This window comes from Desulfosporomusa polytropa (assembly GCF_055380075.1).
In genome coordinates this window covers 5,150,001-5,207,671 of record NZ_AP042400.1, presented here as the reverse complement: position 1 = coordinate 5,207,671, position 57,671 = coordinate 5,150,001, and the positions used below count along the sequence as shown (strand labels likewise).

The window sequence follows — 57,671 nt, the reverse complement described above, 5'->3', positions numbered from 1 at the left end:
ACCTCTGGTGCCTCAGCGATAACTGTTGTGTTTATGAAAACGTGAATAGGTGGCATGCCATCAGCACGCTGCCAGGTATCACGAATAACTCCATTTGGATAATATATAACAGCAACAGAAGATACGCCTGCACATGTTCCTGCTATTGTTGGGAAAGAGAATAATGGCTTTTTAGCTACATAGGTTGCATATTTACAGCAGTCAATCGCCTTTCCACCGCCGACGGCAAAAACCATGTCAGCTTCCTGAACTTTAGGATTGGCGATAAGAGTATCCCCATTTTCAAATGATGCCTCGCCGCCATACCAAATAAAATCGATTATTTCAATTTTAGAATCCTTTAGGGCATCAAGTAAATAACCCTTAGCTGCTTCCATAGCGTTTTTTCCGCCGATAACAACTGCTTTTGTTCCATAAGGCTGGCATATTGCAGGAATATTTTTATAGGCATCATCACCTACAGTATAACTTGGTAACATCTGTGAATAAAAGCTCATTACTGACTCCTCCTTGAGTAGATATCATTTAACAAAATCTCATGAATTTTGCCATAATTCGTATCGCTAAAAAAGGCTGGAGGATATTTCCCCGCAGCCTTTCTAGCGTCTGCTGATTATTTATCCAACAAAGCAAGAAACTCTTTTACATCTTCTTGTTTCATACCATAGGTATGTTCACTGTCAACCGGGAATTGCCCGTTTCTGACTTCCTCAGTATATTCTTTAAATGCATTTGTCAGGACTTCGCCAACATTAGCATACTTCTTAACGAATTTCGGCGTAAAGTTATCATACATACCAACCATGTCAGCATAAATCAGTAGTTGGCCATGAGTATAAGAACCAGCACCAATACCCAGAATAGGAATCCCCGCTCTTTCGGTGATGGCTTTACCGACAGCAGTAGGAATGCCCTCTACCAGAATGCTGAATGCACCTGCCTCTTCCACGGCTTTGGCCTCATTCACGATTTTCATGGCAGCAGCTGAACTGCGACCCTGGGCTTTGTAACCACCAATTTGCCCCATAAGCTGCGGTGTCAAACCAATATGCCCCATAACCAGAATACCTGCTTGCTGGATGGATTTAATCCGTTCAGCAATCATTGGGCCGCCGCCTTCCAGTTTGATACAATCGGCACCAGCTTCTTTGATGAAGCGCCCAGCATTAGCAATAGCTTGCTCATTGGAAGTCTGGTAAGACATATATGGCATATCGCCAACAATAAAGGTATTAGGTGCACCGCGACGGACAGCCGAGCAATGACGAATCATATCATCCATAGTTACCGGGAAGGTAGTATCATAGCCTAAGCTTACCATACCGAGAGAATCGCCAACCAGGATCATATCCACCCCAGCTTTTTCTTCCATTTTAGCAGTAAGATAGTCATAAGCTGTAAGATATACGATTTTTTCACCTTTAGCTACCATTTGAGCAAAATCATTAATTGTTTTTTTAGCCATTATATATCACATCTCCTGATTAAATTAGTATAAACGTTTCAAGTCGTCATCGCTCATAGTAAAGCAGTGCTTTTCTTCCGGGAAGGTGCCATCATCAATTTCTTGGCACCAAGTGTCAAAAACATCAACCATTTGCTGTCCCATTTGCGCATATTGTTTAACAAATTTAGGGACAAACTTATCAAAAATGCCGAGTAAATCATAGGCGTTAAGGTTATGTCCATTACAATCCCCACCGCCGCCAACACTGATTGTCGCACACTTGACCCGCTCAGTGATTAACTTGCACAAACCGGCAGGCATACATTCTAACACCATGGCAAAAACACCAGCATTGTCAATAGCAATGGCATCTTGCATCAGCTTTTCAGCAGCTTCCGCGCTTTTTCCTTGAACTTTAAAACCGCCCATCATTGCGGCTGTTTGCGGCGTTAAGCCAATGTGGCCCATAACTGGAATACCAGCATCCACTACCGCTTTTACCGTGTCGGCAATTTTAATGTTGCCTTCCATTTTAACACAATCAGCACCAGCTTTTAGCAGAGTGCCTGCATTGCGAATGGCTTCATCGCGATTTACTTGGTAGGACAAAAAGGGCATATCGCCAACAACAAAGGTATTAGGTGCTCCCCGGCGGACAAGCTTTAAGTGATATAGTTCTTCTTCAAATTCTACTGGCACAGTGCTGTCCTTACCCTGAATAACCATTCCCAGCGAATCACCGACTAAGATAAGTTCGGCAGCCGAGCGATCGACAATACCAGCCATCGGATAATCATATACTGTAATCATTTTGAATTTTTTACCATTTTGTTTGGTCTCAAGAATCTGAGGAATTGTAATTTTTGTTTTAGCCACTTTCTATTACCTCCTATTATTTTTGCAATTAAATTATTTAAATACGGCACCCGCCATTGCTGACGATACCATCTTAGAATAGCGATCAAGATAACTGCCTTTAATTACATGATCTTGTTTGGCAGGCTGCCAGGCCGCTTTGCGGCGAGCTAATTCTTCATCACTAACATGCAGATGAACGGTGCCGTTCGTGATATCAATCTCAATCATATCGCCTTCTTCAATCAGGGCAATCGGGCCGCCTACGGCTGCTTCCGGGGAAACATGTCCAATAGCAGCGCCTGCTGTAGCACCAGAGAAACGGCCATCAGTTACTAAAGCTACTTCTTTGGATAAGCCCATACCAACAATTGCAGCCGTAGCTGTGAGCATTTCCCGCATGCCCGGGCCGCCTTTCGGACCTTCATACCTTACTACAACCACATCACCGGGCTTAATTTGTCCCCCGTAGATGGCAGCAACAGCTGGCTCTTCCTGGTTGAAAATTCTGGCCGGACCTTTGTGGTGGTGCATTTCCGGTACAACTGCCGCACTTTTGCATACGGCCCCTTCAGGTGCCAGATTGCCATATAGCAATTGCAGTCCGCCTTTGGCTGAATACGGGTTATCCATTGGCCTAATGACATTACTATTGATTACCTTAGCATCACTGACATTCTCGGCAACCGTTTTACCAGTTACGGTTAGGGCATCGTTGTGCAACAAACCAGCTTTACTCAATTGGCTCATTAATGCCGTTATACCACCAGCATTATGAACATCAGCCGGATAATGGCCATTATTAGCAGGTTTGATTTTAACAAGGTGAGGGACCTTTTGAGCAAGTTCAGCAAAGCTGTTGATATCAAAATCAATATCTGCAGTTTTAGCCAATGCTGTTAAATGTAAAAGTGTGTTAGTTGAGCCCCCAATAGCCAAGTCCACAGTAATTGTATTTTCAATGGCATCTTTGGTCACAATCTGCCGTGGTAAAATTGACTTGTTGTACAATTCCATAATCTTCATACCTGTTTGTTTGGCTAACGCTAACCGTCTGCCAGTCCCTGCCAGACAGGTTGCACCAGGCAAACACATGCCAAGCGCTTCAGTGAGGTAGTTCATGGTATTGGCTGTTCCCAGCAAATTACAGGCGCCACAACCAGGCAGCGCATCTCTTTCTCTTCTTGATAATTCCTCACGGGTAATAATGCCTCTAGCGACATCGCCCTGTGCAGCCATCAAGTCAGTATAGCCAATTTCCTGATCATCAACACAACCAGTAGCCATTGGTCCACCACTAATCATAATGGCCGGAATGTTGAGGCGAACAGCCGCCATCAATAGCCCTGGTGTTATTTTGTCACAGTTAGTGATAAGTACCATAGCATCATATTGATGACCGTTGATCATACATTCTACCGAGTCACAAATCAATTCCCGGCTTGCCAGTGGATAATGCATTCCATAGTTGCCTTGCGCAATCCCATCACAAAGACCGATTGTCGGAAACTCTATTGGCGTGCCGCCTGCAGCAATAATGCCTTCTTTGACCGCCCTGGCTATGGTGTCCAAATGCCTGTGTCCAGGCATGGTCTCATTTTGAGTATTTACAACAGCAACCAATGGTTTTTCCAAATCTTCTGGTAAAAAACCCATCGAATAATATAACGCGCGATGTGTTGCCCGTTCTAGACCCTTTGTGGTTATATGGCTTCTCATGATTCTCTTTGCCTCCTCTTTCTAATTCGCATTTGCAATGAAGTCAAACACAACTCCAGCAAATAAAATGGGTTACTGAGGTTTTATGATTGATAGTATTCCTTAAAAATGATGATTCTACCTTCTGAATTTTTTGACATCATTATTAAGAATTTTGTCTTATTAGCAGACGATGGTGCAAATCACGATAGCCTAACAAACCAATTTTCCCTTATATTTTCCTACCATACCAATCGCTGCAAACAATTACAGGTTGTTATAGATAAAACAAAAATTATCTATAATATGATCAACCAAAAGGTGATTGTATCTTGACTAATAAAGATAAACAAATTATAATAACATCTGTACCAGTGATAGATACTATAATGAGGTGTTTAGATGAATGACTTAACAGAACTATTTTGGCAGGCATCGCTTGATGAAATAAAGCAAGGTTATCTCTATTGCAAACAAACCGATGAGTTTGTTTGCCTGATTTGTGGAAAAAGCTTTGCCAATGGAGTAATTTACCCCTATCAAGAGCAATTATACGAGGCCCGCAAGTATGTTGCGATTCACATTGCTGCCCAGCACCGCTCCCCCTTTGAGGTGCTGATTAACCTAGATAAAAAGTTAACAGGACTAACCGATCACCAAAAAACGATTCTCGAACTTTTCTATGAAGGACACACCGATACCGAGATTGCTAAAACCCTTAATACAGGCAGTACCTCAACCATCCGCAACCATCGTTTTTCTCTCCGGGAAAAACAAAAGCAGTCTAAAATTTTCCTCGCCATTATGGAACTGCTAGGAGAACAGACCCCCAAGAAACAAACCTTTATTGACATACCTCGCAGTACGCAAATGATTGATGAACGCTTTGCCATCACTGAAGAGGAAAACAAAAAAATATTATCTGCCTGTTTTAAGCAAGGCTTAGATGGACCGCTTGCAGTATTTCCGCTTAAAGAAAAGAAACGCGTAGCTATCGTAAGGCATCTCTTAAAGAATTTTGAGAGTGACAAAACCTATACCGAAAAAGAAGTAAACGGAATTTTGCAGCCATTTTATTATGATTATGTACTACTGCGCCGTTATCTCATTGAGTATGGTTTTATGGATCGTACCCAAGATGGCAGCTCTTACTGGGTTCGAAATTAGCTTGAATCATTTAAATCAAGAATGGAGTTGAAAATGTTGGATAGACGTAAAGAATTAAAAGCATTATATAAACAGACGGCTTTGCCGACCGGAATATTTCAGATAAAAAATCAAATTAATGGTAAGGTTTTTATTGGCAGCAGCACAAACCTAAACGCTATCTTTAACCGCCACCGCTTCCAACTTAAAATGAAATCCCATAAAAATGCAACATTACAGAAAGAATGGAATCAATATGGCCCAGAAGCCTATTCTTTCGATGTTCTTGAAACTCTAAAGCCAGAAGCAGTACCCTCAGAGAAAGTAGCCGAAACCTTGTTAGCGCTGGAAGAAAAATGGCTTACTGCTTTAAAGCCGTATGATGAACACGGTTACAATTGCCCAAAAGAGACCCAGCAAGTTTAATAGAGAAACTGCCATCGCAAGGTGGCAGTTTCCTGTTTATGCTTCTAAATGAAAATACAGTGACACGTCCGCCTCATCTATAGTATAGTGTAAATAGCATTTATCTTCTTGTGTAAGGAGTTGGTTGTTTGTCGCTTTCAAAATATGAAATATTTAATACCATTAGTGAAGTTGGCAGTCTAACCAAAGCCGCTGAAAAGCTCAATTTGACCCAATCAGGCGTCAGTTATGCAGTTTCTACCCTTGAAGCCGATTTAGGATTTTCTTTACTTAAGCGAGATCGGTCTGGTATCAGCTTAACAAGTAATGGAGAACGCATCCTTCGCCATATAAAAAGAATTTTACATGAAGAATATCTTTTACGCCAAGAAATAGCTGCCATTAAGGGATTCGATACTGGCACTGTGCGTCTAGGCACATTATCCAGTGTTTCCATGCAATGGCTGCCTGAAATATTAGCACAATTTAATGAGATGTATCCTCACATTGAAGTAAAAACCTATCTAGGCTGCTATGATGAAATGAACGACTGGATATCTGATGGTACTGTTGACTTTGGTTTTGTATCTTTACCTAGCTCTAAACCATTTGAAACCATTCCTTTAAAAAAAGATAAACTATTTGTTATCTTGCCACCTAACCACCGACTGCAACATGAAAAAACTATCTCTTATGCACAAATGAAAGATGAATCTTTCATTATGCCGCAATGGGGCAGCGATGATACTATTAAACGCCGCTTAAATGAAAATAAATTGAACCTGCAAGTCAAATATGAGTTGATGGAAGAGCGAACTATTTTAGCCATGGTCCAGCGGGGCCTAGGAATCAGCGTTCTTCCTGAACTAATTTTAATCAATGTACCTGATAACCTTCACATCATAGATTTAGCAGAAAATGACTACCGTGTCCTGGGACTAGCGGCACTCTCCTTAAAAAATATTTCTCCGGCTGCAAAAAAGTTCCTTAATTGTATCCGTTCCTGGTTGCGAGAAAATAAACTCCTTGACTTTGAATGATATCTCTATCAGTATATGTCTTAACGTATAAATGGCCTGAACTCCTATGTACTGCGGAGTTCAGGCCATTTATTTTGCCTTGAAAAATTTTACATCTGATTGTATTTTAATCTATCTTTCCCCATACGAACAGCAATAATCAACTACTGTTACTACCTCTACCTTAAACCGTGAATTAGCCGGAACATGGAAAGTAGTGTCAGCTTTGTAAGTACTCCATTCCTTTTGGTTTGGCAACAATACCTGGAGTTCACCTGCCAAAATTTGCATTACTTCGGCCGCATCAGTGCCAAATTCGTAATCACCTGGCAGCATGATCCCCAGCGTCTTCTTACTGCCATCAGCAAAGATTACCGTACGGCTAGTAACTTTCCCGTCAAAATACACATTTGCCGCCTTAACAACAGTTACATTTTTAAATTGTTCCATTCTTTGGCCTCCTCAATAGCGGTCACCCATATGCTAATCAGCAAAATCAGCTATTTAGCTGAAAGTTCCCCGATTTTTCAACAGTGATTTTTCCTTTGCCGCTCTCTCTTACAGCAGTGATTTTATCCTTGTTAATCTCTTTCCAGAGATCTACATTCGCAATACCGACTTTGTCAGGATCAAAGAAAGGTACCTGATCTGCCTTACGTTGTTCCTCATAGTCATTCAGTATAGCAACGACCTTCGGGAACAAAAACCACAGCATTAACACATTCAGCCATACCATCATACCGCATGCCAGATCAGCTGCCGCCCAGGCAACAGACGAAGTGGTGGTGGAAAAATAAATATACACCATTAGTACTATAACTTTCATAACCAAATAAACATTTTTACGTGTACTCTCGCTGGCATTGCCTAAGATATAAGCCATACCGGTTTCAGCTTGATAATAATAGCTGAGAATTGTCGTAAAAGCGAACAATACTACTACCACACCCATAACGAATTCGCCCAGACCAGGCATAAGTGTACCAACAGCCTCCTGGGGAAATACAATACCGTTCTTACCGGCAGCAGCTAATTCCGCCATTTTGGCAGAACCGGAACCGATATAACCGGAAGCCGTATTGAAGCAGTCAGTAACCAGAATCATGAGTCCTGAACAGGTACATATTATGATGTCCATATAAATACCGAAGGAATTAGCCAAACCCTGACCGGCAGGATGTGCCGCCTCAGCCGCAGCCGCAGCCGGAGTTTCTTCACCCATACCGGCACCGGATGCGAAGGTGGAGCGTCTAATACCCATAGCAATCGCACTGCCCATCATACCGCCGAATACCGAGCCTTGATTAAATGCAGATGCAAAAATCCAACTAAACATGGTCGGGATTCTATCATAATTAGCAATTAGTACAATTGCCGTCAACAGCAAAAAAAGACCTACCTTGATGGGAACAAGAATCCCAGCAAAGTTGCTGATACGTTTGATACCACCGAGGATGATGATGCCCAGAAATATTGCACCAACTACGCCGGTCATCAACGGGGAAATCCCCAAGCTGTGATTTAAGCCTTCGCCGATCATATTGGCCTGAATGCCAGGCATACCGAACAACATTCCCACAACAGTGACTATAGCAAACAGTTTAGCAAACCATTTCCAGCCCAAACCGATTTCTGCACAATAGTATGCACCGCCGCGGTACTCACCGTCAACCCGAATTTTATATAACTGTCCCAGTGAGCATTCTGCAAATGATATAGCGGCAAGCAAAATAGATGTAACCCACATCCAGAAGATTGTACCCGGACCTCCCAGATAAACAGCCACTGCCACACCGGCGATATTACCTACACCAACACGGGCAGCCATGGTAGTCCAAAATGAATTGAAGGTGGAGATGCCGCTTTCCGAGCTTTGGTTACTTACCAGATTTCTCACCATATCCTTTAAATTACGGACTTGGGTAAAGCGGAGTCTGATGGAAAAATATACACCTGATACAACAACAAATACTAACATAGCCGATGACCAAACATAGTCATTTAAGAGATTAAGTATACTTCCAAGATATTCCATACTAAAAATTCCCCCTTATCATTGCATAGGACGATTAATGGTATAATGATTCCTTTTGAAGTTGTGCGCATTTTGATGCTTCGCTTAATAGAACTCCATCCCCCCTTACCTTCTACCTCTCAGGCACAAATTAATCTCCTGACGCCATGCAGTCAACGCACTCGCGCTGACTGCATGGCGCCTGAAGACTAAATGGCACAAACCGGAAAATTTCCGGATAGAACCCAGGAGTTGCCTTAGAAACTGCTATGCTCTGTTCTTTCGATAATTTCATCCTGTAAGGCTTTTGTAAGATTATTGAAGTAATCGCTGTAACCGGCAACCCGTACAATAAGATTATTATATTTTTCCGGATTTTTTTGGGCATCCTTTAATGTCCGGGCATCAACTATATTAAATTGAATATGGTGTCCATCCAGTTTAAAGTAGGCCCGAATTAAGTCTTTTAGTTTTTTGAGACCTTCTTCGCCTGCCACTACTTGTGGTGTAAATTTTTGGTTAAGTAATGCTCCACCGGTTCTGAGCTGATCCATTTTTGCTGCCGATTTAATTACTGCAGTCGGGCCATTTCTATCAGCTCCCTGTACAGGAGAAATACCTTCTGAAAGAGGTCGCTCGGCTTTTCTGCCATCTGGGGTGGCACCAATAACTGAACCAAAATATACATGGCAGGTAGTTGGCAGCATTTCAATCCGATAGGTCCCGCCAGTTGGGGTTTTTCTTCCGTTTACAACTTCATGGAAGATTTCGAATACCTTGAGCATAATAGTATCGGCATAATCATCGTCATTGCCGTATTTTGGTGTTTTGTTTAAAAATAACTGACGTACTTTTTCATGACCTTCAAAATCAGCTTTTACTATATTTAATAACTCACCCATTGAAAATTTCTTATTATCGAACACATGATATTCAATGGCTGCTAAACAATCTGTAATACTGCCGATACCAACACCTTGGATATATCTAGAGTTATATCTGGCACCACCGGCATTATAATCCTTACCCTTTTCAATACAATCATCAATAACGAGCGACATAAATGGAGCCGGCATATATTTTGCATACAGCATTTCAATAATGTTATTGCCTCTAATCTTGATATCAGCAAAATACTTGACTTGTTTCTTAAATGCTGCCAACAGCTCATCTAATGAACCAAATTGTGTTGGATCTCCTGTTTCAATACCCAACTTTTTGCCAGTCCGCGGATCAATGCCATTGTTAAGTGTAATTTCCAGTATTTTTACAAGATTAAAATATCCTGTTAAGATATAGGCTTCTTTACCAAAGCAGCCTACCTCTACACAACCGCTGGTGCCGCCGCAGCGCGCATCCTCAAGGCTTTTTCCCTGGCGAAGAAGTTCTTCCTTTACTGCGTCAGTATTGAACACAGAAGGAAAACCCATACCTGCCCGAATTACTTCAGCAGCTCTAATAACAAATTGATCTGGATTCTTTCTACTAATTTGTACATTTGTACTAGGTTGCAGCAGTTCCATTTCCTCAACAGTATCTAAGAGTAAATAGGATAATTCATTAACTCCGTTACTGCCATCAGGGTTGATTCCGCCAATATTAATATTGCAAAAATCTGTATACGTAGCACTTTCCTGCAGAGTGATACCTACCTTAGGCGGCGCTGGCTGGTTGTTAAATTTCACCCAAAAACATCCAAGTAATTCTTTCGCAGCTTCACGCGTCAATCTTCCTGCCTGAATATCTCTTTCATAGAAAGGATAAAGATGAATGTCAAGTTTGCCTGGGCAGAAGGAATCCCACGTATTTAATTCTGTGACTACACCCATGTGGACAAACCAATATGTCTGCAACGCTTCTCTAAAGGTTCTGGGCGCATATGCTGGTACATGGCTGCAAATCTCAGCAATTTCTTCTAGTTCTTTTTTTCTTGCAGGATCTTGTTCTTTGCCAGCCAACTCTCTGGCCTTGTCAGCATGCCTTTGAGCAAAAATGATAAGCGCATCACAGCAAATTGCCATTGCTTTTAATTCTTCTTGCTTTTCATAAGCTTGCACGTCCTGTTGATAATCCAATGCTTGAAGATTCTTTTCAATAGTTTTTTTGAATTCCAGGAAGCCTTGCTGATATATTTTTCCGCCTGCAACCGTGTGGCCTGGTGCTCTTTGCTCCATGAATTCAGTAAAAATTCCCGCTTCATAGCAATCTTTCCACTCTGGTGTCATTTGGTCAAACATCAGGTCACGAATGGCTTTATCTTTCCAGAAAGGAATAATCTGTTCTTCGTGAATGTGCTTTGTTTTTTCGTCTACGCGAAAAAATATCTTATCCCGTTTATCCATAACATCAAAATCTTCTATCGTATGGCAGCATAGTTCTGGATAAGTTGGTGCCTCCTGCGGACCTGTTCCCCGTTCTCCGACAATCAGCTCACCCTCATTGATGCAAATAGTCTTATTTTCCATTAGATATTTTAATGTTAATGCCCGCAATACTGGGATAGAAACCTTGCCTGCGTGTTTTTTATAAGCTTCGGTTACCAACACAGCCCTTTCGATAGAAATTCGTGGAACTGCATTAACACTCTGCGCTCTTAATTTTGCAACTCTGGCATTGACGTTCATTTTTTTTGCCATTTCTAATCATCCTCCAACTTTAACATTTAAGCCAAAGACTTTTAATTTTTGAGAAACTTCATCCATTTGTTTATCTGAGCGAGGCTGAAGAGCAGATAGTTGATATGTTTTTCCCAGCCTAGTGTATTTATCAATAGCAATATTGTGATACGGTAATAGAAACACATCTCTCAGATTCAATGACGATATAAACGCGCCCGTTTTTTCAATATTCTCGTCATCATCATTAACTCCCGGTATAACAGGTATTCGAATCCAGATGTTACTGTTACTAGCGGCAAGCTTTTTTAGATTCTCTAATATAGGTTTATTGGATACACCCGTACATTTTTTGTGTTTTTCCTCATCCATAAGCTTAATATCATATAGAAACAAGTCTACCTTGTCTGCTATCCTGGCAATTGCTTCCTCAGATGCATAGCCGGAAGTATCCAAAGCCGTATGAATACCCTTTGATTTACAAGCAGTAAGAATACCCTCAAGAAATTCTATCTGCATTAAAGATTCGCCACCCGAAAATGTAACTCCACCACCGGATTCTTCATAGAAGACCCTATCTTTTTCTATTTCTTTCATGACATCCGCTACAGTCATCGTCTTTCCGACCATATCCATAGCGCCAGTAGGACAGGCCTCCACACACGCTAGGCATAAACTACATTTTGCTCTATCTCTTGTAAAACCTTGGTCAGAAAATGTTATTGCTCCATTGGGACAGCTTTTCATACAATCTTGGCAGCCGATACATTTATTTTCCAGGAAAATTATTTCCGTTTTTACTGCCAAACTTTCGGGATTATGACACCACCAGCAGGCTAATGGACATCCCTTCAGAAAAATAGTAGTTCGTATTCCCGGACCATCGTGGATTGAGTATTTCTGAACATTAAATACCGTTCCTGTAATCAAAAAATCACCGCCCATCAACTTCGTTTTTTACAATAATCTTTTCCGTTCTTTATGCATAATGATTTTGTAACACTATAGAGCAATAACCGTGCCAAATATTGATATTTATCGTAAAATTATTGACGAGTCCAGCTGTGCCGTACTTTTGTCCGGTTATATATTATTTTTAAAAAATATTTTATTTTCGAAATTACAAAACGTCCCAAAAGTGAGACCATCATTAAATTGACATTGTCTCGTTTTAGGGACGTTTTGTATAACTTATGATTCATGATTTATTGTATTTTAATCTATCTTTCCCCATACGAACAGCAATAATCAGCTACGGTTTGTACCTTTACCTTAAACCGTGAATTAGCCGAAACATGGAAAGTGGTTCCAACATTGTAAGTACTCCATTTCTTTTGGTTTGGCAACAATACCTGGAGCTCGCCTGCCAAAATTTCCATTACTTCGGCTGCCTCAGTACCAAATTCATAATCACCTGGCAGCATGATTCCCAGCGTCTTCTTACTGCCATCAGCAAATAGTACCGTACGGCTAGTAACCTTCCCGTCAAAATACACATTTGCCGCCTTAACAACAGTTACATTTTTAAATTGTTCCATTCTTTCTGCCTCCTCAATAATTTAACTTTCTTTTCCGAACTCAACGCTAGCAATGAAATGTTTTACGACACAATAACTATAGACTCACTATGTTCTGCTAAGCAACCTTGATTTATCTGTACAAACTTTAACTGCTTTAATCACAGCAGACCTAAAGCCATCATTCTCAAGTGACGCTACTGATTCAATGGTCGTACCTCCCGGTGAACAAACCATATCCTTTAGTGCTCCAGGATGAATACCTGTTTCAAGCACCATTTTAGCAGACCCCAAAACCGCTTGGGCTGCAAATTTATAGGCAATGGCCCTTGGCATTCCCTCTCTAACTCCGCCGTCAGCCAACGCTTCGATAAACATAAAAACATAAGCAGGAGAAGAACTCCCAATGCCAACAACAGTATCAATTAATTTTTCAGAAATGATTTCTGTCTTACCAAAACTCTCAAATAGTTTATTTATTTCCTGTAATTCATCGTTAGAAACGTTTTTATTACAGCATAATCCTGTCATTCCTTCATTAACCAAAACTGGAGTATTTGGCATTGCCCTTATAACTTTGATATTTTCCCCGACAATTGATTCTACATCAGACAAACTTTTACCAGCAGCAATGGTCACAATAATTTGTTGTTCATTAACAATATCCTTAATCGAATTTACTACGGCATCACATATATCAGGCTTGACTGCGAGAATAATAATATCCGCCTCTGCCGCTAATACTTTTGAGTCATCTGTAATCTTGATTCCATAAGCCTTGTGTAGAGAGTCTAATTTTTGACGGTTGACATCTGATGCAATAATTTGATGACTGCCTAATATTTTGGCCTTTAAAATTCCCCCTACCATGGCTTGACCTATATTTCCTGCGCCAATAAATCCTATCACATGATCCATAAACAATTCCTCCACCTCAAATCCATATGACTATTCTTAAACTTCGTAATATCGCAGCAGCATCATAACTAAGCATTTTTTCCGCATATTATGAAGACACTCCCATACTCATGGCTTTTATACCATGTTTCAGAGAGCGTCTCCTTTTGTCTACAAATCAATCAACGTGAGTGTTGAATTTTTATTAGAAATAATAAGACAGTTCACTACGGAACCACTGTGAACGGCTACCTTCGGGGACAGCAGTCTTATAATCTATTGCATCATTATCTGCAAAATATTTGGTATCATAATAACGCAAGGACCATAGCATGTTTTTTGCGGGAACATAGGTGAAGCGGTAAACCATACCCTTAGTACCCGGGTTAACCCAGTAAGTAGTATAAATAACAGAATTTTTCTGAAAAGCCTCATAGTCAATAGTAAAGTTATATGATCCTGGTACCTTTTTGTCATATTTTTTATAAGCTACGCCGAGAACATATGCCTTGCCGGCTGAATCAGCGCTGGTTTTCCCATAAGTGCCAAACAAAGTAACATCTTTGTTTAATGCCGTAGTTATATTTACGTCATAAACTTTCATGGGGTCAACCCCATCACTCTTGGAATACCATTTTTGGTAGGAAGCTTCCACGTTGGTAGTTTTACTCAGACCATAGTTAAAGTCAACAGCAGCAATTTTAGAAAACTGCGAAAGATAACTACCGGAAGTAGTACAACCAAGGACATTGGCATCGGCTTCCGCATAAATCACTCTAGTCTTTAATTCTTTGCCAAATTCAAATCTAACACCACTTACAACATCATCAAAAAGTATGCCCGAGCCAAAGACATGATCAAATTTACCGGCAGTCATGATTGTGCCAGCAACAGGCCCGGTAACATAGGCACGAGTCACATCAAAAGCACCTTGATATCCCGCTGATCCCCAGCTACTATTGTTAGTGCCACCAGCACCTTTATCCTTGTACAAGCTCTTGAAACTTTCCCAACTTACACCGACAGTCCAATCCTCGTTGATTTTGGTAGTAGCATTTATTCTTAGTGAGTTTTTTAAGGCATGGTAACTAGCGGCGGAGTTCCCATCATTTTTTCCATTTTCATAGCGGAGATAGTAGTACCCCGAAAATTTCGTCATATCATTTTTGTTTTCTGGTTTAGTTTCTGGTTTAGTTTCCGCCGGTGAAGAACTAATACCAAGATGATCTAATTCACTTTTGAACTCTGTTGCTAATTTTTCAATTTCCGTTTTTTGTTCTGTACTGGCGTTGTCAGCATTAGCCATCGCTTCTGCTACGATCATAGCTATTGCATAACGAGTCAGCATTTTCTTGCCATGGGATGCGCTATCATCATAGCTGTCCACAATACCGGCCTGAGCCAATTTTGCGACGGAATCGTAGGCCCAATGCCCAGCTGGAACCTTGGCAAAAGGACTAGCGGCGAACGCAGTACCAGCTATACTCAAAATAAATACGAAAATGATAAGTGGAATTAACTTTTTTTTCATTTGTTCACTTAATCCTCTTCTATATATTACTATAATTATAATTCCTTAGCGGCCGACCTCGAACACTTCTTAGCCATCTCCTAGATCCAATTAGCGTTCGCCCTAGCATAAATTTCCAGCCTGTTATGCCTGGCCAACCACAGTTGGTCAGGCATAATCAAGCTACAGTTCAATCAGGTCATGTGTGGTACTGATCATATTTTCATAGCCCTCAGCTGTAATGAGAATCTGATCTTCTATCCGAATGCCGCCCCAGTTGGGAATATAAATACCTGGCTCAATGGTGCGAACATTACCTACTTCCAAAACTTCATCACTGTTCGGACTCATAAATGGGATTTCGTGAACAAAGAGACCAATCCCATGCCCAATTCCGGTGTAATGATAACCGTAATATTCGGTGCCCTCAATGGCTCTGATAGATTCTTTATACACATCCTGAAGCGGTACACCGGCTTTCATTGCACCCAGCGAATCTTCGAGCATTCGTTTTTCCAAATCATATACTTCCCGCTGCTTGGCACTGGCCTTGCCAACAACCACTGTTCTGCTCATATCAGACATATAACCATTAAACTGACAGCCAAAATCCATGAGTACCAAATCGCCATACTCGACCGCTTTGTTTGATGGAATACCGTGCAGCAAGGACGTTCTGGCCCCTGAAATCAGGATATTGCCATAAGGCTGAGTGTCCGCCCCTTCCAGAACCATGTACATAGACAGCTTAGCAGCAAGATCTTTTTCAGTAACTCCCACCTTGATATCCTTTACAATTCTTGAGAAGGCCCGGCAAGCAATTTCACAGGCTGCCCGGAGATATTCAATTTCCCGGGGGGTTTTAATTGAACGCATCTTTTCAATAACGTCGGTGGTCAGAACAAGTTCAGCCCGAATAGCCTTACTGAAACCATTATACTGGTTATAACTCATTGCACCGCCTTCAAACCCGATATGCTTAAGATTATGTCTTTCCGCCAGACAGCCGACAGCATCGCCCAAGGTCTTGCCCGGTGTCCGCCAAACATATTGTTCATAAGACGGACACTCAATTCCAGCCTGTTCAGTATAGCGAGGGTCAGTAATAAAATAGCATTTTTCCTTAGTAATCAGAAGATACGAATCGGCACCCGTAAAGCCGCTGATATAGCGCACATTCTCTCTCGCTGCAATGAAAAATCCGTCCAGTCCTGCCTTTTCCATATAGGCAAGCAATTCCTTTTCCATACTAACATCTCCATTTTTCTATTAGTTCCTGCTCTGATAAACCATTTTACCGCCAAGATAAACGCATTTTACATGATTTAGTGCAGTGATATCTTTGGCAGCCTCGCCCCCAACAACCAGAATGTCGGCTTCCAGACCTTTAGCCAATTGACCGGTGACATCCTCCAACCCGAGCACTCTGGCAGGATTAACGGTTGCCGTACGGATGGCCTCCAACGGTGTAATACCGTACTCTACCATATAACCTAATTCCCGGTTAATCGGTAGCGGCGGCGCCCCATAAAGAACCATATCGCTCCCGGCCATCACGGTAACACCGGTGTCATAAAGCTTTTTAAAATTATCCCGGTAGGCGAATGCGGCGGGGCCAAAATAATCACAATCGCGGGCGGCGGCAGCGGCAACCGGGTTAGATAAATCTCCGCCTTCTTCTTTAATCTTCAGACAATACTCGTACAGATACGTGTAGGCGGTAATAGTCGGTGTCCAGGCCTGTCCATTTTTAGCCATTTTCTCGGCCTGTTTCACCGTCATAAACGTGCCATGCTCAATTGTGTCGAAACCGGCGTTGATACACATCTCAACAGACGGCTGCGTTCCGGCGTGAACAGCGGTTTTGATGTTCCGGCGGTGGCATTCATTCACCGCTGCATCCAGTTCTTCCTGCGTAAATTCCGGGATGTCGGAACGGTGGCTGGTTAATAGCTTAATCCAGTCGGCTCCATCTCGGCGTTGACGTCGGATGGCAGAACGGATATTTTCAGCTCCATCCACCTGTTCAATCCCATCAGTGTGTCCATGGCCGCCGCTCATGCAAATACCGGCATCGGTATGAATAATCCGAGGCACAGGTACATAACCTTTTTCTCCTGCCAGCCGCAACTGTTTGCACAGGTTATGGGGCGAGCTAAGATCCCGGACGGTGGTTATCCCCAGGGTCAGAGCAATTTCGGCCTGCTTAGCCGCGTAATAAGCAATAAGAAAATCATCATAGTTATCAAGATCAGGCTGGCTGTAATAGTAGCCCAAATGCACATGCATATCAAACAGCCCTGGAAGAATAGTGGCATCTCCATAATCCACTACACTTTCACCAGGATAACGGTCGACTATCTCACGAGCCAGCCCCACATCCTGGATTTTGCCCTTGTCCACAACGACTGCACCCTCCTTCAGTAAGGTCACACCATCGCCGGTAATCAGATTTCTTGCTAAAATAATCATGTGACTTCCTCCTCATATAATAAGTTTTGAAAAATTAAGCAAAAACTAAATTATGAAGCTTGAGCAGTTGTACTGGTAAGAATAGCAGTTGCCTTTTTGTTAAAAATCCAAAGTAAAAGACCTACCATACAAGTTGCCAAACCAATTCCTGTAAAATATTGGGCTTCTTGACCGACGTGATAAAAATTAACAGCCAGTGAACTTAATCCAGCACCAGTAGACTGACTCAACTGCCATACAGTCATCATTTGCGCAGTAAATGCCTTCGGGGCTACAGCACTGGCAGCAGCCATACCAACCGGCGATGTCATCGCCTCGCCCCAGATGATCAAAGCATAGAATACCATCAGCCACATTGGACTTACTTTTACATCCACCGAATAGAGAAGAAACGGAATGACCATAAATAATGGACCTAATCCCCAGAAAATCGTGCCAATGCCAAATTTTAGCGAAGTTGATGGTTGCTTATTGCCCATTCTTATCCAAAGCCAGCTACACACGCTGCCAAAGACGACCGCCATAACGGCCGGTACGGTCTGGAAAGAAGCCGGAGTCATCGTGATTCCCATAAAGTTAAGATCAACGCGCTCAGCAGCATAAATAGCCAAAATGGAAGTAGACTGCCACCAAATCATCATCGCAAAACAGTTGCAGATAAATATCCCGATAAACGGTCCAATGCGCCTTGCTTCTTCCTGAGAGGTTTTTTTGCTAGTAATGATGATGTACAGATAACACATTGGAATAAAGATGCTGATCGCACTGACGCTATTGCAAAATAAAGTTGGAGTAAGAATATCGGCTGCAAACAGGCCTCCAATGATTGCCGCCAACAGCACTATGCTGGCCACTATTTTTAAAATGAACCCTTGCTTCTCGCTGGCTGGAGCGGGATCGTCCGGTTCCATGCCAGCGGTGCCGAATACTTTTTTAGCGGTCAGCGCATATACGACAAGACCAAGGCCCTGAACGACCGCCGCAAACAAAAAGCCAGCATGATAATTCAACAAAAGCGCAATGGTACCCGTAATCACCGGAGCAACGGCGCCTACATTGTTCATTATGTACATGACGCTAAAACCGCTGTCCCGCCGTCCATCGGTTTTGCTGTAAAGCTTCCCGGCCAAAGCATAAAGACTAGTACCTGCACACATTGCTGCCACCAAAAGACAACACTGGCTGACAAAGTATAGCATCGGTCCGCCAGGAAACGCCAACAGAAGGTAACCAAGTGTCTTCACCGCAAAATTAATGTATAAAGCCTTGCGTATACCAATTAGGCGATCGGCTACATAGCCACCGACAATACCAGCTAAAAATGACAAGGATCCGTATATACTAACAAACTGCGCGGCATTAGCCTGACTAAATCCCAGTCCCCCTTTTGCCGCCTCAGCATATAAGTAGTAGATCAAAATAGCGCTCATACCATAGTTGCCAAATGCCTGCGCCAGTGCCATGAATGACGTGGTCCCCATTCCTTTTGGATGCCCTATAAATCTTTTATCTTGTGAAAAATCAATTGCAACGACGTCCCTATTGGTCATACTATCAATTCACCCCTCCGCAACTATTACTTCCCCTACTAGTACTTGGATTAATAAAAGCTCAAGCATTCTCCGCTATCTCTGTGCTGGAAATTTTCTCTTCATTATTAATCATGCGGCGTAAAGAAGCTACCCCAAAAACCATCAAAGCAGCAGCAACAGCACTTATGCCGCCAATTTGTAAAAATACATGCGCATAAATAGATAAGGTTTGCAAAGGATCTGTAACACCTTGCGGCGCTGCGGTTAAGGATGCTACCCAGCCACCTGTAACCCCAGAAATCGCAGTCGTCAAGAAATACGCTCCCATTGTAAACCCTATCATGCGCTGAGGCATAAGTTTGGAAATCATAGACAACCCCAAGCCACTAATTAACAGTTCACCTATACTGATGAGCAAATAGGCAAGCACTAGCCACCAGGGAGAAACAAGACCCTCAGAATTAGCAAAATAACTTGCGCCGGCCGCTAGAACCAAAAAGCTGGTTGCACAAAAGGCCATTCCTGCTGCAAATTTAGCCGGCATCGATAAATCTCGACCCTGATTACCATAATAATTGTACAAAAAGGCCAATACCGGACTCACCGCCAGAACCCAAAACGGGCTTAAAGACTGGAATACTTCCGGATTCAGTACCTCCATCCCTAAAAAAGTATGTTCAACATTCTTAATTGCAAAAAAATTCAAAGAAGTGAATACCTGCTGAAAAAGAGTGAAGAAAACAACAGCCTCTGCCATCAAAACAACAGCAACAATCATTTTACTGCGTTCAATGCCCTGACTCTTAAAAATTTCTTTAAATATAATCATAAACACAGTCACTACTACTATAAATAGTATCCAGTGGGCAACGGTTAGGTTGCTGAGCATCCAAGTCGAGGCAGCAATCAACACGGCTAAGCTAACGATAACTACAGCAAATTTTGTATAGTTGAGTGGCTGCAAACCCACTGGTGAGTCGACGCCCTGGAGTAAATGCCGAAAAAAAACAAAGGTTGTGATCGCTAAAATCAGGCCAATAGCGCAAAGATAAAAACCAACATTCAAACCGTATTTTCCACCAATAATCGGTACGAGCAACATAGAGAAAAATGAACCGATGTTTACAGCCATATAGTATAAAGTAAAGGCTCCATCCAAACGCGGATCATCTTGTGCATACATTTTTGACATCAGACTTCCCGGATTGGCCTTAAACAAGCCACAACCCACAGCAATAAATGCCAGCGCAGTAAAAACCATCTGTTTGTTTGCATCAGCCATAGCCATCAAAATATAGCCGATCATCATCGTAAAAGCGCCTAAGATAACTGTACGCTGGGTTCCCAATACTTTATCGCCAACATAACCGCCAATAGCAACAAAACCATATACCATTGAACTAAAAGCGCCAAAAACCACAAAAGATTCAGCATCAGGCATACCTAGACTTTTGACAAAGAATACGGCTAATACAGACTGTAAACCGTAATAACCCCAGCGCTCCCAGATTTCCAGAAAAAAGATAATACTAAACGCACGTGGTTGGCTAAAAAGACTTGGATTTTTGCTATTTTCACTCATACTTATTCCTCCTTATTTATTATTGAATGCACCGGACTGAATAATCCCATATCCCAAAAGAGTTGTCGAGCACCCCTCCCCCTAAAACGCAACCACATATATCCTCATAAAGAAGCCCTGCAGTCAAGCTCCACAATCTAGTGAGAATGCACCTGACCTTGACTGCAGGGCGCCTGAAGACTAAATGTCACAAACCGGAAAATTTCCGGATAGAACCCAGGAGTTGCCTTAGAAACTGCTATGCTCTGTTCTTTCGATAATTTCATCCTGTAAGGCTTTCGTAAGATTATTGAAGTAATCGCTGTAACCAGCAACCCGTACAATAAGATTATTATATTTTTCCGGATTTTTTTGGGCATCCTTTAATGTCCGGGCATCAACTATATTAAATTGAATATGGTGTCCATCCAGTTTGAAGTAGGCCCGAATTAAGTCTTTTAGTTTTTTGAGACCTTCTTCGCCTGCCACTACTTGTGGTGTGAATTTTTGGTTAAGTAATGCTCCGCCGGTTCTGAGCTGATCCATTTTTGCTGCCGATTTGATTACTGCAGTCGGGCCATTTCGATCAGCTCCCTGTACAGGAGAAATACCTTCTGAAAGAGGTCGTTCGGCTTTTCTGCCATCTGGGGTGGCACCAATAACTGAGCCAAAATATACATGGCAGGTAGTTGGCAGCATTTCAATCCGATAGGTCCCGCCAGTTGGGGTTTTTCTTCCGTTTACAACTTCATGGAAGATTTCGAATACCTTGAGCATAATAGTATCGGCATAATCATCGTCATTGCCGTATTTTGGTGTTTTGTTTAAAAATAACTGACGTACTTTTTCATGACCTTCAAAATCAGCTTTTACTATATTTAATAACTCACCCATTGAAAATTTCTTATTATCGAACACATGATATTCAATGGCTGCTAAACAATCGGTGATACTGCCGATACCAACACCTTGGATATATCTAGAGTTGTATCTGGCACCACCGGCATTATAATCCTTACCCTTTTCAATACAATCATCAATAACGAGCGACATAAATGGAGCCGGCATATATTTTGCATACAGCATTTCAATAATGTTATTGCCTCTAATCTTGATATCAGCAAAATACTTGACTTGTTTCTTAAATGCTGCCAACAGCTCATCTAATGAACCAAATTGTGTTGGATCTCCTGTTTCAATACCCAACTTTTTGCCAGTCCGCGGATCAATGCCATTGTTAAGTGTAATTTCCAGTATTTTTACAAGATTAAAATATCCTGTTAAGATATAGGCTTCTTTACCAAAGCAGCCTACCTCTACACAACCGCTGGTGCCGCCGCAGCGCGCATCCTCAAGGCTTTTTCCCTGGCGAAGAAGTTCTTCCAGCACTGCGTCAGTATTGAACACAGAAGGAAAACCCATACCTGCTCGAATTACTTCAGCAGCTCTGATAACAAATTGATCTGGATTCTTTCTACTGATTTGTACATTTGTACTAGGTTGCAGCAGTTCCATTTCTTCAACAGTATCTAAGAGTAAATAGGATAATTCATTAACTCCGTTACTGCCATCAGGGTTGATTCCGCCAATATTAATATTGCAAAAGTCTGTATACGTAGCACTTTCCTGCAGAGTGATACCTACCTTAGGCGGCGCTGGCTGGTTGTTAAATTTCACCCAAAAACATCCAAGTAATTCTTTCGCAGCTTCACGCGTCAATCTTCCTGCCTGAATATCTCTTTCATAGAAAGGATAAAGATGAATGTCAAGTTTGCCTGGGCAGAAGGAATCCCACGTATTTAATTCTGTGACTACACCCATGTGGACAAACCAATATGTCTGCAACGCTTCTCTGAAGGTTCTTGGCGCATGGGCTGGTACATGACTGCAAATCTCGGCAATTTCTTCTAGTTCTCTTTTCCTTACAGGATCTTGTTCTTTGCCAGCCAACTCTCTGGCCTTGTCAGCATGCCTTTGGGCAAAAGTGATAATCGCATCACAGCAAATTGCCATTGCTTTTAATTCTTCTTGCTTTTCATACGCTTGCGCGTCCTGTTGATAATCCAATGCTTGAAGATTCTTTTCAATAGTTTTTTTGAATTCCAGGAAGCCTTGCTGATATATTTTTCCGCCTGCAACCGTGTGGCCTGGTGCTCTTTGCTCCATGAATTCAGTAAAAATTCCCGCTTCATAGCAATCCTTCCACTCTGGTGTCATTTGGTCAAACATCAGGTCACGAATGGCTTTATCTTTCCAGAAAGGAATAATCTGTTCTTCGTGAATGTGCTTTGTTTTTTCGTCTACACGAAAAAATATCTTATCCCGCTTATCCATAACATCAAAATCTTCTATCGTATGACAGCATAGTTCTGGATAAGTTGGTGCCTCCTGCGGACCTGTTCCCCGTTCTCCGACAATCAGTTCACCCTCATTGATGCAGATAGTCTTATTTTTCATTAGATATTTTAATGTTAATGCCCGCAATACTGGGATAGAAACCTTGCCTGCGTGTTTTTTGTAAGCTTCGGTTACCAACACAGCCCTTTCGATAGAAATTCGTGGAACTGCATTAACACTCTGCGCTCTTAATTTAGCCACTCTGGCATTGACGTTCATTTTTTTTGCCATTTCTTATCATCCTCCAACTTTAACATTTAAGCCAAAGACTTTTAATTTTTGAGAAACTTCATCCATTTGTTTATCTGAACGAGGCTGAAGAGCAGATAGTTGATATGTTTTTCCCAGCCTAGTGTATTTATCAATAGCAATATTGTGATACGGTAATAGAAACACATCTCTCAGATTCAATGACGATATACACGCGCCTGTTTTTTCAATATTCTCGTCATCATCATTAACTCCCGGTATAACAGGTATTCGAATCCAGATGTTACTGTTACTAGCAGCAAGCTTTTTTAGATTCTCTAATATAGGTTTATTGGATACACCCGTACATTTTTTGTGTTTTTCCTCATCCATAAGCTTAATATCATATAGAAACAAGTCTACCTTGTCTGCTATCCTGGCAATTGCTTCCTCAGGTGCATAGCCGGAAGTATCTAAAGCCGTATGAATACCCTTTGATTTACAAGCAGTAAGAATACCCTCAAGAAATTCTATCTGCATTAAAGATTCGCCACCCGAAAATGTAACTCCACCACCGGATTCTTCATAGAAAACCCTATCCTTTTCTATTTCTTTCATGACATCCGCTACAGTCATCGTCTTTCCGACCATATCCATAGCGCCAGTAGGACAGGCCTCCACACACGCTAGGCATAAACTACATTTTGCTCTATCTCTTGTAAGACCTTGGTCAGAAAATGTTATTGCTCCATTGGGACAGCTTTTCATACACTCTTGGCAGCCAATACATTTATTTTCGAGAAAAATTATTTCCGTTTTTACTGCCAAACTTTCGGGATTATGACACCACCAGCAGGCTAATGGACATCCCTTCAGAAAAATAGTGGTTCGTATTCCCGGGCCATCGTGAATGGAGTATTTCTGAACATTAAATACCGTTCCTGTAATCAAAAAAATCACCGCCCATCAACTTCGTTTTTTACAATAATCAAATGTCTTACCTACTCATAAATTGCTTTTAGTTCGTATTCATAAGGGCCTCACTATTCTGAACTTACGCTATTTTTTCAACCTCTACCCTCCTCGTACATAATGATTTTTAACACTATACGATGCAATAATCATGCCAAATAATGATTTCTAGCGTAAAAATGTTGATAAATCCAGTTCTACCGTGCTTTTATCTGATTATCTGCTCTTTCAAAAAAATATTATATTTCGGAAAATTACAAAACGTCCCTAAAATGAGACTATCACAAAATTGATATAGTCTCATTTTAGGGACGTTTTGTATAACCTATGATTCATGGTCTATTATAATTTTCCAATCAATATTATGTTTTTTAATTTTATTGTGCAATGTTTGCCGCGGAATATTCAGCATTCGTGCCGCTTTTGCCCCATTTCCATTTGCCTTCTTGATGGCCTTTTGGATTAAGCGCTTCTCATACTCATTGAGACTGTCTACCAATGAAGAAACCTCTGTACAGTCTATAGATTCTTCCGGCTTCATTCCATCTGCTCCCAAATAACTACTTATGTGATTAGGAATATCATTTACATTAATAATATTACTATCAATAAAGTTCATAATGCTTTCAATGGCATATTTTAATTCCCGAATATTTCCAGGCCAATGGTAAGCCTGCAGCATATTCAGTGCCTCAGGAGAAATTCCCTTCACGTTTTTATTCACTTTTTCATTATACATGCCAATAAAGAACTTCGTGAGCAGCGCAATATCTTCTTTTCTGTCTTTTAATGCAGGAATGTCTAAAGAAATAACGTTTAACCGATAATACAAATCCTTTCGCATAATTTTTTGCTCTACGATTTTTGCGGGAGGCTCATTGGTACTGGCAATAATTCTTACATCAACAAGTACGGTGTTGGCTCCCCCAACCCTGCGAACAATACCATCTTGTAGAACACGCAATAATTTCCCCTGAAGTTCCATATCCATAGAATTAACTTCATCTAAAAACAGTGTTCCCCCGTCGGCAAGCTCAAAGAGTCCGGGCTTATCCTTCGCACCCGTAAAGCTGCCTGATGTTGTGCCAAACAATAGGCTATCCAAGAGTGTATTGGGCAGTGCTGCACAGTTTTGGGCTATAAAAGGCTTGTGCCTGCGTACTTTACTCGCATTATGAATAGCCTGAACCAAAAGTTCTTTTCCTGTTCCGGTTTCTCCATAGACCAGTACAGGCGAGTTACTATCGACTATTTTTTGCGCCCGTTCTTTCATTTTTTTTATGGCCTTACTTTCTCCAATAATATCCTCAAAACTATATATAACCCCATTTCCCTTGTATAATTTCTCATTACTCTTTTTCTTAAATAATTCTGATTGAAGGTTTAACACTTTCTCCGATAATTCTTTCACCTGCGTTAAATCCCGATAAATTTCAAGAGCACCAACAATCTCCCCTTGTTTTATCAAAGGTATTGTCGATGTCAGCGTAGATACTTGCAGGCCCTGATAATTCATGTATGTTTGGACATAATCTATGATAGGCTTCTTATCTCTCAATACCCTGTAGAAAGTACTGCTTTCAGGCGTTAAATCCGGAAAAATATCCAATATGTTTTTTCCAATAGCTTTTCTCTGTGTAATACCCGCTATATTAGTTACTGGTTCATTGTAAAAAGTAACCTTTGCATCTTTATCTACCACTAAAATTCCTTCATCCAGATGCTCTAGTATTGATTCCAAAAGGAATTTATAGTCCACTATGTTCATCCTCTCTCAAATACATCAACGTTATATACCTATTTACCATAAAAATACAAAGTCCTGCAGAAAGCTTCGGTTTTAAAGCATCAAAAAATTTGAAATTTCGCATTGAATAGTCTCTAGGAAGCCATGTATCAACTTTTTTGATATAACACTAAAAAAACTCCCGTTTGTCAATTCATTGTCACTCCTTTATAGTATAATTATCAGAACTGCTTATTGAGAATTACTCAAGGAGGAATTTTAAAAATGAACAATGCTTATTTTCAAATTAAACTTCCTGAAAATGAACCTGTAAAAGGTTATATGCCGGGATCACCTGAAAGAGCTGCTTTAAAAGCAGAACTTGACAGACAATTAGCTAACCCAGTTGAAATACCGCTTATTATTGCTGGAAAAGAAATTCGTTCAGAGAACAAAACAAAAATCATTTGCCCACATGATCATCAAAAAGTACTTGGCGAATATTATGTCGCTGGTGAAAAAGAGCTTCTTATGGCAATCGAAGCAGCCGAAGCAGCAAGAGACGAATGGGAAAACATGCCTTGGGAGCATCGGGCTACTATTTTCTTAAAAGCAGCAGATTTGTTGACAGGAAAATACAGAGCAAAATTATCGGCAGCTTGTATGCTTGGACAAAGCAAGAATCCTTACCAGGCAGAAATCGATGTTATCTGTGAATTGGCAGATTTCCTTCGTTTTAATCCGTACTACGTACAAGAGATTTACAAACAACAACCAAACAACACCGATGGTGTTTGGAATCGTGTGGAATATCGCGCACTTGATGGTTTTGTTGCAGCAATCACGCCTTTCAACTTCACATCAATCGGTGGCAACCTGCCTACAGCTCCCGCGATGGTTGGAAACACTGTTTTATGGAAACCATCTTCGACAGCAGTATTGTCAAACTACTACTTCATGCAAATCCTTATAGAAGCTGGTTTACCTGCCGGCGTTATCAACTTTGTACCTTGCAGAGGTGTTGATTTCGGTAAAGTTGTAGTTAATCATCCTAAGATGGCAGGCTTCCACTTTACAGGCTCCACCGGCGTATTCAACGGTATTTGGAATCAAGTCGGTGAAAACATTGATAAGTATGTTACCTATCCTCGTCTTGTTGGTGAGACAGGCGGTAAAGATTTTATCTTTGCTCATGAATCAGCAGATATTGAAGCACTTACCTGTGCAATCGTTCTCGGTGCTTTCGAATACCAAGGACAAAAATGTTCTGCAGCGTCCCGTGCTTATATTCCTGAAAGTTTATGGGGCGAATTAAAAGGACGTCTTGAAAAAGAAATTGGAAAGATCAAGATGGGTGATGTTTGCGACTTTACAAACCTCATGAATGCTGTAATTGATCAGAAATCATTCAAAAATATTCAAAAATATCTTGACTATGCAAGGACATCTAACGATGCCGAAATCATTATTGGCGGCAAATGCGATGACAGTGTAGGATACTTTGTAGAGCCTACAGTAATCTTAGCTAAAACACCTACCTTCAAGACAATGACAGAAGAAATCTTTGGACCAGTTATGACCATTTATGTATATCCAAATGACCAATTAGAAGAAACAGTAAAAGCATGCGATACTGCAACCAGCTATGCATTGACAGGTGCTGTATTTGCCCAGGACAGAACAGCAATCATCAAACTTGCAAAGGCACTCAATCATGCCGCAGGCAACTTCTATATCAACGATAAACCTACCGGTGCAGTTGTTGGACAACAACCATTCGGTGGCAGTCGTGGATCAGGAACAAATGATAAAGCAGGCAGCGCCATCAACTTAAATCGTTGGATAAGCCAACGTGCAATTAAGGAGACATTAGTTCCTCGCACAGTAGTTAGCTACCCTTACATGGTAGAGAAATAGCCTTTTTATAAGTCGTTTAGAAAAAGAAGACAAAGGGGGCACCCATTCGCACCCCCTTTGTCTTCTTTTTTGTCTGAAGGAAATCCGCAGTAAAGCAGTTATCCCTTATAACTGCTTTACTGCGAAATATATAGTATTTGTAATAGAGAATTCATAAAACTTTATAGTTCATACGTTCGTGCTGTTCCCCCGGAAATAGGCGAAAAAGTATTAAATTAAACAACAGACAACCTAGCACGGTTACCATCGTATCGCCGATATAATGCTGGCCGCGCAAAATTTGATACACCCCCATAAAAACACCTACTGAAAGACCGGCTCCGCCCATTACTATCTGAGTTTTTCTAAGTTTTGCAACAAAAAACAAAGACAGCAAGGCAAAACCACCGGCTGCATGACCAGCCGGGAAACCCATACCCCTTTTTTCCTGCTTAAAGCCGGCAGGATAGGGCGACAAAGGTTTGACATAAGGCATCGCCCCGCCATAGCGTTCAATTTGATAGGGGCAATAAACATTAGTCACCTGTTTACCTGTGCTAGCAATCAACGGGCAAAACATCATGCTAATAAGCACACAGGCAAGCGAACGGCGATATTGCTTCAGAAAACCAAACGATGATTTGTATGATAAAGCTAATGCAATTATAAGCAGTATGGCAAACCCTGCCAGCCCCACCTTAATTCCCGTATATAACAACCAGCCGTAGTAGGTATGCACATCTTCCAACAACCATTTACCTGATTGAAAGTTATAAGCATAGTCCTGGACAAATAAATCAAAATTAGTATACTGCATGACAAATACATTTAAAATAAACAATACCATTGTCAGCAAAATAGTGCGATATTGTTGAAAAAACCGCAAAACAAAGTCACTCCTTAGCTACAAACTTACCTTATTCCTGATTGCCACTTAAGCAACCTCAATGGACCGCCCCGTATTTACCTTCTTTATACAGCGCACTGGCACCCTGATACCAGGTTATGGCCTCTTTTACTAAATCATCATCAGGCGACTGTTTCGTATATTCCCCTGTTTCATAGTTAATCTGGTAAAAGGAAACCTGCTTTTTAGGTTTTAAGACAACCAGGTTATCGCCTTTGGCATAAGCAATATTTTGATAGGTACTAATAAAAATGCGTTCCTTATCTACCGGTAACTTCATAATATCATAACCCATAAACCGCGAAGTATAGGAAAAATTAAGCAAGCCTAACAGCGTTGGTGCAACATCAATTTGACTCATTAGACGGTCAACGCGCCCTGGCGCAATAAGGTTTGGAGCATAGACGATAAGTGGAATATGATATTTCTTGATAGGCACTTCCGTTTTTCCGGCGCTTGCTGCCTGATGATCGGCAACAATAACAAACACGGTATCTTGGAACCAGGGGCGTTTCTTAGCCTCAGCCAAAAAGTTGCCAATGGCCCAATCAGTGTATTTAACAGTACCGCTGGCACCGCCAGGTGAAGGGATATCGATCCTTCCATCCGGGTAGATATAAGGACGGTGGTTCGAGGTAGTCATAATCATTTGAAATACTTTCTCACCGTTCGCATACGCTTTGTCAAGATTTTCGACAGCCTCATCAAAGATGACCTCATCTGCCACACCCCACACGGTTTCGGTCACAATTTTCTCTTTCGGAATACTAGTCCGATCAAGAATCTGATAGTTATTTTTCGCATAAAAATCATTCATGTTATCGAAATAACCGTAGCCGCCATAGATAAACCAGCTTTTATAATCATGGCTGTTTAGTACTGAACCTAACGTAAACAGATCATCATTATCCGGACGACGCACAATGGATTGTCCGGGAGTCGGCGGAATGGATAAGGTAAGCGCCTCTAACCCCCTGACAGTCCGTGTCCCTGTAGCATATACCTTAGTAAAAAAGAGCGATTCTTTTGCCAGTTTATCTAAATTGGGGGTCAACCCCTTCTGATTACCAAACGACTCCATATAATCAGCACTCAAACTTTCTACAGTAATAACTACAATATTTGGATGCTTTTCCGGACCTGATCCAGTAACACGTTTAGTCAATTCTTCTGGATTTGCGCTGGTGTATTGGCTATTCGGCTCCTGCAAAAGTTGTCTGAGCCTAGGCTCAAGCTCTTCATTAGGAACGGTTTTATAATAGCGGACATAATCAAGCTCATTATTGCGAAAGGCTGATAAAAATTCATAAATTCCATTACCTGCCAGTTCATTATTAAAGATATTCGTACTAACATTCTTCATATTGCCAGTAACCGAAAAAAATACAGCAATCGGAAAAACCAGGGCAAGGGCTATTACACCTAACCGTCTCTTGAACGAAAGCGTGGTATCCCAGCACAAATATTTCTTCCATATAATAACTGATAAAACACTAGTAGTTAGCCCAATGCCGCTGAATAACGCCTTGAGCGGGTAACCTTCACGAATCATCCCCATTAGTTCTTGGGTATAAATAAGATAATCAACAGCAATAAAATTAAAACGCGCCTGGAACTCATCCCAAAAATAAAACTCAGTAACTGACAACAACAGTATGAGTGCTGTTGAAACCCATAGTAAACCCATAGTCACAAGTTTGTTGCCCTTAGTAGCAAAAAAGCGGCTCGGTACAAGTGCTAAATAAAAGAGCATCGGCAACAAACCCTGGCCGATAACTATGAGATCGAAGATGCCGCCAACCGCCAACACCTTGAAAATCTCCCATGGCGTCGCCGCAATTTGACTGTAGGAAAATATCGCTAAAATTATGCGCAGTACCGCCCCCAAAATGAACCATAAGGTCCCCAGCGAAATAGCCGCAGAAAATCGGCCCCAAAAATTCTTATCCAACTTCATCGGAATCCTCCTCATGCAATGGACTCTTGCATTACATCTGAGTAATTATAACAACTGATTCTGAAATTAAAATGAAAAGGATTCAACAATACTATCAAATAGTCAAGCCAGCATCCTATAGCTCACTGAGGTATAGGATGCTGGCTTGAACTTAAATTCTCAAATTGTTGCTTAGCTTGGTAACGGCTGTGGATCTCGTGGCTTCGTTTTATCCGGCTCATCGTCTTGGTTCTTTGAATCAGAACCTTTGGTGTGCATCATTTTCTTGGTTCTAGCCTGTTGACGGCTAGTAAATTGATCAAACGTTTTTCCACCCATTACGCTTCACCACCGCTTATCATAATACTGCCATTCTCTTCATTAGTAGCGCGAATTATTCTGCTGGCTAAAGCAGTCTCTGCAGTAAACCGGACGGTCACCACTTGGCCGGAACGGAACTTCAGTCTGCTTACCACACTCAGAGCAAGTAACAGCATGCATTTCACGCTGTGGACGGTTATTATCCCGCCGATTAAAACCACCACTACTTTGCTTACGTGCCGCTCGACACTCCGGACAACGCCCTGGTTCATTGGTGAAACCTTTTTCAGCATAAAAATCCTGTTCAGATGCAGAAAAAACGAATGGGGTATTGCAATCCCTGCAAGTTAACTTTTTGTCTTCAGCCATGATTTTCCTCCTTGAAACAGATAAATAGTAACAACCGCTAATAGCATGCTATTGCGAATCGCTTATTATTAATATGGCCGGAAATTATATTTTGATGATTAGTAAACAATGGATTTCCTGACACCATACTTTTTTCGGCATATTCTGTCAAATTACCATAAATATGTTGCTCCAATATATTGTAAACTGTATAATGTAATTACCAGAAAAGTATGATTTTGTATCTGGTTGTCACATAACCGCAGCCTAGGATTCTCAGCTTTACTCATGCCAAAATAGCGGCTTTGAACTATCTATCCAACGGCACGGTATTCACGGCAGACAAGAGGTGATAAACCCAAGGATGGTTTTACAGAAATCGAAGTTATAATGTGGGGGTGTTTTTTTGGGTAGCATGCGTACGAAAGTAGTTGTTGCCATATGCTTAATCTGTTTTTTTGTAGTAACAATCTTAGTAGGCTATAATTTATATCGCATGAAACTAGATGCAGCAACTAACATAGCTCTTATGCGTCAAACACTGATGGAACAATTTGAACGGAGTCTGAAACTGCAAGTCGAGGGTGCGGTTAGTATAATTGATTCCGTGTATAAGGAACAACAAAAAGGACTTCTAACCGAAGAGGCAGCTAAGAAAAAGGCTACCGATATTGTCCGTGAAATTCGTTATGATAATGGCAATTATTTATGGATTGATACTTACGAGGGCTTTAACTTAGTTTTATTGGGCAATAAAAACTATGAGGGCAAACCACGCTGGGAATTTAAAGATGTGAAGGGTAACTTCGTATTACAAGACCTCTTTAATGCCGCGAAGACAAATAGCGGCGGCGGATTTAGTGATTATTGGTTCGCTAAACCAGGGCAAAGTGATCCTTTACCCAAGCGAGGCTATGTTAAATTATTCGAACCTTACCGTTGGACAATTGGAACAGGCGCTTGGTATGACTCTATTGATGCTGAAGTCGTAAAACGTCAACACCAGTATGAAGAAGACATGAACAGATCAATGCTGATACAAGGAATAATCGGGCTGATTTCACTACTGACGGCGTGTGGATTCACCTTACTTTTGGTACGATCTATAATTAATCCCTTACAACATACACAGCAAGTAGTTAATGAAATGGCAACCGGTAATTTAACTGTCACTGTCGATGATAATGTAGCAGAACGCAAAGACGAAATTGGCAGCCTGGCAGCCTCGTTTAACCAGATGAATTCTAATTTTAGAATGCTTATTTCCCAAGTCTCACAGTCAGCAGAACAGATCGCCGCTTCGTCACAACAGTTTACAGCAAGTGCTGACCAATCCGCGCAGGCAGCTAATCAAGTGGCCTCCTCTATTGTAAACGTAGCCAGCGGCGCTGAACAACAGCTTGTTGCTGCTAATACTACTTGTACCATGGTTGAGGATATGTCTTTGGGTATTGGGAAGATAGCGGCTAACGCAACCCAAGTTTCCGCTCAATCCGATATGGCTGCCACCAAAGCGCAAGATGGAAGAAGATCTGTAGATCAGGCAGTTCGCCAAATGAGCCAAATTGAACAAACGGTAACCACTTCTGCTAGTGTTGTCGTTAAGCTTGGGGAACGTTCCAATGAAATCGGACAGATCATTGATACCATCTCTGGAATCGCCGGTCAGACAAATCTTCTGGCACTCAATGCAGCTATCGAAGCTGCACGAGCCGGCGAACAGGGACGAGGTTTTGCGGTTGTTGCGGAAGAGGTACGTAAACTGGCAGAACAGTCGCAGGATGCTGCTAAACAAATTGGAACCCTTATAACCGAGATTAAGGGAGAAACCGATAAAGCTGTTTTGGCTATGAATGACGGTACAAGGGAAGTACAAGCCGGAACTGACGCAGTCAATACGGCTGGACATACCTTTACCGAGATTGCAACTATGGTAACCGATGTATCGAATCAGGTAAAAGAAATTTCTGTCGCGATTGAGCAGATGTCTGGCGTTAGTCACACAATTGTCAGCGCCGTGCAAAAGATTGATGATTTCAGCAAACGCGCAGTAGCAGAAGCTCAGACCGTCTCGTCAGCCACTGAGGAACAGTCAGCCTCAATGGAAGAAATTGCTTCCTCAAGCCAGGCTCTTGCTAAAATGGCAACCGAACTCAACGAAACTATCCTGAAATTCAAAATATAAGTAACAACAAAAGACTCTTGCCGAATCCCCGGCAGGAGTCTTTTGTTGTTACTTTTAAAGAAGCAATTATAAATATACCTGTTTTTCCCATTTACAGAAATGATTCATCTTTATGTCATAAAGATGAATCATTTCAAAATAAATCATTCGTACGCATACAAATGAATCCCTCTAGAACATTATTGATAAATCAGTATTTTCTAATATAATATTCAGTTGTTTTTTGTAGTTTTTGTAGAGTGCTTGATTATAATTAGGACAAGTTAATGCAACACTATTATTACTAGTGGCATTATTCAGCAAATAAGAGTGGAGGGGAATTATGGAATCTAAAATTGTAGCAGGTCTTTTAATTTTTAAGCTTAACATGATTCAAACAGTTGCTTTGGCCCTCGTAATGTACTTTATAGGTAATTTTATCAGACATCGAGTGCCTATGTTTATGCGTCTCAGCATACCGGCACCTGTTATCGGCGGCTTAATCTTCGCTGGTATATCGACTTTCCTGCGTACCCAGGGAATTCTCGGATTTGAATTGGATGGTACCATGCAGACAGCTCTTATGATTATGTTCTTCTGTACAATTGGTATGGGCGCCAGTTTAACGCTCCTTAAAAAAGGCGGCATGCCCTTAATTATCTTTTTCTTGTTAGCTGTTGTCCTGGCAGTAGCGCAAAACGCGCTCGGCATCTTCCTTGCCAAGCTAACCGGTATTGATCCGCTATTAGGTATTATCAGTGGTGCAGTAACGCTGATGGGCGGACTGGGAACCGGTGGTGCCTTTGGACCGCTCTTTGAGGAGTGGGGTGTACAGGGTGCTACGACTGCCGCAATCGCATGCGCAACCTTTGGTATGGTTGCAGGCAGCTTGATGGGTGGACCGTTCGGTGAAACGCTGATTAAAAAGTACAAAATTAAAACACCTAAAGTAGATGACGTTGCTACAGATGATAGTGATGGAACTGCAGTTCTAGAAGAAGAAGGCGCCCTTAGTGGCCAAAACGTAATGCAAACTCTCGGCTGGATAGTTTTTGCTATGGGTGTTGGCTCCATTATAAGTTTCTATATGACAAAAGCAGGCATTACGCTTCCTGCTTATATTGGTGCCATGATTGCGGCTGCAGTAATCCGTAATGTTGGCGATTTTTCCAAGGGTTATAAAATCGATGGTGCTGCTCTCGAAGTCATTTCCGATATTTCGCTGGCCGTCTATCTGACAATGGCAATCAATGGTCTTAAATTGTGGGAACTCGTTAATCTTGCCATTCCACTGCTCATCATCTTGATTGGTCAAATTATCCTAATGGCCCTCTTCTGCTGGCTGTGTGTTTACCTCATCATGGGTCGTAACTATAGCGCTGTACACCTGTCTGTTGGTATGGTCGGTTTCGGTATGGGCGCAACTCCTAATGCGTTAGTAAACATGGCTGCATTAACCGAAAAATACGGTCCTTCGCCGCGGGCCCTCATGATCGTATCATTGGTAGGAGCCTTCTTGATCGACTTTGCCAATGCGCTGATTATCACCGGTATGGCCGGAATGTTCCGCTAAAAAATACAATTAAAGGACAGAGTCGTTTATCGACTCTGTCCTTTTTAGTTTGCGTAGTCTACTTTGTACCAAAGGCCATTATGTAATTCCCATTTTTGCCTGTGGATGGTTTTATTTGTCCCAAGTGCAGGATGAGTTAGTACTAGTTCGAGCTCTACCCAGGCCTTGTCACCCTGCACCTCAATATCTTGTACTGTTACGTTAATATGATAAACGTAGCCTGCGTCCCGAAGCTGACGATATTCAATTAGACTAGGCTCAGGGACGCCTTTAAAATATGATAATCTGTACATGGTATCATATTCCCGATTCACAAAGGCATGTTGATACTCCTCCACCCGCGCCGTTAGTGCCTGATATGCTTCTATACGTTGCATAGATTCTAGCCTAATTTTGTTACTTAGCTGGGACTGCAAGTACTGGTCGGTGGCTGCTTGGCCGATTCCAGCTAAAAAAATAAGCGCAATAATGCCTAGTACAGGCAGCAAACTAATCAAATTCTGACAGGTTACTTTAGAAATTTTCATTACAGTCCCCCCTCATTGATTTATGTGTCATTACTGAAAATAATTTTTAATTTTTCGAATTAAGGTAATTATTTTGAATCTTTTTTTGTTGGTTTACGTAGGACTTATGGTATTATATGTTATAGTTGAACTATACTAAGTACATATGATTCGGAGGTAGCAGTTATGTCAAATAATGCACCCATTGGAGTTTTTGACTCCGGTATTGGTGGTCTCACTGTAGTAAAGGAAATTATTAAGTTAATGCCCAATGAAGATATTGTTTATTTTGGCGATACTGGTCGCACTCCCTATGGTCCCCGCCCAGTTGAACAAATCACCGAGTTTACTAATCAAATTCTTGATTTTCTAAACGGACAGGGTATTAAACTAGCAGTTATGGCATGCAATACAATAACGATGTGGACATTAGAGCAAGCCTGCAGCCGATATAACTTCCCGATTGTTGGCATGAATACCGGCGAACAGTTGGCACTGGCCGTCACAAAAAATAAAAATATTGGTATTGCGGCCACGCTGGCTACCATTAATAGTGGCAAACATGCTGCGCGAATCAAAGCGACAGATGCTAGTGCCAACGTGTTTCCTCAGGCATGCCCCCCACTGTGTACCATGGTAGAAAGAGAAGTAGTAGCAGGCGCTGAAGCAGACGCCGCTTGTCGTGAATGCTTCCTGCCCATAAAAGAGGCAGGGGTGGATACGATAGTATTGGCATGCACGCATTACCCCTTCCTCGTGGCGCCTATTAAAAACATCCTGGGACCTGATATAACAATAATCGATCCAGCTGAACAAACAGCCCGTGATGCTTATGACACCCTAAAAAAGTTGGATCTGCTAGCGAATGGCGACCAACAGGCAGTACGACGCTTCTGTTTCTCTGCCGACCCGGCAAGAGCCAAACGGTTGGCAGAACGTATTATCAATGTACCGCTGGCTGATTTTGAGCAGGTTGATATTCTGAAGTAAGCCAACTAAACGCAGTGTGGCTGATGGTTTAATACGCGAGTTAAGATCTGGACAAAAAAACACCATGGGAATACTCCCACTACACTTCCGTCCGCCTGTCGCAAACAGGAGTTTACGTCACGAAACTATTTGTTGTTAATGTTTTGTGTATTTCGCCACAAAATAGCCAATACCTTCTTTATTAGATCAATTTGTTAACTATTCGTCTTGCAACTCTTACCACAAACAATGAACCCTAGCCTTTGGCTAGGGTTCTGTTTTATAAATAGAGATAATAGGCTTATTTATATGACAAATAGTACTTTTCCTCTATTAGCCATGCCAGTGTCCTGCTTTTTCACTATCGATCCTGGCAGGTTTGTTTTCCATAGCATTTGACAGCTTTGATTCTTTGGCAAAATTATCGACCATTTTATTGGCTACCCGAACATTAGCCAGTCCACCTGGGCCACCAATACAGCCACCATGACATGACATACCTTCCAGGAAATTTACCTGTAATTTCCCCGACCCAATCTGATTAATAGCTTCAGCACAATTTTCAAGTCCTTCTACATTAAGAGGCTGAATTTTAACCGTAGAATCAAGACTAGCTACTGCTGCCTGGACGGCTTTCATAACTCCACCGGCGCAGGCAAACCCATTAGCAGTACTAGACGCCGCGGACTCAAATCCATTATCAAGCACAACGTCAATTTCTATTCCTTTGCCTTTCATCATTGCCGCGAGTTCTTCAAAAGTAAGAGCATAATCAACCAAGTTAGCATGCTTTCGAGCTTCCGCTTTTTTAGCAATACATGGCCCAATAAAAACGGTAACCGCGTCCGGATTGTACTCTTTAATGAGTCGAGCTGTAGCCACCATCGGTGAAACGGTAGATGACACCATATCTTTTACATTCGGAAAATGTTTCTCTACCATACTGACAAAAGCAGGGCAACAGGATGATGTCATAAAAGGTCGCTTTTTAGGCACAGTGTCTAAAAACTCTCTTGCCTCATTTATGGTTACAATATCAGCGCCATAGGCTACTTCTTTCACATCGTAAAAACCTAGCTGCTTGATGACGTCAACTATTTGCCCTGGTTTAGTTCGAGGACCAAAATGCCCGGCAAAAGCAGGCGCAATCATAGCATGCACTTGTTTGCCAGCTAGAATTTCTCTGATAACCTGAACTATAACCGAACTATCCTCAACAGCTCCGAACGGACAAGCCTCCCGACAAGCACCGCACTCAACGCATTTTCCCTGGTCGATTACAGCTTTGCGGTCACCACCGGCAATGATTGCTTTCATCGGACATGCTCGCTCACAAGGTCGACTTATCTCTATGATAGCTCCATATTGACAGGATTTTTTGCATAGGCCACATTCTACACAACGGCTTTTGTCTATATAGGCTCGATTCTGCACTACCATGATGGCTTTTTTAGGACAACTGTGTATACAGTTATGAGCTAAACAATTGCGGCAAGCATCGGTAACCAAATATTTATCAATAGGACACTGATCGCAGGCTTCCGGTAATACCCTGACCAAAGGCATCTCTTCTATGTTTCCGGCCAATGCGGCTGTTGCGGCTTCTTCCTGAGTAATATCTAAAGCTTGACTCAGTGTCAGATTAATCCTTTGGCGCAATACTGCTTTTTCTTTATGCACACAGCACCGGTACCTGGGTCCCTCCTCAGATACGATGATGTCCATCACACTCACAATGTCTCTTTCAAGCCGATCCTCATACGTCATTTTGCAGATTTCTTCTAAAACCTTGTTACGAATTCGTACAACTTCAGTAGCTTGCGATAGTATTGCCATGTAAATTGCTCCTCCATCTATAATAAAATGTATTACGATCATTGCTGTAACTAAATAAAAAGGTCTTACTTATTTCAACGAAAGAATTATATCGCCTTCAGTAGTCAAGGTCAAGATGTATCTATTAACAATACTGCCGCTATAGCGGTTCCCTCTGAAACAAAGAAACTATGTCCAAAATGCATTAAGCATCAGAGGACATAGCTGAGAAACAGCAAACTTATTTTGTTTCTCCTTGATTAAACCACATCAAATCCAATTTCTTCCACGACTTTTACCAGTGCCTCCCGCTCAGCAGTACCCGTTACAATGGCTTCTTTCCTTTCTAGGTCAACACTTACGCTTACTACTCCCGCAATCGCTTGCAGGGCCTTCTCAACACTCATTTTGCAATGTCCGCAGGACATACCCTCAATTTTCAAGGTTGTTTCCGCTATTTCACTCACAAGGTTCACCTCCTCTCGCATGCTTCATAGTAAGCTGCCGCTGTTTTAGTTTTAGTTATGCATGGTTTTTTAGCTAAAGCTAAAACTTCAAAAGAACTATGCCTGAAAAAATCAAAGTGGCAGCAACAACCTTCGTTAGAGTCAATTCTTCCCCAAGAAACATAGCGCCTAATACCAAAACTACTAGGGGAAAAGCCGCTACAATAGGAGCTACTCGGCCAACCTCTCCATATTTTAGCGCATAATAGTACGCAAGTTGGCCCAGTAAGGCAGCGAAAACGCCTTCAATCATGATATATATCGCGTCCTTGGCTGCTACTCCCATAACATTTCCCCATTTACCTAAAGCAGTCACCGTAATGAGCAGTATTATACTCGTCATTACGCTGCGAATAGTTAGTGCAGCTAACGGGTGCATACCGCCTAGCCCCAATTTACCGAATATAGGAGCAACGCCCCACAACACCATAGCGATACCAGCTAGTAGATAAGCATTAATCACCTTGCCTTCAGCTCCTGTAAGGATCAAACTGTTTCAATCTAAGGGCATTGGTTACCACCGAAACTGAGCTAAAGGCCATGGCGGCTCCTGCCAGTACGGGTGATAGAAAACCTGCTGCCGCGATCGGAATGCCCAGCGAATTATAGACAAGTGCCCAGAAGAGATTCTGTTTAATATTCCTCATGGTTGCCTTACTTAAGCGAATAGCAGCCACAATACCTGTAAGTTCTCCCCGCATTAGGGTAATATCAGCTGCCTCGATGGCAACATCGGTACCGGTTCCGATAGCAAAGCCTACATCGGCAGTAGCCAGCGCTGGAGCGTCATTAATGCCGTCACCAACCATCGCCACAACTTTACCTTGTTTTTTAAGAGCCTCCACCTTTTCGGCTTTGTGCTCTGGCAGTACCTCAGCCATAACATTCGTTATGCCTACAGTATGGGCAATGGCCTGCGCAGTACGAGTATTGTCGCCTGTCATCATCCAAACTTCAATACCCATTTTTTGCAACTCACTTATGGCTTGTGCCGAGCTTTCTTTCACCGTATCTGCTACCGCAAACAAACCACTTAACTTGTTTGCTACGGCAAATAACATGACTGTCTTACCCTGAAGTTCCCACTGTTCAATTTGGTCAACAGCTGCTGCAAACTCAATATTATTTTCCTGCATTAGTTTGCGGGTACCCACTAAAATTCGTTGGCCTTCAATCGTAACTTCAACGCCGCGCCCTGGAATAGCAGTGAATGATTCTGTGGCTACCATGGGTACGCCCTGTTTTTTACCATAGTTAACAATAGCTTGCGCCAAAGGATGTTCCGAATTTTTCTCTGCACTGATAGCTAGCCGCACTAATTCAGCTTCAGCAATCCCAGCCAGAGCCACAATATTGGTAACTTCCGGTTCACCTTTAGTAATTGTGCCTGTTTTATCAAGGACAATGGTTGTCAGTTTATGTGCATGCTCTAAATGTTCCGCGCCTTTTATCAATATTCCTTTTTCCGCACCTTTACCAGTACCCACCATGATGGATGTCGGCGTAGCCAAACCTAATGCACAAGGACAGGCAATAACTAATACGGCAGTAAAATTAACTAATGCACGTGAGAAATTACCCGGGTCCAGGATAAAGAACCAAACGGCAAAAGTCACAAGCGATAGCCCGACAACTGTTGGCACAAAATAGCCTGAAACCACATCCGCAAAACGCTGAATCGGCGCTTTCGACCCTTGAGCGGCTTCAACAATGCGTACAATCTGGGCCAAAGCAGTATCTTTACCCACCTTAGTAGCCTCAAATTTAAACGTCCCGAATTTATTAATGGTCGCGCCAACCACTTGGTCTCCGATCTTTTTATCAACAGGCAAACTTTCCCCGGTAAGCATAGACTCATCCACTGTGGATGTCCCTTCGACAATGACACCGTCAACCGGAACCTTTTCACCAGGACGGACTACCACAACATCTCCAGCCACGACCGCTTCAAACGGAATGTCAAATTCCTGACCGTCGCGAAACACTCTAGCCGTCTTAGCCTGTAGACCCATGAGTGCTTTAATGGCTTCAGAGGTTCGTCCCTTGGCAGTGGCCTCCAGCAGTTTACCCAATATAATGAGCGTAATTAAAATCGCCGATGTTTCAAAATATAAATCAGGTTCATGACGCAATACGTTAGCTATGCTGTAAAAATAAGCAGCAGATGTTCCAAGCACTACTAAAACATCCATGTTGGCACTGCCGTTCTTAAGTACCAGATAAGCCCCCCGGTAAAACTGCCAGCCCGCAATGAATTGCACCGGAGTGGCCAATATCAATTGGAGATATGGATTCATTAGCAACTCGGTAGCCTGTCCCATCACCCCCAGCATATGCAAAACCATTCCTAAGAGCAGTGGCAGGGAAAAACCAGCAGCTACAAATAAGCGCAAGCGCTGCCTACTTACCTCTGCAGTACGGGCTTTCTTCTCTTGGTCTACCGCCGCAGTATCTGATAATTCATGCGCACCAAACCCAATGCTTTCAATTTTAGCCTTAATATCGCTGACACTGATTATACCTGGATAATACTCTACCGCAGCCTTTTCAACTGCTAGGGTTACAACAGCACTTGCAATACCGGGCAGCTTGTTTAAGCTTCTTTCCACACGACCAGAACAGGCCGCGCAGGTCATACCGCTAATCTTTAAGTCTACTTTATCCTTGATGACGTGAAAACCTAACTCTTCAATCTTATGTACTATTCCACTAAGACTAAGCTGGGAATGATCATAAGTCACAGAAGCCTTCTCAGTTGCAAGATTTACTGCAGCCTTCTCTACGCCTTGCAGTTTAGTCAGGCCTCGTTCTATCCTGCTTGCACAAGCAGCACAGCTCATGCCACCGACCTTTAACAACACAGTATCGCTAGATGAGTTATTTCGTACTTCAGCCATAACCTTCACCCCTTCAATGATATACTTTGTTCACTTTGTAAACTTGGACAAAACGCCTATCAGCTCATCGACCGCCTCTTCGGTTCGATTTTCCTTTATAGCATTAACCACACAACTTTTCGTATGGCTTTCAATCATAATCAACGCCACTTGATTGAGCGCCGCCCGAGCAGCCATAATTTGCTGCAGGACATCCACGCAGTAGCGGCCCTCATCAATCATCTTCTCAATTCCATTGATTTGCCCACCAGTTCGGCGCAGTCTTTTTTTGACATCTGTTTTTTCGCGTTCATTTAACATTTTTATCCTCCATATACAATACCCCTGTATAGTATATATTGTAGAATGGTAATTCACTTTCGTCAACACTTATGTTTAGGATTTTTCTTCGAAATATACCCCGACAGCAGCTAATGAATCTGACATTACATCCATTTATGAAAACTTTTCGCAAAAAGGCTGTCCGCGTTAATTTGCTGACAGCCTTTTTCTAATACGATCCTTTTAATAGGCACTTTCGTCTCTTTGGGTTGATCGATTATGTAATATGTTGTGTTTCATTGATAATTATTGTGTATGTTTTGTAATAAATTACTTGATTATCTAAGAAATCACTATTATAATGAAAAGCATTATACCTTATAAGTATAGCATTACAGTGTAAAACACAACGTTAGAGAGAGGAGCTGAGATAATGGCTGGAATGACCGATGTGATTGCTTGTGAAACTTCGATCTGCTCCATTGAGAATGGTATTCTCCGCTACCACGGTTACACAATAGATGATCTGACAAAAAACGCTGCCTTTGAAGAAGTCATCTATTTATTATGGTATGGACGGCTGCCTAACAGACTGGAGTTAAAAGCACTGAAGGAAGATATGGCTGAAAATTCCAAGCTGCCCCCTGAGATTTATGCTCTATTACAATTATATGCGCCTTGGGGAAATGCAATGGCCAAACTTCGTACTTGTGTATCCTTTCTCACTCATTTTGATGATGAAGTAATGGATCATTCCTTTGGAGCCGATCACCGCAAAGCAATTCGTATTATGGCACGAATTGCTGCTATTGTGGCGGCAATAGACAGAATCCGCAAAGGCCTCGATCCAATTGAAATAAACACCATATCCTCCAATTCTCTGGCAGAGACTTTTCTCTGGCTCCTTACCGGTGAGAAACCAGCTCCCATTGCAGTTAAAGCCTTAGATACCTGTTTAATCCTGCACGCCGAACATGAATTAAATGCATCCACTTTTGCTGCTCGCGTTACAGTATCTACCATGTCAGATATTTATTCTGGCATCGTATCTGCTATTGGCACATTAAAAGGACCCTTGCATGGTAATGCTAATGAACAGGTTGCTGTTATGTTAGAAGACATTGGTAACATAAATCAGGTAGAACCATATCTTGATCAAAAAATTAAAAACGGCGAACTAATAATGGGCTTTGGTCATCGGGTATATAAGAAAGGTGACCCTCGCGTTAAATACTTACGACCACTAGCAAAAGAACTTGCCGAGTGGCGGCAAGACTCTCGTTGGTATGAAATGGCGCTAAAAATTGAAACTATCGTCCAGGACCGCAAGGCTTTACTGCCAAATGTAGATTTTTATTCTGCACTGGTGTATACCTCGCTGGGCATACCGCGTGATCTATTTACGCTCATATTTGCTATCAGTCGGACAAGTGGCTGGCTTGCACATATCCTGGAACAGCACGAAAACAACCAGTTGCTCAGGCCTAGAGCAAAATACATCGGTAAAAAAGAAGTAAATTGGATTGCGGTTGAGGATCGCTAATGCCGGTATAAGGAGGAAAAACTATGGCTCTTACTCTCACAGAAAAAATACTTGGTTCTCATTTGGTCAGTGGCGAACTGAAATCAGGTACAGAAATAGCTATCCGTATTGATCAGACATTAACCCAGGATTCCACCGGAACCATGGCTTACCTACAGCTGGAAGCGATAGATATTCCCAGGGTTAAAACGAAACTGTCTGTAGCTTACATTGATCATAATACATTGCAGTGCGGCTACGAAAATGCCGACGATCACCGGTATATCGAAACAGTGGCTGCCAAACATGGCATCGTGTTCTCTAAACCCGGTAACGGCATCTGTCATCAGGTTAATCTGGAACGCTTCGGACGTCCGGGCTGGACATTGCTCGGTTCAGACAGTCATACGCCAACAGCCGGTGGTCTGGGAATGCTTGCCATCGGTGCCGGCGGTCTTGATGTAGCAGTAGCGATGGCGGGCGGAGCATACTACCTGCGTATGCCCAGTGTCTGCAAGGTAGAACTAAGAGGACAACTACCTCCCTGGACGTCAGCAAAAGACATCATCCTAGAGTTGCTCAGCCGACTGACTGTAAAAGGCGGAGTAGGACGTATCTTCGAATATTGCGGTCCAGGCCTGGCTCAGCTTTCTGTTCCAGAAAGAGCAACAATCACCAACATGGGGGCTGAACTTGGTGCAACAACCTCTATCTTCCCTAGCGATGAGCAAACCCAGACTTTCCTTGCCAGCCAAGGAAGAGCCGATTCCTGGGTTTCACTTACTGCTGATGATAATGCGCGATACGACGAAGAAGTAATTATAAACCTTAACGACCTAGAACCGCTTATTGCCAAGCCACACAGTCCTGATAACGTTGTTCCGGTACGGGAATTGTCCGGTATCGCTTTAGATCAGGTTCTTATAGGAAGTTGTACCAATTCTTCTTACTCGGATTTACTAAAAGTGGCTAAAATCCTTGAAGGAAAAAGTGTTCATCCAAACATTTCGCTAGCCATATCTCCTGGTTCGAAACAGGTATTAGCGATGCTTGCCAGAGATGGTGCCCTAGCGGCGATGATTCAGGCCGGCGCACGGATTCTGGAATGCGCATGCGGCCCCTGCATTGGCATGGGACAGGCGCCCCGCTCAGGTGGGATATCGCTACGCACATTTAATCGCAATTTTGAAGGACGCAGTGGAACACCAGACGCCCAAATTTATCTCACCAGTCCCGAAGTAGCAGCCGCCAGTGCCTTAACGGGAGTGCTTACCGACCCGCGGGAACTAGGAAATCCGTCGGTAGTCAATATCTCAGTTCCCGTAATAGCCGACAACAACCTCTTAATTCTCCCGCCGGAAAATGGCTCAGATATTGAGATAATCAGAGGCCCGAACATTAAGCCTTTTCCCCGGGCTGACAAACTACCACTGGCGCTTTGTGGCGAAATTCTGCTAAAACCAGGCGACAACATAACTACCGATCATATTATGCCTTCTCATGCACATTTACTGCCCTACCGTTCCAATATCCCTCATTTGGCCAACTACTGTTTTCATAGTCTTGATCCTGCTTTCCCCGAAAGAGCCAAAATGAAAAAAGGCGGATTTATTGTCGCCGGAACCAATTACGGCCAAGGTTCCAGCCGGGAACATGCTGCCCTGGCCCCCTTGTATCTGGGGATAAAAGGGGTAATCGCCAAATCATTTGCCCGTATCCACAGAGCCAATCTCATTAATTTCGGTATTGTTCCTTTCACTTTTAATGACATTTCTGATTACGCTGCGCTTGAACTTGGAACTGAAATAATGATAGAAAACATTCAGGAACAAATACTTGCCGGTGATAGTATTAAGGCAACCTATGGAGAAGCAAAGCGCACGATCCTCCTAAAAGTTGATCTTACCAGCCGGGAGCAAAGTATACTGCTTGCCGGTGGTCTGCTCAATCACACCAAAGAGAAAGGAGAGTGAGACCATGGATAAGCATAAAGTAACCCTCATTCCCGGCGACGGTATTGGGCCGGAAATCAGCAAAGCGGTTCAGACAGTATTTGCAGCCGCCGGTGCACCAGTAACCTGGGATGTTTGTACTGCCGGGCATACAGCATTAGCGTCCCTGGGCACGGCCCTGCCTGATGAAACATTAGCCAGTATAAAAGCAACCCGCCTGGCTCTTAAAGGTCCATTAACCACAGACATCGGCAAAGGTCACCGCAGTATCAATGTAACGCTGCGGCAAACTTTCGATCTTTACTGTAACCTGCGACCGGTAAAGAAACTGGCTGGAGTAAAAAGCCGCTACGACAATGTAGATCTCGTCGTTTTCCGCGAAAACACCGAAGACCTCTATGCCGGCATTGAGCACAAAGTAGGCAAAGACGCTGCCGAATCAATAAAGATCATTACTGCAGCCGCTTCCCTGCGAATTGCCGAAGCAGCCTTTCATTACGCTGTTACCCATGGCCGGCGCAAAGTAACAGCCGTGCACAAAGCAAATATTATGAAACTTTCAGACGGTCTCTTCCTGGAATGCGCCCGGCAAACTGCGGCTAACTATCCGTCAATAGAGTATAACGAAGTCATCGTTGACAATCTTTGTATGCAGCTAGTGATAGCTCCGGAGAAATTTGACATCCTCCTGGCACCAAATTTGTACGGTGATATCATATCCGACCTGTGCGCCGGCCTGGTAGGCGGTCTTGGTGTGGTGCCTGGAGCTAATATCGGCGCAGACTGTGCTATCTTTGAGGCCGTTCACGGAACAGCACCCGACATTGCCGGGAAAAATATGGCTAACCCAATTGCACTACTGCTATCTGGCGTTATGCTGCTTAATTCCATTAATGCCAGGGATATTGGCACCCGGGTCGAACAGGCCATTATCAAAGTTTTGTCTGAGGGAACGACGCTCACTCCTGATCTTGGTGGTTCGGCCACAACCGAGGATATTACAGCAGCTATCATACGGAATTTGTAATTAGGAAAATCAAAAACATCTTTATTTCGAAAAACAGGGAGAAGCCTAATGGCTCTCCCTGTTTTGATTAGTACACTTTGTCTTAATTTAACTCAATGCGAAAAGCTTATGCAGATATTATGGCTTTTTCGTGAACTTTTACAGGCAACAGGACATAGAACGTGCTCCCTTTACCTACTGTGCTCTCAACTTGCACTTTACCACCGTGAATCTCGGCAAGTTGTTTGACGATTGCCAACCCAAGTCCGGTACCTCCACTTTTTCTATCCCGTGATTTTTCACCTCGATAAAAGTGGTCAAAAACATGGGGTAAATCAGCAGCGTCGATACCTGGTCCATTATCAGCAACAGTGACCTTTACCCAGTCTTTTTTTTCGAGCTTTGTTAACTCAGTTGAAATAATTACCTGCCCACCAGATGCTGTATAGCGAATGGCGTTAGTGACAAGATTGTAAAATAGCTGGCATATTCTATCGGCATCAGCAGTAATTAATGGCAGTCCTTGTGCCAAGTTCTGCTCAATTACGATTTGTTTTTCGTCAGCAAGTGGCTTTAGCATATATATGGCCTGTTCAACCGTCTGATTGACCGCAATCGCTTTGACCTCTAATGACAATTGGCGAACTTCTGCAAGTGATAAATCCTTTAGGTCTTTGATTAACCGTGACAGACGGACAGCTTCTTCGTGAAGGGAGGTTAATTGTTTGTGGTTAGGCTCAATGATGCCATCAATCATTCCTTCCAGGTGGCCTTGGATAACAGCAAGCGGGGTGCGCAATTCATGGGCTATGTTGGCGAGAAACTGCTGCCGTAGCTTGCTGTTATTATCAAGAGTTTCCGCCATGCTGTTGAAAATCAGGGCAAGACTTCCCACTTCATCGTTGGATGCTACAGGGACTTTCTGAGCAAAATTACCTCGCTCAATCTCGAACGCAGCAGTGCTTAATTTCCGCAGCGGTGTGGTAATACTGCGGGCCAGAGCATAGCTTGCCGCCAAACCCGCTACTAATAGCGCTACCCCAACCCAAATAAGCGACTGATGTACTGATGTTAAAAAGTGCTGTTCTGATATTCCCATCATGACGGCTTGCTCCTGACTGCCAGGGTTCATATAATTCATTACATTGCGGTGCGTTTCCATTTGCTGAACAGTAACATATTCTTGGAACAAATCAGTCATTTGTGCGTTAGCCAGATAGATAAGCAAAAATACAGTTATAGCTACGGCTAGGAACATAAGTCCTGTAATCCGATAAATAATACTATTCATTGAGGATACCTGCCATACGGTAACCTACTCCATAGACGGTTTGAATATAAATCGGCTCTTTCGGGTTATCCTCAATCTTGCGCCGCAAATTCTTGATATGCGCGTCAACAGTGCGTTCATAGCCTTCGAAGGAATATCCTTGAGTCTGTTCAACGATTTGCAAACGACTAAATACTCTCCCCGGATTAGCTGCCAATAGTTCCAGCATCTTAAACTCTGTTGGTGTGAGTTCCAGAGGTTGTCCGCCTTTTGTTACCTGATACTGTTCCAAATTCATGGTTACATCACCCATTCGAACCGGTTCAGTTTTCACCGTTATCCGTTTTGTCCGACGCAAAATAGCTTTGACGCGAGCCACAACTTCTTTAGGGCTAAACGGTTTCGTCACATAGTCATCAGCGCCAATCTCTAGACCAACTAATCTATCGCTCTCTTCATCCCGAGCTGTCAGCATTAATATAGGTACCTCACTGTCCCTTCTTAGAGTCCTGCAGATTTCCCATCCATCCATCCCTGGCAGCATTAAGTCAAGCACCAGGATGTCGGGGCCTTTATCACGAGCAATTTTCAAAGCAGTCAGACCATCATTTGCGGTAAATACAACAAATCCATCCTTTTGAAAGTAGAGTTGCAGCAACTCTACCAATTTTACATCATCATCAACAATTAAAACCGACCTTTGCGGCATGGTTTCCCCTCCTAGTAGTATCTTTTAGCATGGCTTACCTTCTTGTTGTTTATTTAGCTTCCCATTCCATTTCCTATTCAGTACTTATTACCTATATTATACAAATAAAATATGAATATTGTATGAAGATATTATGCGTTTTGTTGACAACTTACATGTCCTAAAAGCAACAGCCCTCTACCAATTAGAGGGCTGTATGTGAAACACACTGTTTATTGTTGCGATCTGGCTCTATCCGTGGTGCCCGCTATGTCCATCGGAAGAATTAACTGGAGCTTGCTCTACCATCTGAGAGCTGCTGTGATCGCTGTCCATATCCACAGAATTAACTAAGTCAGACATCATTTGATGAAAACTCATATCCTGCTGGAGCATTTGTTTCATGATGCCTTGCATCTCCGGAGTTTTCATGACATCTTTCATCGCTTTTTGCATTTCGGGGCTTTTCATCATTTCAACGCATTGTTTGTGCATCTCAGGACTTGTCATCATTTGGGCCATGGCCTTCGCATCCATTTTTTCCATCATGGCTCCCATCTGATCTGTCTGCATCTCACACGTCTGCGGATTTTTTTCCGCCGCGTTAGCTATCGTTGGCCTAACACCTAAACCGAATACAGACGCAGTTACAAGACCGCCAACAACCCAAATTGCCACTTTCTTCTTCATTACAATCCCTCCCCCTTTCCGAACCACTTAATGACTCATACTTTGCAGGTGGGTGCTCGTCTGCTTCATAAGGTCCTGCATAGCCTTTACTTTGCCCGCTAAGACACTGGGGTCTGTTTTACCTGAGTTTACACTGTCTTTTATCTCAACTGCTGTTTTACGCAGGTTATCTTTTAAACTGGCATCCATCATATGCGGCATAACCTTATCTGTGGTGCTCACGAGTTGTGCGGCGCTCTTTTGCGCGTCCATGGTTTGGCCAGCCTTCACTTGCTTGACCACGTCTTGTAAATATTTATCCAGGTCTTTCATCATGGGCATCGGGTCTTCCTTCGGCATTGCCGCACTATGCCCTTGATGACCAGTTGCAGCTTGCTCTTGACTGGCCGGTGCCTGGGCCGCCGGTTTTTCACTAGAGCCACAACCGGCTAGTAGAGACATAACTACGGTAATAGCTAAAATACCTAGTACTACTTTACTTTTTTTCATAATTGAATAGCCTCCAATTGATTTTATTTAAGATTCTTGCGTTCACGCCACTGGTTCCAGACCAGATAGATGCATGGCAGCACAATCAGCGTCAAAATTGTCGATGTAACCAAACCACCTACAACTACCGTGGCCATTGGCCGCTGCACCTCAGCGCCGGTACCAGTCGCAAAGAGTAATGGAAACAAGCCCAAACTAGCAACCAAGGCGGTAATCATAACCGGCCGCAAGCGAGTGAACGCACCTTCAATAATGGCCTCTTCTAAGGTTCGGTGGTCCCGCAGGTGTTTAATGTAGGTCACCATGATGACTCCGTTTTGCACCGCAATCCCAAAGAGAGCGATGAAACCAACAGCAGCTGCTACCGTCATATAGGTGCCGGTAACATACATGGCTATAATTCCACCCACTAAGGAGAACGGAATGTTCATCAGGATAAGGAAAGCATCGCTGGCAGACTTAAAGGTCATATAGAGTAAGAAGAAGGTGAGCACGATGACTGCTGGCACTACCAGTGACAGCCGGTCTTTCGCCCGTTGCTGATTTTCATACTGGCCAGTCCATTTCAGGGAATAGCCAATAGGCAAATCAACCTTTTCCTTAATGACCTTGTTGGCTTCATCAACAAAACTAACTACATCCCGTCCCCGGGTGTTCATCTGTACGATCATCCGGTAGACGCCGTTTTCGCTGCTGATCATCGACGGACCGTCCACAACCTGGAACTGAGTCACTTCGCCCAGTTGTACATAGGCACCAGTAGCCGGGCCTGCTGCTGGTGCAATTGCAGCGCCACCCATGCCGCCCATCCCGCCACCACCACTTTTCGCCGCTGCACCGCCACCGGTTACCGGAATGAGAATATTTTGCATAGCGTCTATGGTTTCTCGATTTTCCCGGTTATAACGTACTAAGATGTTAAAACGTCTTTTGCCTTCGATTGTAGTGGTGGCAGTTTTTCCACCTACTGCCAATTCAATAGCATCTTCTACATCGGCAATACTAAGACCATATCGGGCTGCTTTTTCCCTGTTGACTTGAATCTCCAAGTAGGAAGCACCAAAGACTCGCTCAGCCAATAGATCGCTTACTCCTGGCACTGTTGCCAACGCCTTTTCAATGTCAAAGGCTTTTTGCTGCAGCACCTTGAGGTCTTCCCCATAGAGTTTGATGCCGAGTTCGGTACGAACACCGGTGGTCAGCATGGATAATCGGCCAGCGATCGGCTGGGTAAAGGCCAAGTTAAGTCCTGGGATATTGGCTAGTTTGACCATCATTTCCTGTTCAATCGTCTCTTTGGTCATACCAAGCCGCCATTGGTCTTTTGGTTTTAGTGTGACAATGGTTTCAATCATACTAATCGGCGCTGGGTCCATGGCCGACTCGGCGCGTCCTACTTTCCCCACAGACATGTCGATTTCCGGAATATCCATAATGACTTTATCCATGGTTTTAGCAGCTTCTAGTGCTTCTGTAAGTGATACACTGGGCAGCATGGTCGGCATCACCAGGAATGTTCCTTCATCCAACTCCGGCATAAAGGTAGTGCCAATAAGCGGTAGCAGTGAAAACCCGGCAATCATCACGACAACAGCAATCACAATGGTGATTTTATGGTACTTCATCACGGTTTTTAGGAGCGGTACATACCCTTGATGCATTTTAGTAACAATCCATGTGTCCTTTTCCTGGATTTTACCTTTGAGCAACAAGGTGCACAGCACCGGTACCAAGGTGAACGCCAGTAGCAGTGATCCGCTCATGGCAAAGGATTTAGCCCAGGCCATCGGGGTATACATCTTACCTTCGGTGCCAGTCATGGTAAATACGGGCAAGAAAGTGACAATAATAATAGTGATAGAAAAGAAAATTGGTGCGGCTACTTCCTTAGCTGCTTCCAGCGTTACGTCAACAATGTTGCGTCGCCCGCCGTCCTCCGCCAAATGCCTAAAGATGTTTTCTACCATAACAATGGCTGCGTCGGTCATGACGCCGATGCCGATGGCAATACCACCAAGCGACATTAAATTGGCCGAGAGGTGAATCTGTTTCATCGCAATCAGCGCTATCAGAATACCGATAGGAATAGCACTGGTCACAATCAAGCTGGATCGGACATTCCCTAAAAAGAGAATTACAATAAGCGAAACTAAGATGAATTCTTCAACCAATGCCCGTGTCAATGTATTGACCGCTTTTTTCACCAGGTCGGTCTGGTCATAAAAAGGTACAATCCTCATGCCTTCCGGTAAGGTTGGCTGAATTTCAGCGATCTTGGCTTTCGCTTGATCGATAACGTTTAGTGTGTTTTCGCCCATGCGCTGAATGACAATACCACCGGCTGCTTCATAACCGGATTTGGTCAGTACGCCCCGGCGAAAGTCCGGTCCGGCGGTCACATTGGCTACATCTTTGATATAAATAGGTACATTGTTGTTTTGGGTGATTACAATGTTTTTAATGTCGTCAATAGACTGGATTAGTCCCAACCCACGGATGATGAATTCCTGACCGTTTTGTTCAACTACTTTGGCACCGATGTTAGCGTTATTAGCGCCGAGCGCGCCATATACCTGGTTGAAAGTAACCCGGTAGCTTTGCAGAAGGTGCGGATCAAGATTGATCTGGTACTGCATCACATAGCCGCCAATGCTGGCAACCTCAGCTACCCCCGGTACAGCACTTAGCTGCTGCTTAATAGTAAAGTCCTGGGTGGTGCGCAAGTCCGCTAGATTATGGCGGTCGCTTTCTACGGTATACATGAAGACCTGTCCCATTGGTGTGCTGACCGGCCCCAAGGCGGGTTGCACGCCGCGTGGCAATTGGGGAATGGCTTGCTGCACTTTTTCATTTACAACTTGCCTGGCAAAGTAAGGCTCTACCCCATCTTCAAAGATTACTGTTATCAGTGACATCCCAAAGGACGAAGCTGACCGTACTTCTTTAACCTTTGGCAACCCCCGCAAGGCAGTCTCTAACGGATAGGTGACTTGGTCCTGAATTTCCTGCGGACCCCGGCCCATCCAATCGGCCGAAACAAGTACTTGATTTTCACTGAGGTCAGGAAAAGCGTCGATGGGGGTATCGCGCACGGCAAAGACTCCCCAAACAATAACCATTGCGGCTAATACCAGGATAATCACGCGGTTTTTCAAGGAAAACTCGATTAATTTATTGAGCATGCTGATCCTCCTTACTGAACACTATGGCCGCTGTGTTCGCCCCCTGCAGCCGGTGGTGCAGTCGGTGCAGTTGGTGCCGATACCGGAGCAACTGCTCCGCTGGTTTGAGCGCCTGTAGCAGCAGGTGTACTAGCGGCTCCCCCGCCGCCATGACCGGCATGGCTGCCAAAGCCGCCTAATTTAGTCTGAGAGTCAATAAGAAAGGTAGCGGCTGTTACCACAGTTTCACTAGGTTGCAGCCCGGATAAGATTTGGACATAACCATCGGCATATTGTCCTGTAACTACATCGCGTTTGACGAAGGTATCGTCGCTTTGTGCGACAAAGACGATTTTACGGCTGCCGGTATCCAAGACACTGGATTCTGGGATGACTAGGCTGTCTCCCAGCGGTATTTGGACATTGGCATTAACGAACATATTAGGTTTCAATTTACCGCTAGGATTGGCCATCTCCACCCGCACTTTGACCGTCCGGGTGGCATCATCAAGCACCGGGTTAATAAAGGTCACTTGTCCAGTAAAGGTTTCGCCCGGGTAGGCTCCACTATTTACCATGACCGGCTGACCTGGTTTAATACCGGCTATGTCTTTTTCGTAAATATCGGCATACAGCCAGACAGTCGATAAATCCGACAAACTGTACAGTTTGTCGCCAGGCATAATAAAGGCTCCTGGCAGTACTTGTTTTTCCAATACGGTTCCCCCGAATTGGGCATAGATGGTCATATGATCATTGATCTGTCTAGTATGTTCCAGATGAGTGATATCGCTGTCAGGCACATTTAAGAGTTGCAATTTTCGCCGGGATGCCGTTACCAGGCTTTTGTTGATCTGGACTATGTCTTTGCCGGCATTTTTCAGTTTCTGCACATTTTCCAGCGTTAACAAGTATTCTTCCTGAGCCGCAATATAGGTTGGACTATATACCGCGGCGATAGCCTGTCCGGGGGCAATCGTTTCTCCATCAGCGGTTACGTAAAGTTCATCCACTCGTCCCTCGACCCGGGAAGTAATATAGGTCCGGCCACTTTCATTCATGGCAATCTTGCCGGTGGTCTTGATTTCCTTTGTCAACGGCTTAACAATGGCTTGCGCGGTTTGCACCCCGGCCAATTGCCGGGCCTTAGCATCCAGGGTAACAGTATCACCCATGGCCATCACCGGGGCATTTGTTTGGTGCCCCGTATGGTCTACAGCCGCTGGTTTATTATGCTGAGCAGTATAGTAGTAGCCCGCACCGCCGATTACCAGAACACCGGCGGCTACACCAATAATAAGTTTCTTTTTGGCCTGTAGTTTTTCGATCATGCTGTCCTCTCCTTCTCACCCTTCGGGTATAAGAGCGACATCGGCTTCTGCCTTCGCTGTCGCTCGACACAAGTCGTGTCTCCTTTATCCGGCTTACTAATTATGGCTGCACTCCATTGATGAATAAAGGCTTACCTACTGCTTTCTCCAAATTAGCCGCCGCTTTTTCATAATCTGTCTTAGCTTTATATAAGCCTAATTTGGCATTGCGCAGGGTATTCACTCCTTCTAGTACTGTCATAAGGTCTACCTTACCGTTGGTATACCCTACAAGGGCAGCCTGATAGGTCTGCTCGGCCTGGGGGATGATGGTATTTTTATACAGGTCAATCTGCCGCCACGTAGCTTGCGCTTCGGTAAGCGTCATTTGGACATCAAGTTCGGTCATATTTTTCATATTCTGCAGGGCAGCTTGCGAAGCAGCAAAGCTAGCCTGTGCTGCGTTTATTTCAGCTCTGTTTTTACCTTGCCAGATGGGGAACATTGCCATGACTTCAATCTTCCAGGTCGGCTTTCTATCGCCGAGCATGAATGTTGTTTTCATAGGGTCCATAGGATCTGCCTGTGATTCAATCATGGGTTCTTTATTCTTTTTGTAACCTAAATTGACCTCAAAATCAGGCAGTTGCTGCTTCTTTGCTAAATCGATTCCGTTTTGGGCCATGTCCACTTGATACTTCATCCCTGCTACAGATGGCTTATTTTCAGTGGCGTTTTTTATTAGGTCAGCCAAATCAAAATTAGGCGGAGGAGCTGTAAATTCTTCTAGAACTTCGAAGGCTTCATTGGTACTGCGTCCCATCAGATTGTTCATCTTTGCTTTGGCTACCGCCTCCATTGACGCCATATTTAACAAATCAATTGTCATCTGGGAAAACTCAGTCTGGGCTTTCAGCGTATCCTGAAGGGGCACCATACCTGTCGAGTAATTGACTTGAGCCAACTTTGCAAGCTGACCCATAAGCTCTTGGCTCTCCTTACCAATTACCAGTGCTTGTTTGGAATAAAGATAATCGTAATAGGCCTGTTTTGTTTGTGCGTAGATCTCAACCTGCTTCTCATCCCAGGCAGTTTTGGTCATGTTTGCTTCATTCTCTGCCATCTTACCCATCGCTTTAAGCTTAGCTGGATTCATAAATTCCTGACTAATACTAAATTCTGTCATCATGCCTTTACCAGGATTCAAACTTGTGGTTGGGATATCATCCTTCATAAACCCGACCTTGAGATTAGGCTGGGCTGTAACTGCGGGAATGCGACTAGACTTCTCCTCCCACTTTTTTTCAGTTTCTACAACCGCTGGGTTGTTTTTGATCGCAGTGTTTACGATCTCTTGCAGAGTCAGGGGCTGCTCCTCTGCAAGGACTGGCGGTAAATTTGTTGCTAGCATAATACTACATACTATAAGTGCTCTGATAATGCCAGCCTTTGGGATACTGCTCATTGTTGATCCTCCTCAAATTTTAGCTTTCCGACCCCAAGCCTCAATGGCTTATGTAGCGTACAGTAGTCTGTCGTGCCTAAACTATACACTACCTTAAGAATTTGAATAAATTATGAAGATCGAGGGAAACACTGCTGAATTCGATAAAATATTTTAATAAAAGCACTTATCTAGTCGAATTATTACGACTTATCAAAAATAAACAGCCCTCTACTACTACCGAGAGCTGTTTTGAAATTATTGTTACTGTTGTGGAACGACAGTAGCTTGCTGGCTAGATTGGCAGTTAGCATTGCCACCCATTATGCCGTTCATCATTGAACCCATGTTAGCCATATGCTCATCCATGGCTTTAGCTTGTTCAGGCGTGAATACACCATCTTTTACATGCTGCTCCACCATGTTTTTGTGCATTTCACTCATTTGTCCTTTATCCATCATCCCTGGTGCAGGCGACTGAGCGAAAGCCAAGGTGGCGCCCACCGCGATGACCAGTGAACTTACAAGACCAATAACTAAACCTTTTTTCATTTTGATTTCCCCCTTTTGTTGATTTGTCTTGATTATAGCAAGTCATTATGAAGAACCTATGAAGATATTTTCGTTTTTGTTCTACTTAACAATTCGCTTCTCAAAATCAAAGCATAATTAAAGTTCCTGCTCAACCGCCTAATCAATATAAAATTGGTTAAAAAAAATTACCCATGTTTCAAAAACATGAGTAATTTTTTCTGCAATAACTATGTCATACTTCCCACCGGTTAAAAACTAATAGTTGCAATTCTTCTTATTTTATTAAGTTAAGGGCAACATTGGTATGGAGATAAATTGTTTTGTCATCTGTCGTAACGTTGGATAGTACGAGTTGATCGCCGATGGTTTGTCCGATACCAGTTGTGAATAGGCTGGTAGCAAAAGGTTTTAGATTAATATCTACGGTATTGCCATTTACTTTACTTTCTATGTTGGCTTGGGCGAGAGGATTACCGTAGATATCAGTGATGAAGCCTAGGCTCATTTGGTTCATAAACCATGATGCGATAGAGTTACCTAGCAGTTCCTTTTTGTCAATGTGTAGTTTTAATAGGGCATTATCTTTGTCAAAGTAAAATTGTTTAATGGTGCAATTTAGTCGTATAGTACCTGTTTTTTCGACAGTTGTTGTGAGCGTAATTTTATTGTTTTTATGTATGCTAATAGTAGAGTCCTTTATTTTGGGGTTATTGGCGATGGTTTCTGCAAAGTAGGCATTAAGAACTTCTTCGGGGATGGCGTAGATGCCAGTTTGCATGTTTGCTATGGATTGCGCTTGGAAGAGTTCAGTTGTTATATCAGGTGTTTCTGCATTGACGATAGGAATAAGGGAGTAGATGAGTATAAAACATAGGAATAGTAGCCGCTTCAAAGGATCATCTCCAATTATTAATAATAAATCCAGGAACAACGAGCCTTACTCGGTTCCTGGATTTTATCTTGCCGCTTATGCAGCTTATAATTTTTTTATATAGTGATCTTTCGGGAATTCATCCAGGCATAAATGGAGCTGGCGAGAGGAATTGAACCCCCAACCTGCTGATTACAAGTCAGCTGCTCTACCAATTGAGCTACGCCAGCATAAATAGAAATGGTGCCTCAGGACAGAATCGAACTGTCGACACGAGGATTTTCAGTCCTCTGCTCTACCGACTGAGCTACCGAGGCGAATAAAATGGCGACCCTGAACAGATTTGAACTGTCGATCTCCGCCGTGACAGGGCGGCATGTTAGACCGCTACACCACAGGGCCGTTTGTAAGAGAATGGTGGGCGATGACGGGATCGAACCGCCGACATCCTGCTTGTAAGGCAGGCGCTCTCCCAGCTGAGCTAATCGCCCATATTCGACGTTCGATTTTAGACTTTCGATTGTCGCACATCGAACATCGCATGTCGTAATTGGTGACCCGTGGGGGAATCGAACCCCCGTTATCGCCGTGAAAGGGCGGTGTCTTGACCGCTTGACCAACGGGCCATGAACAATTCTAACTAGGAATACTCTTCCTCACTAC

General features: G+C 42.9%; 46 protein-coding genes and 5 tRNA genes (1 of these 51 only partly in view). 10 read left to right on the top strand and 41 right to left on the bottom strand.

Translation table 11 applies throughout. From position 1 onward, the window contains the following. From ACZ449_RS26230 to ilvD, 4 genes are all read right to left on the bottom strand, one after another. Window positions 1-497, bottom strand: partial view of an iron-containing alcohol dehydrogenase family protein gene (locus tag ACZ449_RS26230; protein WP_464258952.1) — the 5' end (the start) only. 592 nt of this gene lie to the left of the window's left edge; the window shows 497 of its 1,089 coding nt (coding positions 1-497); it begins with the start codon at window positions 495-497; its stop codon lies beyond the left edge, outside the window. Between the two features lie 116 nt (window positions 498-613). Next, entirely contained in the window at window positions 614-1,465 is an 852-nt protein-coding gene (gene panB, locus ACZ449_RS26225; RefSeq protein ID WP_464258951.1) for a 3-methyl-2-oxobutanoate hydroxymethyltransferase, read from the bottom strand. Window positions 1,466-1,489: 24 nt separating this feature from the next. Further along, window positions 1,490-2,323, bottom strand: a complete 834-nt coding sequence (gene panB / locus ACZ449_RS26220; protein WP_464258950.1) for a 3-methyl-2-oxobutanoate hydroxymethyltransferase — start codon at window positions 2,321-2,323, stop codon at window positions 1,490-1,492. Between the two features lie 33 nt (window positions 2,324-2,356). Further along, window positions 2,357-4,021, bottom strand: a complete 1,665-nt coding sequence (gene ilvD / locus ACZ449_RS26215) for a dihydroxy-acid dehydratase (protein WP_464258949.1) — start codon at window positions 4,019-4,021, stop codon at window positions 2,357-2,359. Between the two features lie 381 nt (window positions 4,022-4,402). On the opposite strand from ilvD, the gene ACZ449_RS26210 reads away from it, so the two are divergent. From ACZ449_RS26210 to ACZ449_RS26200, 3 genes are all read left to right on the top strand, one after another. Next, window positions 4,403-5,167 carry a DUF2087 domain-containing protein gene (locus tag ACZ449_RS26210; RefSeq protein WP_464258948.1) on the top strand — a complete coding sequence of 255 codons (765 nt, stop codon included), beginning with the start codon at window positions 4,403-4,405 and terminating at the stop codon, window positions 5,165-5,167. Between the two features lie 33 nt (window positions 5,168-5,200). After that, window positions 5,201-5,572, top strand: coding sequence for a GIY-YIG nuclease family protein (locus ACZ449_RS26205; RefSeq protein ID WP_464258947.1), 372 nt, complete (start codon window positions 5,201-5,203; stop codon window positions 5,570-5,572). A gap of 128 nt (window positions 5,573-5,700) precedes the next feature. Then, window positions 5,701-6,591: a LysR family transcriptional regulator gene (locus ACZ449_RS26200; protein ID WP_464258946.1), complete on the top strand. Its 891-nt coding sequence runs from the start codon at window positions 5,701-5,703 to the stop codon at window positions 6,589-6,591. A 111-nt stretch (window positions 6,592-6,702) separates the two neighbouring features. On the opposite strand, the gene ppnP (ACZ449_RS26195) is transcribed toward ACZ449_RS26200, so the two are convergent. The 14 genes from ppnP (ACZ449_RS26195) to ACZ449_RS26130 form a co-directional block, all read right to left on the bottom strand. Next, window positions 6,703-7,020 carry a pyrimidine/purine nucleoside phosphorylase gene (gene ppnP / locus ACZ449_RS26195; RefSeq protein ID WP_464258945.1) on the bottom strand — a complete coding sequence of 106 codons (318 nt, stop codon included), beginning with the start codon at window positions 7,018-7,020 and terminating at the stop codon, window positions 6,703-6,705. Between the two features lie 46 nt (window positions 7,021-7,066). Continuing rightward, on the bottom strand, window positions 7,067-8,605 hold the full coding sequence (locus tag ACZ449_RS26190; RefSeq protein WP_464258944.1) for an alanine/glycine:cation symporter family protein: 1,539 nt from the start codon (window positions 8,603-8,605) through the stop codon (window positions 7,067-7,069). Window positions 8,606-8,841: 236 nt separating this feature from the next. Further along, entirely contained in the window at window positions 8,842-11,220 is a 2,379-nt protein-coding gene (hypD, locus tag ACZ449_RS26185) for a trans-4-hydroxy-L-proline dehydratase (RefSeq protein ID WP_464258943.1), read from the bottom strand. A gap of 6 nt (window positions 11,221-11,226) precedes the next feature. Continuing rightward, complete coding sequence (locus ACZ449_RS26180; protein WP_464258942.1) at window positions 11,227-12,129, bottom strand: trans-4-hydroxy-L-proline dehydratase activase; 903 nt, start codon at window positions 12,127-12,129, stop codon at window positions 11,227-11,229. Window positions 12,130-12,419: 290 nt separating this feature from the next. After that, window positions 12,420-12,737, bottom strand: coding sequence for a pyrimidine/purine nucleoside phosphorylase (gene ppnP, locus ACZ449_RS26175; RefSeq protein ID WP_464258941.1), 318 nt, complete (start codon window positions 12,735-12,737; stop codon window positions 12,420-12,422). An 87-nt stretch (window positions 12,738-12,824) separates the two neighbouring features. Then, the gene (gene proC, locus ACZ449_RS26170; RefSeq protein ID WP_464258940.1) at window positions 12,825-13,634 is read right to left on the bottom strand and encodes a pyrroline-5-carboxylate reductase; all 810 of its coding nucleotides are present in this window, start codon (window positions 13,632-13,634) and stop codon (window positions 12,825-12,827) included. 184 nt (window positions 13,635-13,818) lie between these two features. Then, window positions 13,819-15,144 (bottom strand): porin family protein, encoded by a 1,326-nt coding sequence (locus tag ACZ449_RS26165; protein ID WP_464258939.1) that lies wholly within the window; start codon window positions 15,142-15,144, stop codon window positions 13,819-13,821. A 162-nt stretch (window positions 15,145-15,306) separates the two neighbouring features. Then, window positions 15,307-16,371: a M24 family metallopeptidase gene (locus ACZ449_RS26160; protein WP_464258938.1), complete on the bottom strand. Its 1,065-nt coding sequence runs from the start codon at window positions 16,369-16,371 to the stop codon at window positions 15,307-15,309. Window positions 16,372-16,392: 21 nt separating this feature from the next. After that, window positions 16,393-17,595: an amidohydrolase family protein gene (locus ACZ449_RS26155; protein WP_464258937.1), complete on the bottom strand. Its 1,203-nt coding sequence runs from the start codon at window positions 17,593-17,595 to the stop codon at window positions 16,393-16,395. A 50-nt stretch (window positions 17,596-17,645) separates the two neighbouring features. Next, window positions 17,646-19,145, bottom strand: coding sequence for a peptide MFS transporter (locus ACZ449_RS26150; RefSeq protein ID WP_464258936.1), 1,500 nt, complete (start codon window positions 19,143-19,145; stop codon window positions 17,646-17,648). 61 nt (window positions 19,146-19,206) lie between these two features. Continuing rightward, window positions 19,207-20,709 carry an oligopeptide:H+ symporter gene (locus tag ACZ449_RS26145; protein WP_464258935.1) on the bottom strand — a complete coding sequence of 501 codons (1,503 nt, stop codon included), beginning with the start codon at window positions 20,707-20,709 and terminating at the stop codon, window positions 19,207-19,209. A 228-nt stretch (window positions 20,710-20,937) separates the two neighbouring features. Then, window positions 20,938-23,316 carry a trans-4-hydroxy-L-proline dehydratase gene (hypD, locus tag ACZ449_RS26140; protein WP_464258934.1) on the bottom strand — a complete coding sequence of 793 codons (2,379 nt, stop codon included), beginning with the start codon at window positions 23,314-23,316 and terminating at the stop codon, window positions 20,938-20,940. A gap of 6 nt (window positions 23,317-23,322) precedes the next feature. Continuing rightward, window positions 23,323-24,225 (bottom strand): trans-4-hydroxy-L-proline dehydratase activase, encoded by a 903-nt coding sequence (locus tag ACZ449_RS26135; RefSeq protein ID WP_464258933.1) that lies wholly within the window; start codon window positions 24,223-24,225, stop codon window positions 23,323-23,325. A 346-nt stretch (window positions 24,226-24,571) separates the two neighbouring features. Next, window positions 24,572-26,005: a sigma-54 interaction domain-containing protein gene (locus ACZ449_RS26130; RefSeq protein WP_464258932.1), complete on the bottom strand. Its 1,434-nt coding sequence runs from the start codon at window positions 26,003-26,005 to the stop codon at window positions 24,572-24,574. Window positions 26,006-26,257: 252 nt separating this feature from the next. Between ACZ449_RS26130 and pruA the strand changes: the two genes are divergently transcribed. Continuing rightward, window positions 26,258-27,889, top strand: a complete 1,632-nt coding sequence (gene pruA / locus ACZ449_RS26125) for an L-glutamate gamma-semialdehyde dehydrogenase (RefSeq protein ID WP_464258931.1) — start codon at window positions 26,258-26,260, stop codon at window positions 27,887-27,889. A 151-nt stretch (window positions 27,890-28,040) separates the two neighbouring features. On the opposite strand, the gene ACZ449_RS26120 is transcribed toward pruA, so the two are convergent. The 3 genes from ACZ449_RS26120 to ACZ449_RS26110 all read right to left on the bottom strand — a co-directional run bounded on the left by ACZ449_RS26120 (window position 28,041) and on the right by ACZ449_RS26110 (window position 31,401). After that, window positions 28,041-28,754 (bottom strand): phosphatase PAP2 family protein, encoded by a 714-nt coding sequence (locus ACZ449_RS26120; protein WP_464258930.1) that lies wholly within the window; start codon window positions 28,752-28,754, stop codon window positions 28,041-28,043. Between the two features lie 58 nt (window positions 28,755-28,812). Next, window positions 28,813-30,732, bottom strand: a complete 1,920-nt coding sequence (locus ACZ449_RS26115; protein ID WP_464258929.1) for an LTA synthase family protein — start codon at window positions 30,730-30,732, stop codon at window positions 28,813-28,815. 360 nt (window positions 30,733-31,092) lie between these two features. Further along, window positions 31,093-31,401: a zinc-ribbon domain containing protein gene (locus ACZ449_RS26110; protein WP_464258928.1), complete on the bottom strand. Its 309-nt coding sequence runs from the start codon at window positions 31,399-31,401 to the stop codon at window positions 31,093-31,095. A 394-nt stretch (window positions 31,402-31,795) separates the two neighbouring features. Here ACZ449_RS26110 and ACZ449_RS26105 point away from each other — a divergent pair, with 394 nt between their 5' ends. After that, a complete protein-coding gene (locus tag ACZ449_RS26105; RefSeq protein WP_464261946.1) occupies window positions 31,796-33,565 on the top strand; it encodes a methyl-accepting chemotaxis protein in 1,770 nt (589 codons plus the stop codon). Between the two features lie 322 nt (window positions 33,566-33,887). After that, window positions 33,888-35,117, top strand: a complete 1,230-nt coding sequence (gene gltS / locus ACZ449_RS26100) for a sodium/glutamate symporter (protein WP_464258927.1) — start codon at window positions 33,888-33,890, stop codon at window positions 35,115-35,117. 44 nt (window positions 35,118-35,161) lie between these two features. On the opposite strand, the gene ACZ449_RS26095 is transcribed toward gltS, so the two are convergent. Next, entirely contained in the window at window positions 35,162-35,644 is a 483-nt protein-coding gene (locus tag ACZ449_RS26095; RefSeq protein ID WP_464258926.1) for a hypothetical protein, read from the bottom strand. Between the two features lie 165 nt (window positions 35,645-35,809). Between ACZ449_RS26095 and murI the strand changes: the two genes are divergently transcribed. Then, complete coding sequence (gene murI, locus ACZ449_RS26090) at window positions 35,810-36,613, top strand: glutamate racemase (RefSeq protein ID WP_464258925.1); 804 nt, start codon at window positions 35,810-35,812, stop codon at window positions 36,611-36,613. A 312-nt stretch (window positions 36,614-36,925) separates the two neighbouring features. Here murI and ACZ449_RS26085 read toward each other — a convergent pair whose 3' ends face one another. The 5 genes from ACZ449_RS26085 to ACZ449_RS26065 all read right to left on the bottom strand — a co-directional run bounded on the left by ACZ449_RS26085 (window position 36,926) and on the right by ACZ449_RS26065 (window position 42,110). Continuing rightward, complete coding sequence (locus ACZ449_RS26085) at window positions 36,926-38,428, bottom strand: 4Fe-4S dicluster domain-containing protein (protein WP_464258924.1); 1,503 nt, start codon at window positions 38,426-38,428, stop codon at window positions 36,926-36,928. Window positions 38,429-38,667: 239 nt separating this feature from the next. Then, a complete protein-coding gene (locus ACZ449_RS26080) occupies window positions 38,668-38,874 on the bottom strand; it encodes a CopZ family metallochaperone (RefSeq protein WP_464258923.1) in 207 nt (68 codons plus the stop codon). A gap of 79 nt (window positions 38,875-38,953) precedes the next feature. After that, entirely contained in the window at window positions 38,954-39,376 is a 423-nt protein-coding gene (locus tag ACZ449_RS26075) for an EamA family transporter (RefSeq protein WP_464258922.1), read from the bottom strand. 7 nt (window positions 39,377-39,383) lie between these two features. After that, window positions 39,384-41,810, bottom strand: a complete 2,427-nt coding sequence (locus ACZ449_RS26070) for a heavy metal translocating P-type ATPase (protein ID WP_464258921.1) — start codon at window positions 41,808-41,810, stop codon at window positions 39,384-39,386. Window positions 41,811-41,840: 30 nt separating this feature from the next. Then, window positions 41,841-42,110, bottom strand: coding sequence for a metal-sensitive transcriptional regulator (locus ACZ449_RS26065; protein ID WP_464258920.1), 270 nt, complete (start codon window positions 42,108-42,110; stop codon window positions 41,841-41,843). A 394-nt stretch (window positions 42,111-42,504) separates the two neighbouring features. On the opposite strand from ACZ449_RS26065, the gene ACZ449_RS26060 reads away from it, so the two are divergent. Genes ACZ449_RS26060 through ACZ449_RS26050 form a run of 3 tightly spaced genes read left to right on the top strand, consistent with a single transcriptional unit; the run spans window position 42,505 to window position 46,572 of the window. Then, window positions 42,505-43,614 (top strand): citrate/2-methylcitrate synthase, encoded by a 1,110-nt coding sequence (locus ACZ449_RS26060; protein WP_464258919.1) that lies wholly within the window; start codon window positions 42,505-42,507, stop codon window positions 43,612-43,614. A 23-nt stretch (window positions 43,615-43,637) separates the two neighbouring features. Further along, window positions 43,638-45,566, top strand: coding sequence for an aconitate hydratase (locus tag ACZ449_RS26055; RefSeq protein WP_464258918.1), 1,929 nt, complete (start codon window positions 43,638-43,640; stop codon window positions 45,564-45,566). Window positions 45,567-45,570: 4 nt separating this feature from the next. After that, on the top strand, window positions 45,571-46,572 hold the full coding sequence (locus ACZ449_RS26050; RefSeq protein ID WP_464258917.1) for an isocitrate/isopropylmalate dehydrogenase family protein: 1,002 nt from the start codon (window positions 45,571-45,573) through the stop codon (window positions 46,570-46,572). 106 nt (window positions 46,573-46,678) lie between these two features. Here ACZ449_RS26050 and ACZ449_RS26045 read toward each other — a convergent pair whose 3' ends face one another. The 14 genes from ACZ449_RS26045 to ACZ449_RS25980 form a co-directional block, all read right to left on the bottom strand. Then, a complete protein-coding gene (locus ACZ449_RS26045; RefSeq protein WP_464258916.1) occupies window positions 46,679-47,842 on the bottom strand; it encodes a sensor histidine kinase in 1,164 nt (387 codons plus the stop codon). Continuing rightward, window positions 47,835-48,530, bottom strand: a complete 696-nt coding sequence (locus tag ACZ449_RS26040) for a response regulator transcription factor (protein WP_464258915.1) — start codon at window positions 48,528-48,530, stop codon at window positions 47,835-47,837. The genes ACZ449_RS26045 and ACZ449_RS26040 overlap by 8 nt, the downstream gene beginning before the upstream one ends. Window positions 48,531-48,761: 231 nt before the next feature. Further along, window positions 48,762-49,199 (bottom strand): hypothetical protein, encoded by a 438-nt coding sequence (locus tag ACZ449_RS26035; RefSeq protein WP_464258914.1) that lies wholly within the window; start codon window positions 49,197-49,199, stop codon window positions 48,762-48,764. Between the two features lie 27 nt (window positions 49,200-49,226). Beyond that, window positions 49,227-49,688, bottom strand: coding sequence for a hypothetical protein (locus ACZ449_RS26030; protein ID WP_464258913.1), 462 nt, complete (start codon window positions 49,686-49,688; stop codon window positions 49,227-49,229). Between the two features lie 23 nt (window positions 49,689-49,711). Further along, the gene (locus tag ACZ449_RS26025) at window positions 49,712-52,870 is read right to left on the bottom strand and encodes an efflux RND transporter permease subunit (RefSeq protein ID WP_464258912.1); all 3,159 of its coding nucleotides are present in this window, start codon (window positions 52,868-52,870) and stop codon (window positions 49,712-49,714) included. An 11-nt stretch (window positions 52,871-52,881) separates the two neighbouring features. After that, window positions 52,882-54,180 carry an efflux RND transporter periplasmic adaptor subunit gene (locus tag ACZ449_RS26020; protein ID WP_464258911.1) on the bottom strand — a complete coding sequence of 433 codons (1,299 nt, stop codon included), beginning with the start codon at window positions 54,178-54,180 and terminating at the stop codon, window positions 52,882-52,884. Window positions 54,181-54,280: 100 nt separating this feature from the next. Then, entirely contained in the window at window positions 54,281-55,624 is a 1,344-nt protein-coding gene (locus ACZ449_RS26015; protein WP_464258910.1) for a TolC family protein, read from the bottom strand. Window positions 55,625-55,867: 243 nt separating this feature from the next. Continuing rightward, window positions 55,868-56,155: a DUF2680 domain-containing protein gene (locus ACZ449_RS26010; protein ID WP_464258909.1), complete on the bottom strand. Its 288-nt coding sequence runs from the start codon at window positions 56,153-56,155 to the stop codon at window positions 55,868-55,870. 256 nt (window positions 56,156-56,411) lie between these two features. Next, complete coding sequence (locus ACZ449_RS26005) at window positions 56,412-57,029, bottom strand: hypothetical protein (RefSeq protein WP_464258908.1); 618 nt, start codon at window positions 57,027-57,029, stop codon at window positions 56,412-56,414. Between the two features lie 133 nt (window positions 57,030-57,162). Next, window positions 57,163-57,238: transfer RNA gene (locus ACZ449_RS26000), tRNA-Thr, on the bottom strand. A gap of 11 nt (window positions 57,239-57,249) precedes the next feature. Further along, window positions 57,250-57,325: transfer RNA gene (locus ACZ449_RS25995), tRNA-Phe, on the bottom strand. 8 nt (window positions 57,326-57,333) lie between these two features. Further along, window positions 57,334-57,410: transfer RNA gene (locus ACZ449_RS25990), tRNA-Asp, on the bottom strand. A 13-nt stretch (window positions 57,411-57,423) separates the two neighbouring features. Further along, window positions 57,424-57,499: transfer RNA gene (locus ACZ449_RS25985), tRNA-Val, on the bottom strand. Between the two features lie 60 nt (window positions 57,500-57,559). Next, window positions 57,560-57,634 (bottom strand) — tRNA-Glu (locus ACZ449_RS25980). Between the last annotated feature and the right edge of the window lie 37 nt (window positions 57,635-57,671).

What these genes read in the sequence shown, in the direction of transcription:
- hypD (WP_464258943.1), bottom strand. Translation starts at nt 11,220, where the DNA reads ATGGCAAAAAAAATGAACGTCAATGCCAGAGTTGCAAAATTAAGAGCG.
- ppnP (WP_464258945.1), bottom strand. Translation starts at nt 7,020, where the DNA reads ATGGAACAATTTAAAAATGTAACTGTTGTTAAGGCGGCAAATGTGTAT.
- panB (WP_464258951.1), bottom strand. Translation starts at nt 1,465, where the DNA reads ATGGCTAAAAAAACAATTAATGATTTTGCTCAAATGGTAGCTAAAGGT.
- ACZ449_RS26150 (WP_464258936.1), bottom strand. Translation starts at nt 19,145, where the DNA reads ATGACCAATAGGGACGTCGTTGCAATTGATTTTTCACAAGATAAAAGA.
- ACZ449_RS26210 (WP_464258948.1), top strand. Translation starts at nt 4,403, where the DNA reads ATGAATGACTTAACAGAACTATTTTGGCAGGCATCGCTTGATGAAATA.
- ACZ449_RS26060 (WP_464258919.1), top strand. Translation starts at nt 42,505, where the DNA reads ATGGCTGGAATGACCGATGTGATTGCTTGTGAAACTTCGATCTGCTCC.
- ACZ449_RS26190 (WP_464258944.1), bottom strand. Translation starts at nt 8,605, where the DNA reads ATGGAATATCTTGGAAGTATACTTAATCTCTTAAATGACTATGTTTGG.
- ACZ449_RS26115 (WP_464258929.1), bottom strand. Translation starts at nt 30,732, where the DNA reads ATGAAGTTGGATAAGAATTTTTGGGGCCGATTTTCTGCGGCTATTTCG.
- ACZ449_RS26105 (WP_464261946.1), top strand. Translation starts at nt 31,796, where the DNA reads ATGCGTACGAAAGTAGTTGTTGCCATATGCTTAATCTGTTTTTTTGTA.
- ACZ449_RS26020 (WP_464258911.1), bottom strand. Translation starts at nt 54,180, where the DNA reads ATGATCGAAAAACTACAGGCCAAAAAGAAACTTATTATTGGTGTAGCC.
- ACZ449_RS26165 (WP_464258939.1), bottom strand. Translation starts at nt 15,144, where the DNA reads ATGAAAAAAAAGTTAATTCCACTTATCATTTTCGTATTTATTTTGAGT.
- ACZ449_RS26010 (WP_464258909.1), bottom strand. Translation starts at nt 56,155, where the DNA reads ATGAAAAAAGGTTTAGTTATTGGTCTTGTAAGTTCACTGGTCATCGCG.
- ACZ449_RS26110 (WP_464258928.1), bottom strand. Translation starts at nt 31,401, where the DNA reads ATGGCTGAAGACAAAAAGTTAACTTGCAGGGATTGCAATACCCCATTC.
- ACZ449_RS26145 (WP_464258935.1), bottom strand. Translation starts at nt 20,709, where the DNA reads ATGAGTGAAAATAGCAAAAATCCAAGTCTTTTTAGCCAACCACGTGCG.
- pruA (WP_464258931.1), top strand. Translation starts at nt 26,258, where the DNA reads ATGAACAATGCTTATTTTCAAATTAAACTTCCTGAAAATGAACCTGTA.
- ACZ449_RS26095 (WP_464258926.1), bottom strand. Translation starts at nt 35,644, where the DNA reads ATGAAAATTTCTAAAGTAACCTGTCAGAATTTGATTAGTTTGCTGCCT.
- hypD (WP_464258934.1), bottom strand. Translation starts at nt 23,316, where the DNA reads ATGGCAAAAAAAATGAACGTCAATGCCAGAGTGGCTAAATTAAGAGCG.
- ACZ449_RS26070 (WP_464258921.1), bottom strand. Translation starts at nt 41,810, where the DNA reads ATGGCTGAAGTACGAAATAACTCATCTAGCGATACTGTGTTGTTAAAG.
- ACZ449_RS26025 (WP_464258912.1), bottom strand. Translation starts at nt 52,870, where the DNA reads ATGCTCAATAAATTAATCGAGTTTTCCTTGAAAAACCGCGTGATTATC.
- ilvD (WP_464258949.1), bottom strand. Translation starts at nt 4,021, where the DNA reads ATGAGAAGCCATATAACCACAAAGGGTCTAGAACGGGCAACACATCGC.
- ppnP (WP_464258941.1), bottom strand. Translation starts at nt 12,737, where the DNA reads ATGGAACAATTTAAAAATGTAACTGTTGTTAAGGCGGCAAATGTGTAT.
- ACZ449_RS26160 (WP_464258938.1), bottom strand. Translation starts at nt 16,371, where the DNA reads ATGGAAAAGGAATTGCTTGCCTATATGGAAAAGGCAGGACTGGACGGA.
- ACZ449_RS26205 (WP_464258947.1), top strand. Translation starts at nt 5,201, where the DNA reads ATGTTGGATAGACGTAAAGAATTAAAAGCATTATATAAACAGACGGCT.
- proC (WP_464258940.1), bottom strand. Translation starts at nt 13,634, where the DNA reads ATGGATCATGTGATAGGATTTATTGGCGCAGGAAATATAGGTCAAGCC.
- ACZ449_RS26015 (WP_464258910.1), bottom strand. Translation starts at nt 55,624, where the DNA reads ATGAGCAGTATCCCAAAGGCTGGCATTATCAGAGCACTTATAGTATGT.
- ACZ449_RS26045 (WP_464258916.1), bottom strand. Translation starts at nt 47,842, where the DNA reads ATGAATAGTATTATTTATCGGATTACAGGACTTATGTTCCTAGCCGTA.
- ACZ449_RS26085 (WP_464258924.1), bottom strand. Translation starts at nt 38,428, where the DNA reads ATGGCAATACTATCGCAAGCTACTGAAGTTGTACGAATTCGTAACAAG.
- gltS (WP_464258927.1), top strand. Translation starts at nt 33,888, where the DNA reads ATGGAATCTAAAATTGTAGCAGGTCTTTTAATTTTTAAGCTTAACATG.
- ACZ449_RS26050 (WP_464258917.1), top strand. Translation starts at nt 45,571, where the DNA reads ATGGATAAGCATAAAGTAACCCTCATTCCCGGCGACGGTATTGGGCCG.
- ACZ449_RS26035 (WP_464258914.1), bottom strand. Translation starts at nt 49,199, where the DNA reads ATGAAGAAGAAAGTGGCAATTTGGGTTGTTGGCGGTCTTGTAACTGCG.
- ACZ449_RS26055 (WP_464258918.1), top strand. Translation starts at nt 43,638, where the DNA reads ATGGCTCTTACTCTCACAGAAAAAATACTTGGTTCTCATTTGGTCAGT.
- ACZ449_RS26155 (WP_464258937.1), bottom strand. Translation starts at nt 17,595, where the DNA reads ATGATTATTTTAGCAAGAAATCTGATTACCGGCGATGGTGTGACCTTA.
- murI (WP_464258925.1), top strand. Translation starts at nt 35,810, where the DNA reads ATGTCAAATAATGCACCCATTGGAGTTTTTGACTCCGGTATTGGTGGT.
- ACZ449_RS26030 (WP_464258913.1), bottom strand. Translation starts at nt 49,688, where the DNA reads ATGAAAAAAAGTAAAGTAGTACTAGGTATTTTAGCTATTACCGTAGTT.
- ACZ449_RS26040 (WP_464258915.1), bottom strand. Translation starts at nt 48,530, where the DNA reads ATGCCGCAAAGGTCGGTTTTAATTGTTGATGATGATGTAAAATTGGTA.
- ACZ449_RS26065 (WP_464258920.1), bottom strand. Translation starts at nt 42,110, where the DNA reads ATGTTAAATGAACGCGAAAAAACAGATGTCAAAAAAAGACTGCGCCGA.